Here is a 56,130-nt window from a genome sequence, read left to right as displayed (position 1 = left end):
AGCTACATCGTTGGAACGGCTGTTGTTTTGACCTACCTCCCCGTTGTCGTCGCGCCGAGTGGAGAGGGTTTTCGCGGGACGATTCAAAATAGACACGGGGCGCTGGATGTCTGATCGGAGCCGCAGGCACAGCGAGTTCAGCGCCGCCCGCGAAAAGCCTCGGAGCGAGGGAAACCCCGGCCCGCGCAGCAGGCCGGGGTCGCGGCAGTCGGGCGTGTTTCTTGGGCACTTCTTTGCACGAGCAAAGAAGTGCCTCGCGGCGCGCTGGCGAGTCAGCGCCTGGCCGGCGGCCGGACGAAGCCACCGTAAACACTGAACGCTGAACCCAGGCCAGCCACCACCGTGCAGGTGGCGGACCGAAGCCACCGTAAACGCCAGACGATGAACCGGGGCCAGTCAGCAACCGGCAGGCGGCGGACCGAAGTCGCCGTAAACACCGAACGACGAACCAGGGCCAGCCTCCACCAGGCAGGCGATGGCGGAATCCGGTGGGGCTAGAAGTTTTCGGTGGAGGTGAACAGGCCGACGCGGAGGTCGTGGGCTTCGTAGATCGGGCGGCCGTCGACCTTGACGATGCCGTCGCCGATGCCGAGGACCAGCTTGCGCGAGATCACCCGTTTCATGTCGATGTGGTAGGTGACCTTCTTCGCGGTGGGCAGGACCTGGCCGGTGAACTTGACCTCGCCCACGCCCAGGGCGCGGCCGCGTCCCGGGTTGCCGAGCCAGGCCAGGTAGAAGCCGACCAGCTGCCACATCGCGTCGAGGCCGAGGCAGCCGGGCATGACCGGGTCACCCGGGAAGTGGCAGGCAAAGAACCAGAGGTCGGGGTTGATATCCAGTTCGGCGATCATCTCGCCCTTGCCGTACTGGCCGCCGTCGCTGTTGATCTCCAGGACGCGGTCCATCATCAGCATGTTGGGGACCGGCAACTGGGCGTTGCCGGGGCCGAACATGTCGCCGTAGCCGCAGGCCAGGAGTTCGTCGCGATCGTACTGATTCTTCTGCATGGGAGCGCCGCTCGGGGAAAAGGCCGGTATTGGACCGAAACCCGCGCGCAAAAGCAATTGCGGCGGGCGTGGTGGCGCTGACGGGCCGGTCGTCAGGCGTCGGATGGATACCGTAGCAGTTCCGCGAGGGTGAAGAAGCGATCGCCGCGCAGGTAGCCGGCCTGGATGTCGGCGGTCAGGGCCGTCGGGCGCCCCTTGCCGTCGCGTTCGGAGACCCAGGGCGCGGGCACGGTATCCAGGATGTGCGTGCAGGCCAGGCGCCCGTCATCCAGATGGCTCGCATGGACCTCGCCGGTGCGGCGGTCGCGGAAGGCCGGGAGCCAGCCGGCGGTGAACCCGGCATCCAGCCAGGCGGGGTTCTCGGTGCGGGCCGGGGCGGGTGCCGGCAGGAGGTCGAGGCTGAGCATCGCGAAGTCTCCGGGGATTTAATCCGGATATCGGCGCGGGCGCCGCAAACTTGAGTACGGATCCTTCCGGGCGCCGGCAGGCGTGGAGGCGTTGCGACATAATCGGAGCGCGAAGGCGGAGGTCCGAGTTGCGCTGGAGGGTGCGGGCACCGACCATGCCGTAAAACAATAAGCAAGGGGTCGTCGTGGCGGTCACTGTAATGCTGTGGGTAGTGGGGGTTGTTGTCGCGATTATCGTGCTCGATCTGGCGCGACGGCCGCTGCGGCGATTGCTGGTGGGCCTGACGGGTGGGATTACGCGGCTGGTCTGTGCCCTGCGGCGCCAGGTGCTGCATCTGCGCGATGCGGCTCAGCGCTGGCACCAGGCGCATCTGGCGAGGCTGGAGGCGGAGCGCGTGCATGTCGCGGTGCATGCCCTGGAGCGACGCTACGCTCGGCTGGTGGGCCATGATCTGGCCGAGATCCCCGATCTGCGCCAGCAGGTCCACGAGACGCTGCGCCAGCTGGAGGACGCCTACGCCCGCGACGAGGGGCGCTTGTCCGCCGACCCGGGCTGGGTCAGCCGGCTGGAGGCGCTGGTGAGCACGCCCGTCGGCGAGAGCCCGCAGGGGCAGCGTCTGGCGCAGGACATGCAGGAGACGGTGCTGCGCATCGCTCGCCTGGGTATGGAGGAGCACCGCCAGATGGCCCGTGGCCTGTTGTCGGCGCGCCGCCGCATGGAGGCCCCGTTGCACGAGCTGACCGGGCGCCTGGAGCAAGTTCACCGGCGACTGGCGGACCTGCAGCGCCAGGGGGAACGTCTCGACAACGGTTTGACTCGTTGCGAGAGCCGTGACCATCCGGCGCACCGACAGTGGCCGGCGTATGCCCAGGCGGGTAGCCAGTGGCTGCTGGGCGCAGCCGGACTGGCGCTGACGGCGGTCGCAGTGATCGTGTACCAGCGCCTGTTCGACCCGGCCCTGGGCTCGCAATTTCCGGCGTCCATGGAGGCCGGCGGCGTCGCCTTCCCGGATCTGGTGGTCGTGATCCTGTTGGGGGCGGCCGCGGTCTGTGGCTGGCTGCTGGCCGAGGCGCGCGGTGTCTCGCGGCTCTTGCCACAATCCCTGATGGACGGCAGCGAGGGCGTGCGCCGCGCCCTGGTGGTGGTGGCTGCGGTGGCATTGGCCGCACTGGCGCTGGTCTCCGGGTTTGGCGGTTTTCACCTGGAGTGGGTGGCTTATCGCCAGGAAATGGTGGATACCCTGCTGGCAGGGGGCGAGGCACCCCCGGTGACGCTGGATCTGTTCGAACAGTCGGTGGGGGCGATCCTGGGGCTGGTGATCCCGCTGATCGTGGCGTTGGCACCGATCTGGCTGGTGGGCGTCCTGCAGGCGACCCGAGTGATGCTGGGTGGACTTCTGAGCTTGCTGCTCGCCGTGCTGGCCGGGGTCCTGTACCTGCTGGCGGTGACGGCGGCGCAGATCCGTCGACTGGCGCCAATGGCGTTTGACCTGCTCACGTTTCCGTCGCGGGTGGTGCGCGAGCAGTTCTTGTAAGGCTCGCGGCAAGCGTTATGTGAACTCGATCAACCCCTGGCGCGGCCTGGCACGCGCTGCGCGGATACCGCTGTAGAATGCAGCGCCGTTGATCCCTGACGAATCAAGAGATGGCAGAAGACATGACGACGAATGGGTGGCCGATGCGGGTGATGGTGCTGGTTCTGGGCGGATTGCTGATGGTGGCCTGGAGCGGCGCCGCCGCTCAGCAGACCCGGTATATCAGCGAGGAACTGGAGGTCGGCGTGCGTGGTGGTCCGTCGAACCAGAACCGGATCGTTAGCGCAGTACGTGCCGGACAGCCCGTGGCCGTGATGGAGCAGTCCGGTGACGGCTGGAGCCGGGTGCGGCTGCCCAGCGGCAACGAGGCCTGGATCCTGACCCGCTACCTGCAGGACGAGCCGCATTCGCGCGAGCGCCTGGCCGAAGTCGAGGCCGAGCTGGCCGAGATCCGCTCTGGGGCAGATGACCAGGAGGGCCGGATCGCGGAACTGCTGGATCGGCGCAATGCGTTGACCGCGGAACGTGACGAACTGCAGGCACAGCTCGCGGAGATGGAAACCGAGCTGGAAGAGCTGCGTGATATCGCCTCGCGGCCGCAGGAAATCCAGCGCGAGAATCGCCGCCTGGAAGAGAACCTGATCGATGCCCGCGACTCCGCCGACGAGTATCGCCGTCAGGTCGAGGTGATGCAGGCGGACAGTCAGCGCAAGTGGTTTATGACCGGGGCACTGGTCACGGTCGGTTCGGTGATCCTCGGGATCGTGCTTACGCGGATTCCCGCCCGACGCCGTCGCAGTGAATGGAGCTGATACCGGGGTCTTGATCGGCGCTTTCCTGAGACCGGTTCTTCTCGTCTGAATCGGCCGCTGTCAGCGTGTCTTTCGGGGCTTGCGCGAGGAACGTCACGTTTCTTGCGCGGCCTCGGCCGAGTCGGTAGGCTTCCGCGACCGATTTGACCCTGGGGTGCCTTGAGCGGCTTGCCCCGTCAGGATCGGAAGGACCCTCACATGCGCGGTCGCGGTCGCGGCCGCGTGCCTTGGCCCGGAACTGAAAGGACTGAGCTGACCGGATGCTGTACGCAATTCTGTCAACGTTCCTGGTGGCGGCGTTTGCGCCCACGATCCACCGCCTGACCGGCCGCACCAGTGGCTGGGTGCTGGGCCTGTTGCCGGCCGGGCTGTTCGTCTATTTCCTGAGCTTCCTGCCGGCGGTTTCCAGCGGCGAATCCATCGTGCTGGCCTGGCCCTGGCTGCCGGGGCTGGATATCCAGCTCTCGTTCTTGGTGGACGGCCTGTCACTGCTGTTTGCGTTGCTGATCTCGGGTATCGGTTTCTTCATCGTCACCTACGCCGGGCGCTACCTCGAGAAGGATCGCGATCTCGGGCGCTTCTACGTGATTCTGCTGGCTTTCATGGGGTCCATGCTCGGGCTGGTGCTGGCGGATAACCTGATCGCGATGTTCGTGTTCTGGGAGCTGACCAGCATCACGTCCTACTTGCTGATCGGCTACAACCACGAGAACGCGGACGCCCGCAAGTACGCGCTCCAGGGTCTGTTCGTAACCGTCGGCGGCGGCCTGGCGATGCTCGCCGGCGTCATCATGCTGGCGATGGCCGGCGGCTCCTACGAGATCTCCGAGATCCTCTCCAACGGCGATGTGGTGCGCGAGCATGCGCTGTATCTGCCGCTGTTGTTCCTGATCCTGCTCGGGGCCTTCACGAAGTCGGCACAGGTCCCGTTCCATTTCTGGCTGCCGCGCGCGATGGCGGCGCCCACGCCGGTCTCCGCCTACCTGCACTCGGCCACTATGGTAAAGGCCGGCATCTACCTGCTGGCGCGCCTGAATCCCTCGCTGGGTGGCACGGATGTCTGGTTCACCACGCTGGTGTTGGTCGGCTCGGTGACCATGTTCACCGGCGTGTTCCTGGCCTACCGCTCCACGGGCGTGAAAAAGGTGCTGGCGTATTCCACGGTGATGGCGCTGGGCACCCTGACCATGTTGATCGGTATTGGCACCGAAACCGCTCTCATGGCGGCGATGGCCTTCCTGCTGGCGCATTCCCTGTACAAGGGCGCGCTGTTCATGGTCGCGGGCATCCTGGATCACGAGGCCGGCGCCAAGGACTTCCTGCAGACCGGCGGACTGCGCAGCACGCTGCCGGTGACGGCGGCATTTACGATCCTCGCGGCACTGTCGCTGGGGGGCGTGATCCCGCTGTTCGGCTTTGTCGCCAAGGAGCTGATGCTGGAGTCGGTGCTTGGGGCCCCGGGGTTGGTCGGCATCCTGACCCTGCTGGCGGTGCTGACCGCGATCCTCGGGGTGGCGGTCGCCGCGATTGTCGGCATCCGGCCGTGGTTCGGGCCGAAGACGGACACGCCCAAGACCCCGCAGCATGACGCCCCGGTGGCCATGCTGGCCGGCCCCGCGGTGCTCGCCAGCCTGGGCCTGATCTTCGGCCTGGGGCCGGGGCTGGCCGACGAGGGCCTGATCAACGAGGCGGCGGCCAGCGTGCAGGGCGCGCCGGTGGACGGCTATCTGTCGCTGTGGCACGGCCTGAACTGGCCGCTGGCGATCTCCGCCTTCAGCCTGTTGGCCGGTGGGGTTCTCTACTGGCGCTGGGAACAGGCGCGCCGCGCGCTGGCCTGGGTCGATCGTGCCGCCGAATACGGCCCGGAGAAGGGCTATTTCAAGATGATGGACGGCCTGGTGTGGCTGTCCGAATGGCAGACCCGAGTGCTGCAGAACGGCTATCTGCGCTATTACGTGATCGTGATCGTCGTGGTGACCGCGGGTCTGGTCGGGGTCACCGCCCAGCTGTTCGAGGTCGGCGTCGGGTCGCTGAATCTCGAGCGCCTGAAGGTCCACGAGATCGCCATCCTGGCGGTCCTGGTGGCCTCCATGCTGTTCGCGGTGCTGACCCGCTCGCGACTGGGCGCGGTGGCGGCCCTGGGCTCGCTGGGCTTCACCGTGGCGCTGGTCTACGTGCTCTACAGTGCGGCGGATGTCGGCATCACCCAGGTGCTGGTCGAGACCCTGACCGTGATCCTGCTGGTGCTGGTGCTGTTCCGACTGCCGGGCTTCCTGAACCTGTCGTCCACCGCGCTGCGCCTGCGTGACGCCGGCATTGCGTTGGTGATGGGCGGCATGATCACGCTGCTGATCCTGAGCACCGTGGATGCGCGGCTGTTCGACTCCATCTCGCAGTACTTCATCGACGAGTCGGTGCCGTCCGGTTACGGCCGCAACATCGTTAACGTGGTGCTGGTGGACTTCCGTGCACTGGATACCCTGGGCGAAATCTTCGTGCTGGCGCTGGCGGCGATCGGGGTGTACGCGATGCTTCGTTTCCGCGCGGAGGACCGCCGATGAACATGCATTCCCTGATCCTGCGCACCGCGGGACATTTCCTGCTGCCGCTGCTGCTGCTGTTTTCCGTGTTCCTGCTGTTGCGCGGGCACGACGAGCCGGGCGGCGGTTTCATTGGTGGGCTGGTCGCGGCGGCGGCGATCCTGCTGTACCTGTTTTCGATGGATACCGAGTCGGCACGCAAGGTGCTGCGGGTGGACCCTCGGGATCTTCTGGGTGCCGGCATGGTGCTGGCGGTGATCAGTGCCATTCCCGGCGTGTTTCGCGGGCAGGCCTTCTTTACTGCCCAGTGGTGGGAGTTCACTGCGCCGATCTTCGGCGAGATGAAGCTCTCGACCGTGCTGATCTTCGATATCGGGGTGTACCTGGTGGTCATCGGCTCGGTGTTGACCATCATGCTCAACCTCGCGGAGGCGGAGGACTAATGGAAGTCGTCATGGCCTTCGTGGTCGGCGGTCTCTATGCCGCGGCCATCTACATGATGCTGCGCCGCTCGATCGTGAAGCTGGTGATCGGCCTGGTGCTGCTGTCGAATGCCGCCAACCTGCTGATCTTTACCGTCGCCGGCATGACATCGGGCGCGCCGCCACTGATCTCCCCCGGGGACACGGTGCCCGAGGGGGTCGCGGCCGATCCCCTGGCGCAGGCCGTGGTGCTGACGGCGATCGTGATCGGTTTCGGGGTGCTGGCGTTCGCCGTGGTACTGATCCACCGCGCCTACGAAGTGGTGCAGGCCGATGACATGGACCAGATGAAGGACACCGATCGATGATGATGTCCGTGGCCCTCCCGATCATCGTGCCGCTGCTGGTCGGTGCGTTGTCGGTGATGTTGTGGCGTTCGCACTTCGCGCAGCGGGCCCTCGGTGTGCTCGGCACCGGGCTGATGCTGGCCGTCAGCGTGTGGCTGCTGGCGGATACCTGGGAGCACGGGCACGTGGTGATGGAGATGGGCTCCTGGCCCGCGCCATTCGGTATCGTGCTGGTGTCCGACATGCTGGCGGCGATCATGGTGGTGCTGACCGGCATCATCGGGTTCGCCACGGCGATCTATTCGCTCTCCGGCATTGGCAAGATGTCGGAGAAGTTCGGCTACTACCCGCTGCTGCATCTGCTGCTGGCGGGGGTGAATGGCGCGTTCCTGACCGGCGACATCTTCAACCTTTACGTGTGGTTCGAGGTGATGCTGGTCGCCTCCTTCGCGCTGCTGATCCTGGGTGGGGAGCGCGCGCAGATGGAGGGGGCGATCAAGTACGTCACCCTGAACCTGCTGTCGTCGATGATCTTCCTGACCGCGATCGGCCTGACCTACGGGCTGACCGGCACCCTGAACATGGCGGATATCGCCGACAAGCTGTCCACCGTCGAGGACACCGGTCTGGTGACCGTAATCGCGATGCTGTACCTGGTCGCGTTCGGGGTGAAGGCCGCGGCGTTCCCGTTCTTCTTCTGGCTGCCGGCGTCCTACCACACGCCGAAGGTGGCGGTCTCGGCGCTGTTCGCGGCGTTGCTGACCAAGGTCGGGGTCTACGCGCTGTACCGCGTGTTCACGCTGATCTTCAATCAGGAAGTCGACTACACCCACGAGATCCTGCTGTGGGTCGCGGCGGCGACCATGCTGACCGGCGTGCTCGGGGCGGCCGCGCATTACGAATTCCGGCGCATCCTGTCGTTTCACATCATCAGCCAGATCGGCTACATGATCATGGGTCTGGCGCTGTTCACGCCGCTGGCCCTGGTGGGCGGGGTGTTCTACATCATGCATCACATCATCGTGAAGGCGAATCTATTCCTGATCAGCGGGATCACGTTCGTGATGAAGGGCACCCACGAGCTGAAGCTGATGGGCGGGATCTACCGTACGCATCCAATGCTGGGGGTGTTGTTTCTGATTCCGGCCTTGTCGCTGGCAGGGCTGCCGCCGCTGTCGGGTTTCTTTGCCAAGTTCATCATCATCCGCGCGGGCATCGAGGCCGAGGCCTACTGGGTGGTGGCGGTCGCGCTGGTGGTCGGGCTGCTGACGCTGTACTCGATGATCAAGATCTGGGCCGAGGTGTTCTGGAAGGCGCAGCCGGAAGGGGTCGAGGGCGAGACGCTTGACGTCACGTCCGGCCCGATGATCTGGATGTGGGTCCCGGTGATCATGCTGGCGCTGATGACCGTGGCCATCGGCCTGTACGGCGAGCCGATCTACCAGATGGCTTTGATGTCGGCCGAGCAGTTGCTGGATCCGTCGCAGTACATCGAGGCGGTACTCGGGGAGGCCCGCCAATGATCGCGCTGACCTGGAACATCGCGCTGGCCCTGATCTGGGTCTTTCTGACCGGGACGTTTACCACCGGCAATCTGGTGGTCGGATTTTTCCTGGGCTACGTACTGCTGGCCTTTGCCCTGCGTGACAAGCCGGGGTTTGCCAGCTATGCGCGGCGGGTGCCGAAATTCATCGGGTTTATCGGGTTTTTCCTGTGGGAATTGTTCCTGTCGAACCTCAAGGTTGCCTACGACGTGATGACGCCGACTCACCACATGGTGCCGGGCGTGATTGCCTTCCCGCTGGATGCCAAGACCGATGGCGAGATCACCATCGTCGCCAACCTGATCTCGCTGACGCCGGGGACGCTGAGCCTGGACGTCTCCACCGACAAGAAGGTGCTGTACATCCACGTGATGTACCTCGAGGACCGGGATGCGGTGATCCGCTCGATCAAGTACCTGGAACACCGCGCGCTGGAGATCCTGCGCTAGTGGGCCATGCGGTTAATAAGGTAACGCTCAGAGCCACTGTGCTGGCGCGAATCAAGGCGCGTTTCGCAGGGAATGGCAGCGTCCTTGCCAAGAAACGCAACGCCGAGTCGCGCCAGCACAGTGGCTCCCGAAGGGCCGTCGCACAAGCGCCGTGGTCCGCGTTCCGCTCGCTTGAATGGGCGAAGGCCAGTCCTGCGCTTGCGCGCCTTGCCCACAACGCTTGTGCGACGGCTGAGCGTTACCTTATTAACCGCATGGCCCACTAGGCGCGGGGAGGTCCGATGTTCGATATCGCTATTATTGCTTCCAATGCGTTGCTGAGCCTGGCCCTGGTGCTGGGGTTCTGGCGGCTGTACCTGGGGCCGACGCTGCCGGATCGCGTGGTGGCACTGGAGTTGATTGCGTCGCTGACCATCGGTTTCATCGCGGTCTACGTGATCTCCAGTGGCCGCACCCCGTTCATCGACGTGGCCATGGTGCTGGCGTTGACCGCGTTCCTGGCCGCAGTGGGCTTTGCCCGTTACCTGGAGAAAGGGGGGCACCGGGACGATGACTGAGTTCTTGACGGGGTTGTTTCTGGTCGTCGGGGCCGCGTTCATGGTGGTCGCGGCGCTGGGTCTGGTGCGCATGCCCGACCTGCCGATGCGCCTGCATGCCACCACCAAGGCCGGTGTGCTGGGGGCGGGTCTGATGATGGTCGGCGTGGCGGTTTACTTTGGCGACGGCGGGGTCACCACCCGCGCGGTGGCGGTGATTGGCTTCCTGCTGCTCACCGCACCGGTGGCCGCGCACGCGATCGGGCGCGCCGGCTACTTTGTCGGGGTGCCGCTGTGGGAGCACAGCAAGACCGACGAGCTGAAGGGCCGCTACGACGAGAAGAATCACACCCTGGCCTCGCCCCCGGAGATGCAGGACGCGAAGCAGGACGACGACGTCCCGCGCGCGTGAGCCCGCCGGCGCTCGTGCGCGGATAGCCGATCATCCGGGTAGGGGACATGACGGCGCGCCAGACACGAAAAAGCCGGGGCGCAAGGCCCCGGCCATGGGTACGGTCGTCGGAGAGACGATCGTGCCTGAATAGCGGCCCTCAGGCCGCGTGGGTTTCCTTCGCCTCGCGGGCGGCCCTCGCCTGTTCCGGATCGTAGGCTGCGCCGGACCAGAGCATCTCGTAGGCGATCTCCTCGTTTCCGTTCTCGCACAGTTCCAGTACCTGCTGGAACAGGGGCTGGAAGGTCTCGCTCTGGTGCGACGCTTCGTGTTCGTCGAAGCTATTCCAGAAGGTGATGATGAGGGCTTCCTTGTCCTTCATGGGGCTCTCGACCGCCTGGCCGATGGTGGAGCCTTCATTGGAGACGGAGCCGGAGTTCAGCGCGACAAAGCCGCCGACGAAGCCGGTATCCGAGTGATAGGTCTTTACGTTCTCGCACAGGACGGCCACACGTTCCTGCAGATCGTCGATGGTGTATTCCGGCTTGAGGATCACGCGGTTGATGGTGACGACACCGTCGGCCGGGAAGTTGTTGATCAGTTGGCTCATGACGTTCTCCTGTTGCAGGGGAAGTGTGCCCGAAGGCACGGGTTGCTCGTTAAGTTAGTAAGCAACTTCTAATTGAAGTTCCCGAGTAAACTACTCAGGAATAGGCGAGACCCCAAAATCACCCAGAAACCGGAGGGCCCGATCCAGCGCGCCCCTGGTGGTGGGAGGATTCCTCCGCGGCCAGATCCGGGTCATCACCGGACTTGCGTGCGATCCCTGGGTCATCTATCGTTCATTCCAATGAATATTGGAATGCACACTGTGTCCGGACGTGAACTCAAGGATCTGCTGTACGAACAGGTGGCCCGCATCGCGCGCGCCGCGGCCAGCCCGAAACGCCTGGAACTGATCGAGGTGCTGGTGCAGGGCGAAAAGAGCGTCGAGCAGCTGGCTGCGGATGCAGAGCTCAGCGTGAAGCTGACCAGTGCCCACCTGAAGGAGCTGCGCCAGGCGCGGCTGGTCGCGGCCCGGCGCGAAGGGCGCCATATGTTCTATCGCCTGGTGGATCAGCATGTCGCGGATTTCTGGGTAATGCTGCGCACCCTGGCGGAGGAGCGCCTGCTCGAATTGCAGGCCGCGACCCGCGAGATGGCCGAGGGCCCTGGCGAGCTGGCCCCGATGGCGGGCCCCGAACTGCTGGAACAGGCGCGTCGGGGCGATCTCATCGTTCTCGATGTCCGTCCCGGCATGGAATACGCGAACGCCCATCTGCCGTATGCCCGATCCATCCCGATCAGCGAGCTACGCAATCGGCTCGGCGAGCTGCCGACCGACCGACCGGTGGTGGCTTATTGCCGCGGTCCCTACTGCCTGATGGCCAGCGAGGCTGTAGAGATCCTGGCCGCGCACGGGTTCCAGGCGACCCGCTTCGAGGATGGCGTCGCCGAATGGCGCTATCAGGGTCTGCCCATTACCCAGGAATCGGAATCCAACTAACCCAGGGAGAGACCGGAAATCGGTCCAGGAGGCACGTCATGTTTTTCCATCAGCTGCCCACGCGGGAATCGTCGTTGTCCTATCTGTTCGGCTGTGGATCGCTAGGGAAGGCGATTGCCGTGGATGTGGTGGACGGCGATCAGGACTGGTTTCTGGAGCGGGCCCGCGAGGCGGGTGTCGCGATCACCCACGTGATCGATACGCATATCCATGCCGACCACTATTCCGGCGGCCGTGATCTGGCAAGGCGTGCCGGAGCCGAGTACTGCCTGCACGCGTCGGATCGCTCGGTGGTCGAGTTCGACTTCCACGCGCTGGAGGATGGCGAGCGGATCGCCGCCGGGAATGTCGAGGTCAAGGTGATCCATACTCCGGGCCATACCGAGGACAGCGTGTGCCTGCTGGTTACCGACAAGCGTCGCGGCGATCAGCCCTGGTTCGTGATGACCGGCGATACACTTTTCATCGGAAGCATTGGGCGCCCTGATCTGGCGGGGCGCGAGCGGGAGATGGCCGGGCGCATGTTCGACAGCCTCCAGCAACGCCTGCTGGGTCTGCCGGACGAGCTGGAGATCTACCCGGGCCATTATGCCGGGAGCGTCTGTGGCGCAGGCCTGTCCGGCAAGCCCTCGTCCACCCTGGGCTTCGAAAAGCGCTTCAACCCGGGCCTAGGGATCCGCGATCGCGAGGCGTTCGTCGATTTCCTGACCCAGGACATCCCGCCGCGTCCTTCGGGGATGGATGCCTACGTTGCCGCGAACATCGCGGCCTGATCGGAAACAAGAGGGACTCGCCATGACGGACCATCACAAGGCCGCGGAGGCCTATGCCCACCTGACGCACGGGATCCGGGAGAACCTCGGGCAGTTCGGTCAGCAGCTGATCCAGGTTTTCTTCGTCGGCCTGACGATCGGGATGATGCGCACGGTCGTGCCGGCCCTGGCGGAGAGCGAGTTCGGGGTGGCCGAGGGCTCGTTCATGCTGCTGACCGCGTTTGTGGTCGCCTTTGGCGTGGTGAAGGGGGCGCTCAATTTTGTTGCCGGTCGCCTGTCCGAACGGCTGGGCCGCAAGACCGTCCTGATGCTGGGCTGGGTGGCGGCGATCCCGATCCCGTTCATGATTCTCTACGCGCCGTCCTGGAGCTGGATCGTGGCCGCGACCGTGCTGCTGGGCGTGAACCAGGGCCTGGCCTGGTCGATGACCCAGACGGCCAAGATGGACATCACCCGTGCCGATGAACGCGGTTTCACCATGGGGATGAACGAGTTCTCCGGCTATGTCGGGGTCGCGGTGGCGGGGATCGTGACGGGCTACATGGCTGCAGCGTTCGGTCCGCGCATGGGGCTGTTGATTTTTGGCCTGGTGGTCATCGCGCTGGCGATCGTGTTGACCGCGCTGTTTGTGCGCGAGACGCTTGACTGGGCGAAGGCCGAGGGTGCGCGGCATGCCGCGGGGCAGTCCACAGGGCCCATCCCGCGGTACTCGAAGAATATCTCCGATACGCCCAGCACCTGGGAGGTGTTCACGCTGATGTCCTGGCGCGACCGGCGCATGGCCGCGTTCAGTCAGGCGGGGCTGGTCGAGAAGTTCGTGGATGCGCTGGTGTGGGTGTTCTATCCGGTGTTCCTCTACCAGCAGGGGCTCAGTCTCGCGGCGATCGGCTGGGTGGTCGGGATCTACGGGTTTGTCTGGGGCGGATCGCAGTTCCTCACCGGCCGTCTGTCGGACCATATTGGGCGCCGGCAGCCGATTATCTGGGGCATGTGGATCTGCGGCGGCGGGGTGGCCCTGACGCTGCTGGGCGAGGGCGTGCTGTGGTGGTCGTTCGCGGCGGCGGTGACCGGTCTCGGCATGGCGCTGCTGTATCCCAACCTGAGCGCGGCAGTGGCGGATATCGCGCACCCGAACTGGCGCGGTTCGGCGATCGGGACCTACCGCTTCTGGCGGGATCTTGGCTACGGAGTGGGGGCCTTCGGGTTGGGCATCGTGGCCCATATTGGCGGGTCGGTGGTCTGGGGCTTCTGGTTTGTGGTGATCGCGATGTTTGCCTCCGGCGCCGTGGTCTGGTGGTGGGGCGAGGAGACGCATCCGCGCCTGAACCCCGGCGACGATTAGGCGTATGGCGGCTCGTCCGCCGGGCGCCGCTACCAGCGGCGCTTGTCCCACATCTCCGGGTTGGCCCAGAAACGGGCGTTCAGCCAGTCGGGGGTGAGCTTGTAGTCGTACAGGCTGGTGCGATAGACCGTGTGATCCGGCGCGGCCGCCTCGGCCTCCGGGTCGTGGCGGAAACCGAGGGCGAGGAAATCGTTCAGGCCCCAGCGTTCGTCGTCCCGGCGGTGCAGGATCAGCACCTCGTCGGCCCAGCGGTCGCGCAGCCCGCCCAGGAGTTGCTGGCCCGTCGTGACGTCCAGTGCGCTCAGCGTATCCGGCAGCAGGACCAGCGGCACGCGCGGCCCGGGCGGGTGCTCGAGAAATGCCGCGACGCTCTCCTGCTCCACGCCCGGAGGGCTTTCCTGGCTATCCGTGTTGGCCACGAGCAGGACGGTCCGGCCTTCGCGCAGGCGCCGCGGCAGGTGGCGGCGCAGGGCATCGATGTCGATCAAGCGGTACCTCCCCGGTGGTCTTGGTCGCCCCGTCCCGGGGTCGCGTTCGTTATACTCTAATGTACTCCCACTTCTACTGCGGACCCGTCAGAAGGAAGCCTCTCCATGTCCAAGGAACTGCTGACCGAATTCCTCTCCAAACACCCGATCTCGGCGTCGCTGACGCCGGCCGAGGTCGAGATCCTTCTCGAATACCTGGAGGTGCTGGAAACCCATCACAAGCAGGTGATCGCCGATATTGGCGAGGTCGGGGAGTCGTTGTTCTTCGTCGTCAGCGGGACCGCCGCGCTGTACCACGACGACGGTAACCAGGAGATCGAGGTCGGGCGCATGCAAACCGGCGAGCTGGCCGGGTCCATGTCGTTCTTTGACCGCGTGCCCCGCGGCGTGCGCATGCGCGCCCTGAGCGACAATACCCGCCTGCTGCGTCTTTCGCGCTCCATGTATGACCGCCTGCGCGTCGAGCAGCCGTACATCGCGGTGAACCTGCTGGAGTTCGCCATCATCAGCCTGGATCACCTGATCCGCCGGGTCTCCGAGGACGTGGCGACGTACGCCCACTACCTCTATTCCCCGGGCAAGAAGTAGGGCGGATCGCAGGCGGAGAGCGCCGTGCTCGCGTCCCTGCAGACGGTTGCCGAATACCTGTTGCTGCCCCCGGGGCTTGGGATCGCGCTGACCCTGGTCGGGGTCGCCTTCTGGCGCGCCGACTGGCGCGGGGGGCGGCCTTTATTGGCGATCGGTCTGCTGGCGCTGGTGCTGCCAAGCCTGAATGTTGTTGCCCAGCCGCTGGCGCACGCCATCGAGCGCGATCTGCGCGATGCCGTGGTGGCGGTGGGGCGAGCCGATGCCATCGTGGTGCTGGGCGGCGGACGCTGGCCCGGACGCGGCGAGGACGGCGGCCGCGATGCCCTGAATCCCCAGACCCACGAGCGTCTGCGCCATGCCGCCCGGCTGCACCGCGATACCGGGCTGCCGCTGCTGGTCTCGGGCGGGCGTCCGGGTGCGTTGCCCGGGCGGCGCTCCGAGGCCGAGCTGATGGCGGCCACCCTGCAAACCGATCTGGGTGTGCCGGTGCGCTGGCTGGAAAGCACCTCGCGCAACACCTGCGAGAACGCCACGCACACCCGCCAGCGCCTGCAGCAAAGCGACGTGCAACGGGTGCTGGTGGTAACCCAGGCCCTGCACATGCCGCGTGCCCTGGCCTGCTTCGAACGTGCCGGCCTGGCGGCTGACCCGGCACCGACCGGCTTTCGCGGCCCCACGGGCGATCCACGGCGGGTCGAGGACTTCCTGCCGACCCTCGAGGCCTTGGAGACGTCGCGCTTCGCGATGCGCGAATGGCTGGCCCGCCTGGCGCGGCCGCTACGCGACCGTCTGCCGGACCGGGGCGACCCGGCCTGATGCTCGCGCTGCGCCGTGCACCGGGCTTGTATGGCGCGGCGGCCGGGCTGATGCTCTTTCTGCTGGCGGGTGTGGCCGTGGCCGCGGATGCGGAGGTGGAGTTCGATGGCGGCATCCAGCTGGATCTGCGGATCGAATCCCTGTTGCGCGACGATCTTGACGCGCATGGCCTGAGCACCCGTGTGCAATGGACGCGCGAAGGCCTGTCCCTGGCGATCCGCGCGGATCGCGTCGAACTCCCCGAGCCCATCGGAACCCTGCAAGACCTGCGTGTGGAATGCAGTGATCTGCAGGTAAGTCGTGCCGAGGTCCGCTGCGATACGGCGCGACTCTGGGGTGATGCCGGGGATCTGCACCTGCGGGGTGCCCCGGTAGGCCTGTATTGGGGGCGCGAGACGGGCGCGCTTGCGCTGGCGGGTGCGTGGCCCGGTTGGTTCGGGGCGCAGGGCGATTTCCACGTGCGGCTGGATCCCGCCCGCGGCTGGGATGTGCGGGCCGATTTCGCGGGGATCAACCTGGCGGCCCTGGCCGGTTCGGCGCGCCTGCCAATGGAGTTGCCCGTGCATCTGGGGCAGGGCACGGCGGATCTCGCGCTGCACTGGCGTGAACGCAGGCGTTCCGAGGTCACCCTGACGGTGCATGATCTCGCATTCAGCGACGATCTGGGCCTGCAGGCTGGGGAAGAACTGGACGGTCGGCTGCGCCTCGCGGGTGATGCCGACGGCTGGGATGTTGATCTGGCACTGACAGCGGGTGTGGTGTTCGTCGATCCCTGGTTTGTCGATCTGGATGCCGAGGGTCCGCTGACCCTGGACGCCCGCGGGGTGGTGGTGGACGGCGAGAGCCGAGCGGTGCGAGCGGAGTCGCTGTCACTGGATTATGGCGAGGCGGCCTCGCTGCAGGGACAGGGCCTCGCCTTCGCGCCCGAACGTGGTCTGGATGGCCAGTTCCGGGGTGAGGTCGGGGCACTTGGCGTGATCTACGAGACCGTGCTGTCGCCGTGGCTGGTGGGGACAGCCCTGGGCGAACTGGATGCCGCAGGGCGTATGACCGGCGAGGTCGAGATGCAGGCCTCCGAGCCGCACTACGCCCGGCTCGAATGGTCCGGGGTCGAGGCCCAGGACCGGCGTGGGCGTTTTGGTGTGAGCGGTGCGCAGGGCGAGCTGGACTGGTCCGCCACCGTGCCGGGTGGCCCCGGCCGCATCGGCTTTGATGCGGCCCATCTGTACGGCCTGCCGTTCGACGGGTTTTCCGCCCGGGTGCGTGCGCGGCCACAGGGGCTGGAATTGCTGGAGGCGACCGAGATCCCGATCCTCGATGGGGGCCTGCGGGTCAGGGCCTTCAGCGTGCAGCAGACCGAGACCGGGCCGGACGTGCAGTTCCAGGGGGGGATTCGGGCGATCAATCTGGAGTTGCTGACCGACGTGTTGGGCTGGCCTCGCTTCTCCGGTCAGGTGGCCGGGATGATCCCGCGGGTGCGCCTGGAGGACGGTGATCTGAACGTGGATGGGCGGCTGCTGGTGCAGGTATTCGATGGCGAGGTGGTGTTGCGCGATGTCTATATTCACGATCTGTTCGGGTACGCACCGGAACTCGGGCTGTCCACGCAGATCCAGCGCCTGGACCTGGAACTGGTCACGCGGGCCTTCGATATCGGCCGGATCCAGGGACGGCTGTCGGGGCACGTGAACGACCTGGTGATGGTGGACTGGTCGCCGGTGCACATGGACCTGGAGCTGATGACACCAATGGACGATCCGGGACGGCGGCGCATCAGCCAGCGGGCGGTGGAGAACATCACCGAGCTGGGTGGCGGCCTGCAGGCGGCGGCCTCGTCGATCTTCCTGCGCGTTTTCGAGAACTTCAGCTATCGCCGCCTGGGCTTTCGCTGCGAACTGCGCGGGGACGTGTGCACGGCCTCCGGGGTGGCAGACCGCCCGGACGGCGGGTTCGTGCTGGTACAGGGCGGTGGCCTGCCGCAGATCGAGGTGATCGGCTACAACCGCCGGGTGGACTGGCCGGAACTGATCGACCGCCTGGCGACGATTCAGGGCGGCGAGGGGCCGGTCGTGCAATGAGTCAGCCGCGGTGTTTGGTTACGGTTCAGGATGATGGTGTAGATTGGGCACATGCGGGGTTCACCCGCCCGAACAAGGGATGACAGGCATGAAGGCTTTGTGGAGTGTTCCGGGACTGGCTCTGATGTTCGCGCTGCTCGCGGGCTGCGTGACCATCAATATCTACTTCCCCACCGCAGCGGCGGAGGAGGCGGCGCGCGCCATCGTGCGGGATGCGCTGCAGGTGCCCGAGGCCGAGCCGGCACCGGAGTCCGAGTCCGGTGTGCAGCTGCCGCCGTCGGAGCCGCGCCACACGGGCACGGCGAACGCCGCGCCGGTGCTCGTGTGGGTGCTGGAACGCCTGGTGAGCCCGGCCGCCGCGCAGAGCCCGGACCTGCAGATCGAGACCCCGGCCATTAACCGCATCCGGGCCTCGCTGCGCGAGCGGGGGCCGCAGCTGGCACCGCATTTCCGCAGCGGTGCGATCGGTTTCGGTAACAATGCGGATGTGGTGATCCGCGATCTCTCCGAGGTTCCGCTGCGCGATCGCAGCACCGTGCAGCGACTGATCAGCGAGGAGAACTCGGATCGCGATTCGCTCTACCGCGAGATCGCCCGGGCCAATGACCGTCCGGACTGGGAACGCCAGATCCGCGAGACCTTTGCCCGCGTCTGGGTGGAAGAGGCCCCCTCGGGTTACTGGTACCAGGACGGCAACGGCCAGTGGCAGCAGAAGTAACGGCGCGTGAGGGAACCCCCCATCCACGGGAGTGATGCGTGGCCGGCATAGCCTGGGCCGAACGCCTGGATGCCCGGCGCCGCCAGTTGACCGAGCTGGTCAATGACACGGATCTTTCGGCGTTGCCGCGCTGGAAGGCCGTTCCGCTCGGGATGGTACGCGGTGTCTTCGCGCTGGTGCGCGAGGTCTCCGAGGGGCAGCTGACGCTGCGCGCGATGAGCCTGGTGTTCACTACCCTGTTGTCGATGGTGCCGCTGCTGGCGCTGTCATTCTCGGTGCTCAAGGCCTTTGGTGCCCACAACGCGGTGGAGCCATTCTTGCTGGGCGTGCTCGAGCCCCTGGGCGAGCAGGGGGTGGAGATTGCCCACAATGTACTCGAGTTTGTCGACAATATGCGCGTGGGCGTGCTCGGGTTCGTGGGTCTGCTGTTCCTGGTCTACACGGTCATCGCACTGGTGCAGAAGATCGAGCTGGCCTTCAACGCCATCTGGCGGGTGGAGAACAACCGCAGCCTGGCCCAGCGCTTCTCCAACTACCTGTCGGTGATCCTGATCGGTCCAGTCCTGGTGGTATCCGCCCTGGGGGTGACCGCCACCGTGATGTCATCGGCGGCGATGCAGACGGTCGCCGGGATCGGGCCCGTCGGCATGCTGATCACCGAGATCTCGCGGCTGGTGCCCTATCTCCTGATCATCGCCGCCTTTGCCTTTATCTATGTGTTTGTGCCGAACACCCGGGTGAAGGTGATCCCGGCGCTGCTCGGGGCCGTGGTGGCCGGGTTGCTGTGGCAGAGCGTTGGCTGGGTGTTCGCCAATATGGTGGCGGGTTCGACCCGCTATGCGGCGATCTACTCCAGCTTCGCGATCATGATCATGCTGCTGATCTGGCTCTATCTCGCCTGGCTGATCCTGCTGATCGGGGCGAACGTCGCCTTCTTCGTGCAGCACCCGGAATACATGAACGTGCGCGGTATCCGCCTGCGCTTGTCCGGCGCGGGGCGCGAGCGCATGGGCCTGCACCTGATGCAGCAGGTCGGACAGCGCTTCCATGACGGGCATCCGGCGCCGACGCTGGACGAGGTCGCCGCGGCGCTGGCCGTCCCGGGCAATGCCCTGGGAGGCTCCGCGCGCCGGCTGGAGGAGGCCGGGCTGTTGCTGAAGGCGGGCGAGGACGGCCAGCAGCTGGTCCCGGCGCGGGATCTCGACGCCATCCGTGTGGACGAGATCCTGGAGGCCCTGCGCGCGGACACCGACGACCGCGCGATCCGCCGCTTGCGTGGCAGTGCGGCGGTGGAGCGGACCCTGAAGGACGTCGATGTGGCGCGACGGGAGCGTCTGGATGGACGCACCCTGCGCGATCTATTGAACGAGGCTGCCGGCGATTCCGGGGCGGTGGAAACCGCCTGACGGCTCGCCTGCAGGGCCGTCAGGCGCGTGGCGCCTCGGCATCCAGGCGCTGCTGGGCGCGGGCCATCAGCTGCCCCGATACGCGCTCCACCAGCGACTGGGCCACGCGTCGCACGGCGGCATCCAGGATCGGATTCAGCTTGTACTCCAGTTCGAAGTCCACCCGCGTATGGCCCTCGCCATCAGGGGTCAGCCGGTAACTGCCGCGATTGTGAATCCCGCGGATGGAGCGCCAGGCGAAGTGTTCGGGGGCGATGGCGCTGCAGACTTCGACGTCGAAGCCCATGCGCATGCCGGCGGCGCGAATGGTCCAGCGGTAGCAGTCATCGCCCAGCCGTTCGATATGTTCCACGTGGTCGCACAGGTCCACGAAATTGGGGACGTGGCTCAGGAGCTCGAAGACCCGATCCGGCTCGGCGCGCAGGGAGGTGGAGTGGCTGATCGTTCGCATGGCGGATTCGTCTTCGCTGGCGGCTCTTTGGACTAAGAGCCTGGCGCGGGTTCGGGGTTCCACGCAAGCGTGGGTCGGATCGGTTTCCACCGGCTTGTCGCATCCGGGGTGGGGGCCTACGATGTTCGCTTACGCTGGCGACCCCCGGATGCCTTTGATGTCCACCGCGCAACAATGTCCCGAACTCGACTTCCTGCAACGATTCGAGGCCGGTTCCACCGGCATCCTGTACTGGGAGCAGCTGGATCAGCTGTGGGAGCGTCTGCGCGAGCGCGCGGACGCCGGATGGTATGTCTATGCGGTGGGCGACGACGTCCCGGATCAGCCGGTGCCGGAGGAGACCTTCCGGCGTTTCGTGGACGAAGTCGACGCCCTCTTGCGGCGTGATCACGACGAGGATTACTGCGGGATCGTGTACGTCGATGACCGCGAGCATCCGGAGTTCGTGAAGATCTTCGATCCCAACAACCTCGGCTCCAGCTGTGGCTCCTCCGGGCTCCGGGTCCTGCCGGGCTGGGTCGTGTCGCGGGTGCCGCCGGTGGATCTCGAGGTCGCGGTGCCCCCCACCGGCAGTCGCCGGCGCTGGTGGCAGCGGCTGTTCGGTGGTGCACAGTGAGACCGGGGGCCGGGTTGCTGGTGCGGTTCGTCCGGGCGCGGCTGGAAGCGTAGCGTGAGCGGGTCTGTCTGGCAGCGCCTGCGCGCCCAGTCCCGGTTGTTCATCGCCCTGGGCATTCTGGTGCTCGTGGTGGTCTGGATTGTCTCCGGGATGCTCGGGCGCGAGACGGAGGAGGCGCCGCGGGCAAGCGATCCCCAGCCCATGGCGGTGGCGGTAACGGAGCTCACGGCCGACCCGGTAGAGCGTTTGCTGGTGCTGCAAGGGCGGGTGGAACCGGATCTGCGCGTGATGGTTCGCGCGGAGACCGAAGGCCAAGTCGCGGAATGGGCCGTGGCCCGAGGCGCGCGGGTGGCTGTGGGGGATGAACTCGCGAACCTGCGCATGGATGATCGCGAGGCGCGGCGGCGCCAGGCAATCGCCCGGTTGCGCGGGGCGGAGAGCGAATACGAGGCGGCCCAGCGCCTGCACGACCAGGGGCATGTCTCGCGTACCCAGCTGGAGGCCCGCGAGGCGGAGCGCGAGGCCGCGCGGGCCGGGCTCGAGGCAGTCGAGCTGGATATCCGCAACACGCGGATTGTTGCACCCGTCGCGGGGATCGTGAATCAGCGCCTGGCGGATCGTGGTGACTTCGTCAGTCGCGGCGACCCGGTGGCGGAGGTGGTCGACAACGACCCGCTCCTGGCGGTGGTGCATGTACCCCAGCATCAGATCGGGCGGGTCGAGCCGGGCCAGTCGGCGCGGATCCGTTTCCTTGATCGACGGCGTGCCGAGGGCGAAGTACGGTTCGTTTCGCGCGTGGCCGAACCGGGCACGCAGACCTTTCGCGTCGAGATCGCGGTACCGAACCCGGACGAGGCCCTGCCGTCGGGTATCAGTGCCGGCGTCGAGATCCCGACCGCCGTGGTGCAGGCGCACAAGCTGTCCCCGGCCTGGATGGGGCTGGATGACGCCGGGCGTGTGGGGGTGAAGACGGTCGACGCGGCGGATCGAGTGGTGTTCCACGCCGTAGAGGTGATCCGGGCCGCGGCCGATGGCGTCTGGGTGACCGGCCTGCCCGAAACGGCACGGGTGATCACCATCGGCCACGGTTTCGTGACCGATGGCGAGCGGGTGCGCCCGCAAGCGGCGCAGGCGGACCCGGGGGCGGCGGTGCCGGAATCGGTGGACGGGGCGGCGCCGTGAGGTCCCTGATCGCCTGGGCGGTGGCACATGCCCGGACGGTACTGCTTTTTCTTCTGTTGATCCTGGTGCTGGGGGCGACCGCCTACCACATCGTGCCCAAGGAGGCGGCACCGGAGATCGATGTGCCGATCTTCTTTGTCTCGGTGCCGTATCCCGGGGTCAGTCCGGAAGACGCCGAGCGCTTGATGCTGCGGCCGCTGGAGCGCGAGCTGCAGGCACTGCCCGGGGTGGACGAGATGCAGTCCTGGGCGGGCGAGGGCTTTGCCCTGGTGCGTCTGGACTTCGAGCCGGGCTGGGACAACCGCCAGGCGCTGTCGGACCTGCGCGAGGAGGTCGACCAGGTGCGCCCCGAACTGCCGGCGGGTGCGGAGGAGCCGAGCGTCTCCGAGGTCGATCTGTCGCTGTTTCCGGTGCTGACGCTGAATCTCTCCGGGCCGCTGGACGAGCGGGCGCTGGTGCGCCTGGCGCGCGAGCTGCGCGACCGGGTCGAGGCGATCCCCGGGGTGCTGGAGGCGGATGTCGGCGGGGATCGCGAGGAGCAGATGGAGGTCCTGGTCGATCCGCTGGTGCTGGAGACCTATGAGTTGTCCTTCAGCGAACTGACCCGCGCGATCGAGCGCAACAACCGGCTGGTGGCGGCCGGCGCGCTGGACACCGGGGCCGGACGTATTCCGCTGCGCGTGCCGGGCACCATTGATGATGTCGACGACGTGCTGGACACCGCGATCCGTGTGGAGGGCGATGCGGTGGTGCGGGTGCGCGATGTCGCGGAGGTGCGTCAGACCTACCGCGACCCCGAGGGCTTCACCCGCATCGATGGTCAGCCTTCGGTGTCCCTGGAAATCCGCAAGGCGTCGGAGGCCAATATCCTCGAGGTGGTCGCGGCCGCCCGCGCGACCATCGAGGCTGCCCGCGCCGACTGGCCGGAAGCCGTGGAGGTGACCTATCTGCAGGACATGGCGCGGGATGTAGGTGACCTGCTGGGGGACCTGGAGAACAGCGTGATCACCGCGATGCTGATCGTGGCGCTGGTGATCCTGGCGATGATGGGGGCGCGCGCGGCGCTGCTGGTGGGAATGGCGATTCCCGGGGCCTTCCTCGGCGGCATCCTGGTGATCTACCTGATGGGTTTCACACTGAACGTGGTGGTGCTGTTCGGCCTGATCCTGGTCGTGGGCATGCTGGTGGACGGTGCCGTGGTGGTCGTGGAGCTGGCGGATCGCTATGTGGCCGAGGGCATGGCCCGGGCGGATGCGTTCCGCGCGGCTGCCCAGCGCATGGCCTGGCCCATCACCACGGCCATTGGGACCACGCTGGCGGTGTTCGCGCCCATGCTGCTGTGGCCCGGCATGGTCGGCGAGTTCATCGTCTACCTGCCGGCCACCGTGATCGTGACCCTGATCGCCTCGCTGGCGATGGCACTGGTCTTTATCCCGGCACTGGGTGCCGTGATCGGGCAGAGCCGGCCGATCAACGCCGCGCAGACGCGCTACGTGCGCGCGGCAGAGGAGGGACGCTACGACGAACTGCAGGGGATTACGCGTGCCTATATCCACCTGCTGCAATCCCTGGTGCGGCATCCCGGCTGGACGCTGGCGGGGACGGTCGCGGTGGTCGTGGTGGCCTACGCGCTGTATGCCACGCAGGGCCGGGGTGTGGAGTTTTTCCCGCAGGTCGAGCCCGATTTCGTGCAGGTCCAGGTGCAGGCACGCGGCGATCTCTCGGTATGGGAGGCGGATGCCCTGGTCCGCCAGGTGGAGGGCACTCTGCACGGCGTACCCGAGATCCGCCACGTCTACGCGCGCACCATCGGGACCCAGCTGGGCCGTCTGCAGGGCGACTATGCCGAGGACGTGATCGGGGTGATCCAGCTGGAACTGATTGGCTGGCGGCAGCGGCCACCGGCGGAGTCGATCATCGAAGATCTCCGCCGGCGGACCGCGGACCTGCCGGGGATTCGCCTGCAGTTCCGCGCCCAGGAACGTGGACCGAGCGAGGGTCGTCCGATCGTGCTCGAGGCCGCCAGCGCCGACCCCGAGCGGATTGCACCCGTGATCCGTCAGCTGCGCGCCGAAATGGACGCCCTCGGCGGGTTCGTGGACGTGACCGACGACCTGCCCTTGCCCGGGGTGGAGCTGGAGGTGCGCTTTGACCGTGAACAGGCGGCTCGCTTCGGGGTTGATGTCCCGTTGCTGGGCGAGGGCGTGCAACTGGTCACCAGCGGGATCTTGCTGGGAACCTACCGCCCGGACTACAGCGACGAGGAGGTTGATATCCGCTTGCGCTTGCCGGCCGCGCAGCGCCATCTTCAGCAGCTGGCGGGCCTGAACCTGCCGGGGGCCACCGGGCTGGTGCCGCTGGCCCATTTCGCCGAGTTGGTGCCGGTGCCGGCGACCGGCCTGATCAAGCGCCGCGATGGCCAGCGTGCGTACACCCTGGAGGCGGATGCGGGCCCCGGCTATCTGGTAGACGAGCGCCAGCGTGCGCTCGAAGGCCGGATGGCCGACATGGAGCTGGACGCCGAGGTGCAGCTGCGCTTTCGCGGTCAGGCGGAGGAGCAGGCCGAGGCCACGAACTTCCTGCTGGGGGCGTTCGGGCTGTCGCTGTTCCTGATGCTCGCGATGATGGTGACCCAGTTCAATCGCTTCTCCCAGGCCTTTCTGGTGCTCTCGGCCATCGTGTTTTCCACCGCCGGGGTGCTGCTGGCGCTGCTCTTGCGCGGGGAGCCCTTCGGTATCGTGATGAGCGGGATCGGCGTGCTGGCGTTGGCGGGGATCGTGGTGAACAACAACATCGTGCTGATCGATACCTACAACGAGCAGCGCAGGCTTGGGCTGGATGCGATGGAGGCGGTCCTGCGCGCGGCCGCGCAGCGGATGCGGCCGGTGCTGTTGACGGCGATCACGACCATCCTCGGCCTGTTGCCGATGGTGCTGGCGTGGACGGTGGACTTTGCCGGCCGGGACTTCTACGTGGGTGCGCCGGTCACCGGGTTCTGGGTCCAGCTGGCGACGGCCATCGCCGGAGGGCTGTTGTTTGCGACTCCGCTGACCCTGCTGTTTACGCCCGCCATGCTGGTATTGCTGGACCGTTGGGGTGTGGACCGACGGCCGGTATCGGTGGGCGGGTCGGGTTCCGCGGTCAGCGGCTCGCCAGGCGCTTGATGCACTCGAGGTAGGCATTCTCGTCCGGCGCGGCGTTGCTGCGCTGGGCTTCCCACAGGATCTGGCCCAGGCATTCCATCATCCGGTGCTCGGCATCCATGACGCCAAAGCGGGCGCACAGCCCCTGGTGCAGCTGGCGGGTGCCGGCTGGGCGGTCGGTGCGCGCCTGGTCGCGCAGGCTCAGGTGCATCGCCATGTGCAGGAACGGGTTGGAGGTGCCGAGCTCGGGCGGGAATTCGCCGGTCAGCGCGGTCTCGCGGTCTTTCAGGTAGTCGTGGTACTCGGGGTGTTCCGAGATCACGTCCACCAGTTGCTGCTCCAGATCGGTCAGGGCCTCGCCGGCCTGCGCCTTCTGCCAGGCGTCGACGAACTGGGTGCGGATCTGGTCGCGGTTGCCGTACATGGGAGGTTCCTTGAAGGGGGTAGGTTCGTTCAGGCGCCGACAGGGGGAGGTGTCTTTGCCTTGTATTCGCACAGGTCCGCGATCGGGCAGTGCCAGCACTCCGGCTTGCGCGCCTTGCAGACGTAGCGCCCGTGCAGGATCAGCCAGTGGTGGGCGTCCTGCAAGTAGGTCTTCGGGGTCAGGCGCATCAGGCGCTTCTCCACCTCCAGCACGGTCTTTCCGGGGGCCAGGCCGGTGCGGTTGGCGACCCGGAAGATGTGGGTGTCCACCGCGATGGTGGGGACGCCGAAGGCCGTGTTGAGGATGACGTTCGCGGTCTTGCGCCCGACGCCGGGCAGGGCCTCCAGCGATTCGCGGTCACGGGGGACCTCGCCGCCGTGGCGCTCGACCAGCATGCGGCAGGTCTTCATTACGTTCTCGGCCTTGGCGTTATACAGGCCGATGGTCTTGATGTGTTCCTTGAGGCCGTCGAGGCCCAGCTCGAGGATCGCCTCGGGGGTGTTCGCCACCGGGTAGAGGCGGCGCGTGGCCTTGTTGACGCCGACATCCGTGGCCTGGGCGGACAGGATGACCGCGATCAGCAGTTCAAACGGGGTGGCGTAGTCGAGCTCGGTCGTCGGCGCGGGGTTCGCCGCCTTCAGGCGCTCGAAGATGGCTTCACGCTTCGCGGCATTCATGGATGCGGGGGCTCCAAACAAACCGGCCCCGCTTCGCGGGGCCGGCAACTCGCGTAGTGACGTTGCTCAGACGTGGCGGAAGAGGCCGACATCCGGCGCGGCGTCGCGCGGGTTGGACTCGGCTTCCTTCTCCAGGTCCTTGATCAACTTGGCGTGCTTCTCTTCGATGTCGTGCATCGCCTTTTCGTCCATCTTCGGGAAGATCACGTCACGGATGAACGAACCCAGCTCGTCCAGGCAGCTCGGCCAGTATTTGTCGTTCAAGTGGAACGCATGGTGGGCATGGGTGCCCATCGGGTAGCTGTCGAACTTGCGGATCATGGTGTAGGACAGGTCGCTGTCCTTCTCGACAAAGTCCTTGGCGAAGTCATACCACCACTTGTAGTACTTCTCCTGGAGTTCGTCGTTGAACCCGTGGTTCTCGAAAAAGGCGGCGATCGTGCCGCGCGGGGCGAGGCCGTAGCGCGTGCCGCGCTTGCCAGCAAACGGGAAGTGTCCAGCCATGCCAATCTCCTGGGACGTTTGAATGTCCGGGGCGGTGGCCCCGGTAGAACGGATTCGTGGCGCCGGAAGTTTACCGGCTGACAGCCAGGAATCAAGGCCGGAGCCGATCAGGCGTTGTCGGGGCTCGCCTCGGTTGCGGTCGCGGTCTCGTCGCCGGTGGGGCTCGGTTCCGCTTCGAACTGGCTGTCGATCCAGTTCTTGGCGGCGATCAGGAGGCCCATGGCCATGAAGGCGCCGGGGGGCAGCAGGGCCAGCAGGAAGCCGTGCTCGGACGGGTAGAGCTGCAGGGTCATGCCGTGGCCCCAGTCGCCGAACAGCAGGTGGGCGTTGGCCATCAGCGTGCCCTGGCCGAGGACCTCGCGCAGGGCACCCAGGGCAATCAGCACGCCGGTGAAGCCCAGCCCCATCATCAGCCCGTCCAGCGCCGCGCGCGGGACCGAGTTGCGTGAGGCGAAGGCCTCGGCGCGGCCGATGATCGCGCAGTTGGTCACGATCAGCGGGATGAAGATGCCGAGGATCAGATACAGCCCGTGAAACCAGGCGTTCATCGCCAGTTCGATGGCGGTGACGATGGAGGCAATGATCAGCACGTACACCGGGATGCGGATCTCCGGGCGGGCATGGTCACGGATCAGCGAGACCAGCACGTTCGACAGCAGCAGGGTCAGGGTGGTCGCAATGCCGAGGCCAATCGCGTTGACCATGGTGCCGGAGATCGCCAGCAGCGGGCACAGTCCCAGCAGCTGCACCAGCCCGGGGTTGTTGTGCCACAGGCCGTCGCGAATGATGTCGGTCAGGGTCGGATTCATCGGCTTGCCTCGTCGTCCCCGTTGGTCTCGCTGGTCGGGAGCGGTTCCGTGACGGAGCCGGTTTCCTCGGGCCGGGTCGCCAGCAATTCGTCGCGGTGATGGTCGAAGTATTCCAGCGTGCGATAGACGGCGCGAACCACCGCACGCGGGGTAATGGTGGCCCCGGTGAACTGGTCGAAGACCCCGCCGTCCTTGCGCACGTGCCAGCCCTCGGTCGGTGGGTTGCCCAGCGAGCGCCCGTCGAAGCCGCGGATCCAGTCGGAGCGCTCGGCCTCAATGGCATCGCCCAGGCCCGGGGTCTCGCGGTGCGCGGAGACCCGCACGCCCTGGAGTTCGCCGTCGCGGTCGACGCCGATCAGCAGGTGGATATTGCCACTGTAGCCGTCCGGGGCGATCGCGGAGAAGACGATACCGACCACCTCGTCCTCGGCATCGCGGGCGAACCAGACCGGCAGGGGGCCTCCACCCAGCAGCTCGTGGTGCAGATCGATGGTGTCGTGGACCGGGTCGTTGCGGTAGTCGAGTTCCCCGGTCAGCTCCGCGATGCGGTTGCGATTGACCGCCATGCGGTTCTCCGCGATGCGCGCCTCGGTGGAGTCCTGTACCAGGGCGACGATGCCGGCCCCGGCGGCGGCAAAACCAGCGAGCAGGGCGGTCGCCAGCAGGATGTCCCGTGGCTTCAGGTTACCCATGGCCGTCCCCCGGTGGCGGTCCGCGGCGCTCGCGCCCGAAGATGCGCGGGCGCGTCAGGTGGTCCAGGGTCGGCGCGACCATGTTCATCAACAGTACGGCGAAGGCGACCGCATCCGGGTAGCCGCCCCAGGTGCGGATGACGAAGATCAGCAGGCCGATACCGGCCCCGTAGAGGATGCGCCCCAGCGGGGTGGTGGAGGCGGACACCGGGTCGGTGGCGATGAAGAAGGCGCCGATGATCACCGCGCCGCTGAATACATGGAAGGCCGGCGAGGCGAAGGAGTCCGGGTCCAGCATCCAGAAGAAGCCGGCCGGGATCGCCACGCCCAGGATTACCGCCACCGGGATGTGCCAGTGGATGATCCGCCGGAACAACAGGTACAACCCGCCGAGCAGGAAGAAATTGCCGATCCACTCCCAGCTGGTTTCGCTGAAGGTGCCGAACAGCGGGCTGGTGGTGATCTCGTTGACCGTGCGCCCGGCGCCCAGGCCCTCGCGCATCGCATCCAGCGGTGTGGCGCGGGTGATGGCATCCCAGTCCATGGCGGCCGGGAGGCTGCCGGTGAGGACCGTCTGCAGCGTCTGCCCGAGGCCCAGCGACATCTCGGACAGGGTGTCCGGGGCCGGCCACAGGGCCATTTCGCGCGGGAACGAGACCAGTACCACCACGTAGCCGACCATCGCCGGGTTGAACGGGTTGTAGCCCAGCCCGCCATACAGGTGCTTGGCGACGATGATGCCGAAGGCGATGCCGATCAGGGTGACCCAGACGGGTGTGAGCGGCGGTACCGCCAGCGCGAATAGCCAGCCGGTGACGATCGCCGAGTTGTCGCCCAGCGTGGCCATCACCGGGCGCTTGCGGGCGGCGACGATCGCGGCCTCGAAGGCCACCGCGAACAGCACTGCCAGGACCACATTGACCAGTACGCCCCAGCCGAAGAACCAGGCCATGGCGAGGGTGCCGGGCACCAGCGCCATCAGGACCTGCTGCATGACCCCACCCACCGAGTGGGCCGGGATCATGTGCGGCGAGGATTCGGTGCGAAAGCGCATCAGCGGTTGCCCGTGTCCGTGGAATCACGTTCGCCGGATTGGGCGGGTTCGGTGTGCGTCTCGGGGGTGGCGGCCGCCTTGTCCGCTTGCTCGGTCGCCGCGCCCTCGACGGCGTCCCCGGCCTTGGCGGCCTTGCGCGCTCGGGCGCGCTCGAGCGCGGCCTGAATGGCGGCCTGTTTGTCACTGTTTTCGTTACTGTCGCCGTCGGCGCTGCTGTCTTTTTTCTTGAGCGCGGCCTTCTTCTTGGCCATGCGTTCGGCCTTTTCGCGTTCCTCGCGCTCGATGCGTTCCTGGCGAAACTCGTAGCGTTCGCGCGCGATATCCGACTTCTGGCGCTCCTTCTCGCGCGCCCAGATCTCGTTCTTGGCATAGCGGTAGTACTGCACCAGCGGGATGTTGCTGGGGCAGACATGCGCGCAGCAGCCACATTCGATGCAGTCGAACAGGCCGTACTCCTGGGTCGCGTCGAAGTCCTTGGCCCTGGCCTGCCAGTACAGCTGCTGCGGCAGCAGTTGCGCCGGGCAGACGGCCGCGCACTCGCCGCAGCGGATGCAGGGCATCAGCGGGCCGGGTGCGGGCGTGTCCTGCGGGCGGGTCGCCAGCAGGCAGTTGGTCCCCTTGATCACCGGGATGGCGTCGTCATGGACCGCGAAGCCCATCATCGGGCCGCCCATCACCAGGCGGTCCACGCCCTCGGCATAGCCACCGGCGGCGGCGATCACATCGGCGAACGGGGTCCCCAGCAGGGCCTCGACATTGCGCGGATGCTGCACGCCCGGCCCGGTGACGGTGACGATGCGCGACAATAGCGGGCGACCCTGGATCACCGCATCGCAGACCGCCTTGAAGGTACCCGGGTTGTTGCAGATCATCCCGATATCCGCCGGCAGGCCGCCGCTGGGGACCTCCTGGCCGGTGAGGACCTTGATCAGCTGGCGCTCGCCGCCGGTGGGATAGATGGATGGCACCGAGACCAACTGGACCCGTTCGCGCAGCTCGCCGGGGAGGGTCTCGGTCAGTGCCCGCATGGCCTCCGGCATGTTGTCTTCCACCGCGAACAGTACGCGCTCCACACCCAGCAGGTGGGCGACGATGCGGATGCCCTCGAATACCGCCTCGGGGGCACTGCGCAGCAGCGAGTCGTCGGCGCTGATGTAGGGTTCGCACTCGGCCCCGTTCACGATCAGCGTGTGGATGCGCTGGCCGGCGCGCGGATTGAGCTTGACCGCGGTAGGAAAGGCGGCCCCGCCCAGTCCGACGATCCCGGCATCGCGAATGCGTTGGCGCAGCTTGCGCGGGTCGCGGGTGTCCCAGTCCAGCCAGGGCTCCATGCGGGTTTCGCCCCAGTCGTCGCGGCCATCGCTTTGGATGGTCATGCAGGGGGCGCTGAGGCCCGAAGGGTGGGGTACCGCGTGGTCGGCGATCTCTACCACCTCGCCGGAGGTGGGGGCATGCACGTGGGCTGCGATATAGCCCTTGGACTGGCCAATCCGCTGGCCCTTGGTCACACGGTCCCCGACTGCCACGCAGGGCTCCGCCGCCTCGCCGATATGCTGGCCCAGGGGGACGATCAGCCGGGACGGCACGCCCATCACCAGCACCGGGTCGCGGGTGCTGGCGTCGGTCTCTTCGGCCAGTTTCAGGCCCCCATGGAAGCGATGCAGCTGCATAAGCGTATTCTAACGGTTCGCGGGCATCCGGCTCAGCCGGACTGCCGCGAACCGTCCGCGATGACGTGGATGGGCCGTTCGATCGGCGAAGGGTTCGGCTCCGACCAGCGCCATTCGGTGATGTCGGTGCCGACCGGGACCATGGTGATGCAGTCCACCGGGCAGGGCTCGATGCACAGCTCGCAGCCGGTGCATTCTTCCTCGATCACGGTGTGCATCTGCTTGGCAGCCCCGAGGATCGCGTCCACCGGGCAGGCCTGGATGCACAGGGTGCAGCCGATGCAGATGTTCTCGTCGATGATGGCGACGGCCTTCTCCTGTTCTTCTTCCTCCAGGGGCGTGGGTTCGCGGTCGAGCAGGTCCGCGAGGGCACGCACGGTCGCCTGGCCGCCGGGCGGACAGCGGTTGATGTCCGCTTCGCCCGCGGCGATGGCCTCGGCGTACGGGCGGCAGCCGGGATACGAGCACTGGCCGCACTGGGTCTGCGGCAGCAGGGCATCGATCTGATCGACGACTGGATCCGCCTCCACGCGAAAGCGCTGCGCGGCGAAGCCCAGAATCACCCCGAACACGGCGGCCAGGCCGCCGATCGCGAGGATGGCGTACAGCACGCTCACAGCCGAACCAGCCCGGAGAAGCCCATGAACCCCAGCGACATCAGCCCGGCGGTGATCATGGCGATCGCGCTGCCGCGGAACATCACCGGCACGTCGGCCACCGCGATCCGCTCGCGGATGGCGGAGAACAGGATCAGGACCAGCGAGAAACCGACCGCGGCGCCGAAGCCGTACAGGGCCGACTCGACGAAGTTGTGCGCCTCCTGGACGTTCAGCAGGGCGACGCCCAGCACCGCGCAATTGGTAGTGATCAGAGGCAGGAAGATGCCCAGCACGTTGTACAGCAGGGGCGAGGTCTTGCGCACCACCAGTTCGGTGAACTGCACCACGGCGGCGATCACCAGGATGAAGGCGATGGTGCGCAGGTACTCCAGCCCGAGCGGGAGCAGCAGGTACTCGTTGATCACGTAGGAGCTGACCGCGGACAACGTCAGCACGAAGGTCGTGGCCAGGCCCATGCCGGTGGCCGTCTCGACCTTGCGTGAGACCCCCATGAACGGGCACAGGCCCAGAAACTTCACCAGTACGAAGTTGTTCACGAGGATCGTACTGATGAGTATCAGGACGTATTCCACGTTAAATCCGAGTCGTCAGGTCAACAATACAGTATCCGGGAGTGGTACAGCGTACTCAACCCCGAGGGCTTCGTGGGTACCCGCTTTCTGCGGGTTGACCCCGTCTTTGGGCGGGTTCCAGGTGTGCGGCGGACAACCTTCTTGTCAGCGGTCCCGAGTAAGAGACTAGCCGCCCTGCGCGCCCGCGGGCATGAGCGAGCTCAAGGACCGTACCGGATGCGCGTCCTGCGGATTCGGGTCGGCCTCGGGCCGGGCGGTCATGAGCCAGGCCTGGTGAGCGCAATCGAGCTCGTCGCCACGCGCGGACAGGACCAGCACCGTCTCGGGCGTGCGGCCGATCTCTTCCGCCAGACGGCGGTAACTGCCGGCATCCCGCCGGCCCCCGATCCGGGTATCGAACAGCCCGTCCAGGCACTCTTCCACTTCCGGGTGCGGACTGTGGCGCAGCCAGTCGCGCTGCACCGGGGCCGGGGTTGCGCCGAAACTGTAGAGGGCGACGCCGGCCGCGTGCAGGTGCACCAGGGCTTCGGCTGTGGCCGCGTCCAGTTGCGGCTGCAGCGCGCCGGCCTCCAGCGCGTCCGCCCAGACCATGCCCTGCAGTTGGCGCACCGGGGTAATGTCCTGGCCGCCGCGAATCCAGGCGCGGATCTGGGCGAGAAGGCCATCCGCGTCCAGCTCGCGCCCGGAGTAGGCGAGGATATCCGCCAGGGTGCGTTGTACCGCGGTGGACTCCGCGTGACGCTCGAGGAAGCCGGGCAGCGCCTCTTGGGCATGTGGCTCCAGCGTCTCGCGCAGCACGCCGGATGGGGCAAGGATCCCTTCGAAGGCCAGGATGATGGCCTGAGGCGCCGAATGCGCGGCAGAGGCGGCCATTACACGACGAGCTGGCGGGCCAGCGTCTCGCATTCGAACATGAACTCGAAGGCCTCGGTTCGCTGCATCGCCAGTTCTACGGTCTGACCCCAGGTGTAGAGGCCGTGCCCGTTGATCAGATACCCGGCGAGCTCCGGATGGCGCGTCATGGCGGCGTCGACCTGGGCGGCCAGCTGCTGCATGTCCGGGTGATTGGCGAACACCGGGATCTGGAGGCCGCGCGAGGGGTGTTCGCAACCCGGGAGTTCGCGCAGGGCCTCGTAGTCGCGCAGCAACAGCGTCCCGGCGACCTGGCGCGAAAGCACCGTGCCGTGGACGCTGTGCGTGTGCAGCACGGCCCCCAGCTTGGGGTCGTGGCGGTACATGATGATGTGCAGGAAGGTCTCGGGCCCGGGGTCTCCGCTGCCGGAGATCAGGTGGCCTTCCAGATCGACGACCATGAAGTCGTGCGCATCCAGCAGATCCTTGCCGCGCCCGGGAGCGGTAATGACAATGTGCTGGTCATCCAGGCGCGCGGAGAAGTGCCCGGTGCGCGCGGGGAGCCAGCCGCGTTCCGCGAGCTCGCGTCCGGCGTCGGCCAGCAGGCGGACCTGTGCTTTGAATTCGGGGCTTTGTTCCATGCGTCCGGGGACCGAGAAAAGAGCGGCAGCTTACGCGAGCAACGGGCGCAAATCCATGGGCCGCGGGTGTTCTGCGTAAATCGCGCCGCCGGGGGCGGGCACTACTTGACGCGCATGCCGGGCCGGGCGCCGTCATCCGGATTCAGGATGTACAGCTCCGAGCCGCCCGGGCCGGCGGCCAGCACCATGCCCTCGGAGACGCCGAAGCGCATCTTGCGCGGGGCCAGGTTGGCGACCATCACGGTATGCCGACCGATCAAGTCCTCCGGCGCGTAGGCGGACTTGATGCCGGCGAATACCTGGCGCGTCTCGTCGCCGATGTCCAGGGTCAGCTTCAGCAGCTTGTCCGCGCCCTCGACGTGTTCGGCGTTGGCGATGCGCGCGATGCGCAGATCCACCTGGGCGAAGGTGTCGAAGTCGATGGTCGCGGCGATCGGATCCACGTTCGCCTCTGGGGCGGCGTTGTCGGTGGCGCTGGATGCCTCGGTCGCGGCCAGGGTGGCCTTCGACGCCTCCAGCAGCTTGTCGATGGTCTCCGCTTCGATGCGGGTCATCAGCGGCTTGAACTTCTGGATGCTGCGTCCGACCAGCGGCTCGCGGCTGGCCCAGCGGGTGTCTTCCAGGTCCAGGAACTCGGCGGCGTCGGCGGCCAGTTTCGGCAGCACCGGGGCGAGATAGACGATCAGGATCCGGAACAGGTCCAGCCCCTGGGTGTTGATCGCCTGGACCTCGGCCTCGCGGCCCTCCTGCTTCGCCAGGACCCAGGGTTGGGCCTCGTCGATGTACTGGTTGGCCTGGTCGGCCAGGGCCATGATGCGGCGCATCGCCTGGGCGAATTCGCGCTTCTCGAACGCCTCGGCAATCGCCTCGCCCTCGGCGACGAAGGCCTCGTGCAGGTCCGGGCGCGGGAGTTCCGCGGCCAGTTCGCCGTTGGAGCGCTTGTTGATGAAGCCGGCGCAACGACTGGCGATGTTGACCACCTTGCCGACCAGGTCCGAGTTCACGCGCTGCACGAAGTCTTCGAAATTCAGGTCCAGGTCGTCGACGCTGTCGCCTAGCTTGGCGGCCAGGTAGTAGCGCAGGGATTCCGGGTTCAGGTGCTCCAGGTAGTCGCGGGCGCGAATGAAGGTGCCGCGCGACTTGGACATCTTCTGCCCGTTGACGGTCAGAAAGCCGTGGCAGAACACCGCCGAGGGGGTGCGATAGCCCGCACCGTGCAGCATGGCCGGCCAGAACAGGGTGTGGAAGTAGGCGATGTCCTTGCCGATGAAGTGATACAGCTCGGCGTCGGAGTCCGCCCCCCACCAGGCGTCGAAGTCCAGCCCCTGCTGCGCGGCGTAGGCGCGAAAGCTCGCCATGTAGCCGATCGGTGCGTCGAGCCAGACGTAGAAGTACTTGCCCGGCGCATCGGGGATCTCGAAGCCGAAGTAGGGTTTGTCGCGGGAGATGTCCCAGTCACTGAGACCGGTGTCGAACCACTCGTCCAGCTTGTTGCGGATCGCGTCCTGCAGGCGTCCGGAGCGGGTCCATTCGCGCAGGAAGGCCTCGAAGTCGCCGAGCTTGAAGAAGTAGTGCTCGGAGGCGCGCGACTCCGGGCGCGCACCGCTGATCGCGGAGACCGGGTCCTTCAGGTCCAGCGGGCTGTAGGTCGCGCCGCAGGCCTCGCAGGAATCGCCGTACTGTTCCGCGGCGCCGCATTTGGGGCAGGTGCCCTTGATGAACCGATCGGGCAGGAACATCCCGGCCTCGGGGTCATAGGCCTGGTCGATGGTGCGGGTCTCGATATGTCCGGCATCGCGCAGCGCGGTGTAGATCTGCCCGGCCAGCTCGCGGTTCTCGTCCGAATGGGTCGAGTGGTAGTGGTCGAACCCGATGCGGAAGTCGGCGAAGTCGGCCTCGTGCTCCTGGCGCACGCGGGCGATCAGTTCCTCCGGCTCGATGCCCTCGGCGCGCGCCTTGAGCATGATCGGCGTGCCGTGGGCGTCGTCCGCGCAGACATAGATGACCTCGTGGCCGCGCGAACGCTGGAAGCGCACCCAGATATCGGTCTGGATGTATTCCACCAGGTGGCCCAGGTGGATCGGGCCGTTGGCGTAGGGCAGGGCGCTGGTGACGAGGATCTTGCGCGGGGTATCGGTCATTGCTTGGCTCGTTTGGGTGGCACCGGGCGCGGGTGCAGGGGCGCTATTGTCGGGTTTGGCTCGCGGGTTGTCGAGGCGTGCCAAGGGCTCCGGCATGTTGTCCACAGAAGTTGTGGATAACTCTGTGGGCAACCCGGTGGAATCGGTCGCCAGGCCTTGCCACACAAGGCCGCATGACAAATTGGTTAAAAAACGACCAACACATAAGAAGGCAGGACAAACAGTACTTTGCGGAACAATTGTGCAGCGACTTAGATGCTTGTTCGCCTATCTTGGCCGATGTTCCCTATCTTCAGGTCCTTTGTGCATAAAACCGTCGCAAGGGCCTTGACACCTGCCTTGATTCGCGCCTGGGGGCTTCGGAAAGGACGGGTGGCTCGTGGTGCCATTGGCGTGGTGCACCGAGGCCAGTAGAATCGCGCGATCACTCCCAACATCGGATGCCACGTACCCATGGCCGAACTCGCGCGAGAGCAGATCGAAAACGCCCTGAAGACCGTTCAGGACAAGTACCTCGAGCAGGACCTGGTCGCCGCCGGCGAGGTCCGGGACATTCGTGTGGACGGTGCCCGTGCCGCGATCGATATCCAGATGGGGTATTCCGCTGCTGGGTACCACGACGAGCTGCGCGCCGCCATCCAGGGTGCACTGGCGGGTGTGGCCGGGCTCGAGTCCTCCGAGGTCACCATCAGCACGAAGGTCACGACCCACGCGGTGCAGAAGAGCCTGAAGCCGATGGCGGGGATCAAGAACATCATCGCCGTGGCCTCCGGCAAGGGCGGGGTGGGCAAGTCCACGACCGCGGTCAACCTGGCGCTGGCCCTGGTCGCCGAGGGCGCGCAGGTCGGTATCCTGGATGCCGACATCTATGGCCCCAGCCAGCCGCGCATGCTGGGGATCAAGGACAAGCCGGAATCCAAGGACGGCAAGAGCATGGAGCCGCTGGAGCGCCACGGCGTGCAGGCGATGTCCATTGGTTTCCTGATCGACGAGGACACGCCAATGATCTGGCGTGGCCCGATGGTTACCCAGGCGCTGGAGCAGCTCCTGAACGAGACCAACTGGAAGGAGCTGGACTACCTGATCATCGACCTGCCGCCGGGCACCGGTGACATCCAGCTCACCCTGTCGCAGAAGATCCCGGTCTCCGGTTCGGTGATCGTGACCACGCCGCAGGACATCGCGTTGCTGGATGCGCGCAAGGGCCTGCGCATGTTCGAGAAGGTCGAGGTGCCGGTGCTCGGCATCATCGAGAACATGAGCATCCACATCTGCTCGAAGTGCGGCCACGAGGAATACATCTTCGGCCAGGGCGGCGCCGAGGGCATGGCGGAGGAATACGGCGTGGATCTGCTGGGCGCACTGCCGCTGGACATCCGCATCCGCGAGCAGGCGGACGGTGGCGAACCCACCGTGGTCGCCGACCCGGAGGGCCGCATCACGGAGATCTACCGCGAGATCGCACGGCGCACGGGTGCCAAGCTGGCTGAGCAGTCCAAGGACTACAGCAGCAAATTCCCCAACATCGTGATCCAGGACAACTGATCCGGTGCGCCACCAGGGACAGGGCCAATGAGCATCAAGGCGGACCGCTGGATTCGGGAGATGGCCGAGACGAAGGGCATGATCGAGCCCTTCGAGCCCGGCCAGATCCGCTACCGCGACGAGCAGCGGATCGTGTCCTACGGGACCTCGAGCTACGGCTATGACGTGCGGTGCTCCGATCACTTCAAGATCTTCACCAACATTAACTCCAGCATTGTCGACCCCAAGGGCTTCGACGAGGGCAGTTTCGTGGACGTGCAGTCGGACTGCTGCATTATCCCGCCAAACTCCTTTGCCCTGGCGCATACGGTCGAGTACTTCCGCATCCCGCGCGATGTGCTGACCATCTGTCTGGGCAAGTCGACCTACGCGCGCTGCGGCATCATCGTGAACGTGACCCCGCTGGAGCCCGAGTGGGAGGGCCACGTGACGCTGGAGTTCTCCAACACCACGCCGCTGCCCGCCAAGATCTACGCCAACGAGGGCGTGGCGCAGATGCTGTTCCTGCAGTCCGACGAGGTCTGCGAGACCTCCTACAAGGACCGCGGTGGCAAATACCAGGGCCAGCGCGGCGTCACGCTCCCGCGCACCTGACCCAACCCTTCAAGTACGGAGTAGGCCCGCCATGCGTATCGTGATCGCGCTGGGCGGCAACGCCCTGCTGCAACGCGGCGAGACCCCCTCGGCCGAGGCCCAGCAGCACAACGCCCAGCGTGCGGCGGCAGCCATCGCGGCTGTGGCGTGCGAGCACGAGGTGGTCGTCACCCACGGCAACGGGCCGCAGGTGGGGTTGCTCGCCAATCAGGCGGAATGCGATCGCATCGCCTGGCCGCTGGATGTGGTCGGGGCCGAGAGCCACGGCATGATCGGCTACATCCTGGCGCGGGAGCTGCATAACGCGCTGGGCCATGACCGGGTGGCAAGCTTGCTCACCCAGACCGAGGTCGACCCGAACGACCCCGCCTTCGACCACCCGGAAAAGTTCATTGGCCCGACCTGGGACGCGGCCCGCGCCCGCGCGCTGGCCGACGAGCGTGGCTGGGACGTGGCGCCAGACGGCGAGGGTTGGCGGCGGGTGGTGGCATCGCCGGAGCCACAACGCCTACTGGGTATGGAGGCCGTTCGCAGTCTCGTGGATGGCGGGTCGGTGGCGATTTGTGCCGGGGGCGGCGGCGTACCGGTCGCGCGTGACGGCGTCGGGCGTCTATACGGCATCGAGGCCGTGGTGGACAAGGACCTGACGGCCGCGCGCCTGGCCGCGCATGTCGGGGCGGACTGGCTGTTGATGCTGACCGATGTCGACGGCGTCTACATGGACTGGGGCACGCCGGACGCCCGGCGCCTGAAGGCGCTTCTGGTTACGGCCGTGGAGCCGGCGGCGTACCCGGGCGGTTCCATGGGGCCGAAGATGGAGGCTGCACGGCGCGCTGCCCAGGGCGGCATTCGGGTCGGGATCGGTTCGCTGGAGGACGCCGCGGCTATCCTGGCCGGGCAAGCGGGGACCCGGATCCTGCCGGTGGGCGCCGCCTGAAGCCCTTGCCGGAACCCCCCGCCTGTTACACTCGATGTTGCGCGCCCGCCGCAGAGTTTGCAGGCTTCGAGTACACATGGATCAAGAGTGAAGATGATGCGAGAGATTCAGCGAGCCGCCCCCCTGGTGATCGGTCTGACGGCCGTGGGTCTGCTGGCGCTAGGCTGCGGCAGCGGCGGCGAGCCGGAGGAGTCGGCCGGCCCCGCCCAGGGCCTGGAGCAGGGCGGCATCACGCCGCAGGACATGTCCAGTGACGAGGCGCGGCGCCCGCAGCAAAGCGGCATGCCCGCCGCGGACGTGAAGCGCGCAACCGACTGATTGGATCGCTGGCCTGCGGGGATTCCCCTGCGGGTCACCACATGAGGTCGTCGGGTACCACGTAGTCCTTGTATGGGTCGTCCGGGGCAGGTTCCGATCCGGTTTCGTCCTCGGCGGGGATGACCAGTGGCCATTCCGGATCGCGCTCGCGGATGCGGTCGGCGGTCTCGCGCGGGATGACCCGGAATCCCTTTTCCGGGCGCACATCCAGGCCGGCAAGCGCGGCGCGGCCGTCGGCCAGGCGCTTTTGCAGGTCGGCGGTCACCGGGAGGTGGCGGATCTGCCCGCCCTGCTGGAAGTGATAATCCAGCGCGGCATCGCCGGTGGGAATCGGCGCCAGGTGGGTGCTGACCAGTTCGCGGATTTGCGCGTGGCGGGCCCGGCGTTCGGCACGTTCCTGCTGTTCGCGGTTCTTCTGTCGCGAACGCTCGGCCTGCTCGGCCTTGCGCGCTTCGGCCACGCCCGGGTCCGGACCCGTGTTGCGGTCCTTCTTCTTCTTCGCGTTCCCCTTCTGGGCCTTGTGCTTTTGCGACTTGGCCTGGCGAACCTGTTTTTCGTCGACCAGCCCCGTTTTCAGGAGCTGGCTGCGCAGATCATCCGACATGAATCCTGCCGTGTTCGGTCAATGTGCGGGGAGGATAGCCGGAATGCGCCCTTGCGTGCACCACGCGCGGTTCAGGCGGCCATGAACTCGCGCAATCCGTCGCGGATGTCGGCGTCCGGCAGATCGGGGAACAGGGTGCGCAATCGGCGCTGGGGGTCGATGGCGAATGCGGGGGTGGTCTGCGGCGCCAGGCGCCGGGCCTCCGCGAGCAGTTGCAGGCCGGCGAGCCGCTCGCTTTGAAGCTCCAGTGCCAGCACCGCGCGGTAGAGCGCGTTGCGCTCGGGGGTGTGGAGCCGCCGGCGCAGTGCGCGGAGGCGTTCGGTGGAGGATGACTGCCAGCGCCGGGCCGTTTGCCGCAGTACGCGCCATTGCGAGGGGCCGAGGGGCTGCGGGTACCACAGGGCAAACAACGCCAGCATCACGTCCACGCCACATTCGTCCTGCCAGCGCATCAGACGTTCGCGAGCGGTGGGATCGACCCACAGTGCGTCGGCGAATGCCCAGAAGGCGTCGAAGTCCGTGGCCGGCTCCGGGATGTCCCCGGCTTCAGGCACTGCTCGCGGCGGAGGTGAAGGTGACCCCGGCCGTGTTGCGCAGGCCGTCGGGCTGGAGGATCTCCAGGTCCCGGGTGTGCAGGTTGATTACGCCCTGGTTGCGCAGCTGAGTAAACAGCCGGCTGATGGTTTCCTGGGTCAGGCCCAGGTGGTTGGCGATGTCTGCCCGGGACATGGGCAGGTAGAACCGCTCGGGGGACAGGCCGCGGGCGCGATGACGCTCCGACAGGGCGATCAGGAAGGTCGCCAGACGCTGCTCCGCGGTACGTTGGCCGAGCAAGGCGTGCAGGCTTTCGTCCTGGGCCAGTTCCTGGCTCATCACGCTCATCATGTGCTGGCGGAAGGTCGGCAGGCGGCCGGCGAGGTCGTCGACATGCCCGTAGGGCACGGCGCAGACGCTGGTGGACTCCAGTGCAATGGCACTGACCGGGTGCTTGCCAGAGTGGATCGCGTCCAGCCCCAGGAGGTCGCCGGCCAGCGCGAAGCCGGTGATCTGTTCGGTCCCGTCATCGGAGATCAGCACCGTTTTCAGTGCCCCGGTGCGGACCGCGTACAGCGCTTCGAACTTGGTCCCCATGGTGAACAGGGGCGCACCCTTGGCGATCGGCCGGCGTTGCTGGACGACTTGGTCGAGTTGCCAGAGTTCATCCTGGGGCAGGCCCATGGGCAGGCAAAGCTGGCGCAGGGTGCAGTGCTGGCAGGCTTGGGTGGGTCGTAGCGTCATGGGTGCAGGGTAGCCGTTTTTTCGACGTTGGGGAAAGCGATCTTCGGGGTATGCCATCGGGCGCGGGAATGCGGTACTGTCCCCATGAGTTGTAGGCGATTACAGAAGGGATTGCCGTCGGTCAGCCGGGCCGCACATCAAGATGTGCTCGGTGTCTTCTCCCTCCGGCGGCTGCGTGGACAATGCGAGACATCGGTTATTAGACTGAGTCTAGAGTCTGCGGCACGGTCACGTTCGGCGTTACGCGTGGGGGCTGAGAGACCCGACCGCTAGAACAAGGACAGGGGTAGAGATGATCGAGCGGTTACTGGAGCAGTACATACGCTACGGGACCTTCGTGCTGCGGCATCCGGATGGCCGTGAGCAGCGTTTCGGGAACGGCGCGCCGGAAATCACCATGCAGGTGCATGACAAGGCGGCGTTACGCAAGATTGGGCGCGACCCGGGTTTCCAGCTGGGCGAGACCTACATGGACGGCCTGTGGTCGCCCGGCCCCGAGGGCCTGCAGGTGTTCCTCGACGTGGCCATGCGCAACTTCGCGCCGATGTTCAAGCAGCGGGTCAACCCTGCAGTGCGCATGCTGCGGGCCCTGATCGAGCAGGGCAACAAGGTGGCGCGCTGTTACCAGAACATCGCCCATCACTACGACGTCGATGAGTGGCTTTATCGTCAGTTTCTGGACGAGGGCATGTTCTACAGCTGCGCCTATTTCGAGCGCCCGGATATGACGCTGGAAGAGGCGCAGCAGGCCAAGTGCGCGATGCTGCGGAAGAAGTTGATGCTGGAGCCGGGCATGCGGGTGCTCGACATCGGTTGCGGCTGGGGCGGTCTGGCCTTCCATCTCGCCGAGCATGCCGGTGTCCATGTGGATGGCGTGACGCTGTCGAAGGAGCAGTTGCGGGTTGCCCGTGACGAGGCCAAGCGTCGGGGACTCGAGGATCGGGTGCGGTTCCTCTATCAGGACTACCGCGAACACGACGACCAGTACGACCGCATCGTCAGCGTCGGCATGTTCGAGCATGTGGGCACGCCCAACTACGAGACGTTCTTCCGGCGCGTGCATGATCTGCTGAAGCCGGAAGGCATCGCGGTGCTGCACACCATCGGGCGCCAGGAGCCACCGGGCACCTCCAACCCGTGGTTGAGCAAGTACATCTTTCCGGGCGGGTATACGCCGGCCCTGTCCGAGGTGATGGGCGCGCTGGAGCCCACGCCGCTGGACACCACCGATATCGAGTTCTGGCGCCTGCATTACGCCGAGACGCTGGCCGAGTGGTATCGCCGCTTCCAGGAGGTGCGGGGCGAGGCCGTCGAACGCTTCGATGAGCGGTTCTGCCGCATGTGGGAGTTTTACCTGGCGAGTTGCGAGGGCACTTTCCGCTGGTGGGGCCAGGTGGTCTTCCATGTGCAGATGGCCAAGCAGCAGGATGCGGTGCCGCTGACCCGCGATTACCTCTATCGTGACGATGCCCCCGAAGTGATCTCCACCCCGCCCGGGGAGGCCCGGGCACAGCCCAGCGACGCCGCCTGAGGCTGCATCGGACGCGCCGGGCCGCTCGCGCGAGTATCGCCCGGCGCGCGCGAACCGAACACGGTTTCCCTACACTAAGGGGAGCGTTGCGGCCATGCCGGCGGTAACCACCCATTCCGGAGCAGGGGCGCGTGTTCGGTCGCTTTCGTAAACGCAGGGAGGCACAGGGCCAGGAAAGCCCGCAGGCCGGCGGACCGTCACAGGAACATGTCCTGATCGAGGCGGCCGGGCGCAGCCGCATTACCGAGGTGGCCGCCACCGCGCGGCGTGTTCCCTGGTCCCTGAACTTCCTGCAGTTGCTGTGGGCCGCCGGGCCAGTCACGTTCCTGGCAATGCAGGGCGGCTACTTCCTCGGTTTCGGCCACGCCGCCCCGGCACAGAACTTCATCTTCTTTGCCGTTTACACCCTGCTGTTCGGGGTCATCGGCCTGGTCGCGCGTTTCGTTGCGGACGCCACACGGGGCAAGCGCCAGGAGCGCTCGCGCGATCAGCTGCGCAACACCATCGACTTGCTGCCGGATCTGCTGTTCGTCACCCGCGACCTGGCGATGGGCGAGATGACCCCGGACATGCGTCGGCGCAAGGCAGCCCAAGTCCTGCTGCACGAAGTGGATATCGCCCCCGAGGCCGTGGCGGTCGCGGTGCGCGAGATGACCGGCGATGCCAGCCTGGCGGCCGCCGCGGAGCAGATCGAGATTTATCGTCGCCTGGGTCTGCGCGCGCGGGTGGGCGATCTGGTGGATGCGACCGAGGACTCCCGGCTCGCGGCCCTGGAGAAGCTGCACCACGAGGCGCCGGAGGTTGCGGACCTCCTGCGCGACCGCCTGCGGGGCGTGGCGCCAACCCAGGAGGACGGTGTGCGCCGGGTGGATCAGTTCCTGGATCGACTGTTCTCCGCCGCGGACGCCGATGACCTGGCGCGCTGCACCCTCGACGACGTACAAGCGATCTTTGTCCTCGCCTTCGAGTTGGTGAACGGACGCCAGATCAAGCGGCTGAGCTTCGAATGGTCGGGGGGCTGGCAGCTCGGGGCTGCCCTGGACCGCCTCGAATCCCAGGGCAACCGCTTCCGTGTGGCTCAGGCCGGGGTGGTCAGCCGCCTGCGCTCCCTCGGCATCCTGCTATCCCAGCACGAGGCGTCGGGCCTGGATCCACAGGCCCTGCGCGAGCCGATCGTCAGTCTGGGGCGTCAGGTGCTGGAGGCGCTGCAGCGACTGGAGGATCTCGAACCTCCGGAAAATTCCGCGGATGGGCAGCTCCTCGGTCTTGCGCTGCGCCGAGTCGAGGACCTGCGTGAGGCGCGCGATCACCTGATGCAGTCGCAAAGCCGGTACACCAACGCGGTAGAACGCTGGGAGGCCCTGCGTCGGGCGCAGGTGGAGAAGCGCGGCGAGAAGCGCTGGTTCAAACGCAGCGTGCGCGGCATCCGGGTGAGCGAGGAGCTGATCGAACTGACCGACGACCAGAAGCTGAAACTGGCCAGCCACTTCTGCTCTTTCCTCAAGGAACTCAAGATCGAGCGCGAGGGTGACCTGTTTTACTTTGGCGGCTCGGCACTGGATGCGGAGACCGCCAAGCGGATCGGGATCCAGCTCGCCTTGATCATGGAGCCGCTGGTGGATCTTACGAATCCCAGTATCCAGCGCGCGATATATGCCAATCCCGCGGCCTATCTGGGCGGGCTCTACGTGGGCATGAGCGCGGATGCCAAGGCAGGCCTGGGCTCGGCGATGGTGCGCAAGGTCCGGCAGGATCTCGGGCGCATGGCCGAGTGGCTGGCGCTGCGCCTCACGCGCATCTACAACCTGCCACTGAGTGACTCCATGCGCGATTTCCTGGTCAGCCACTATGGGGCCAATCGCGAGCGCCTGGAGATGCTGGCGACCCATACCGGGGACGAGTCGCACCCGGTGGCGCTGCGTGCCGAGCGCTCGCCTGAGTTCGACGCCATGCTGCAGGACAAGGCTTGGGGGCTGCTGCTCAAGCGCGGGACCCGCTACCAGTACGCGGAGGAACGGCGCCGCCGCTGATCGGCGGCGACACGCGAGCCTGCCAGCGTCATGCGAGAGCGCCTGGTGGGTGGGTTGGAGGCTGGTAATTTTGCACCCAACTGTGTAGGGTTCGCTGCGTTCCTCGGTGCCCGACCAGGCCTGGCTTGGCGGGTTAAACGGGAAGATCGGTGAGTCTCCGGCGGGCTGCAAGGCCTCGGGACGAGTCCGACGCTGCCCCCGCAACGGTGATCGAGCGAGAGACCGCCAGTCGGTTTCTGATGGTCGCGGCCAGTGCCACTGAACATGATGTTCGGGAAGGCGCCGCACCGGACGCTCGTCAGCCCGGAGACCGGCCAGGGAATGATCGCGCGGCATGCGGCGGGCATGCGAGGCGGATGATCGTGCCGGGCCGTTCGCCGGTCCTGGCCGATCCCCCTCGTGTCTGTCTCCCCCTGTCTGCGCGATCCCGACGAATCAACGGCGTGCGGGCGGCTCGCCGGGAGACACGGACGACATGAAACGCACAGCACTTTCCACGGCCATCCTGCTGGCCATGACCCCCGCCCTGGCACACGCCCAGGACGCCCCCGAAACCGAAGCCCGAACCCTCGACACTGTTCAGGTGACGGCGACGCGCGTCGCCCAGACCGTCGACGAGACGCTCGCATCGGTCACAATAATCGATCGCGAAGAAATCGAGCGGCTGCAGCCCCAGCAGTTCACCGACGTTCTGCAAGGCCGCGCCGGCCTCTCCGTGGTCGGAAACGGTCCCTTTGGCAAGACTACCAGCGTGTTCATGCGCGGGACGAGTTCTGACCATCACCTGCTCCTTGTGGACGGTGTCCGCATGGGTTCGGCGACCAGCGGCGGAGCCAGCTGGCAATTCTTGCCGCCCGAGGAGATTGAGCGAGTTGAGATTGTTCGCGGACCGCGGACATCAATTTACGGCTCAGATGCGATTGGGGGCGTTACCCAAGTCTTCACCCGAGAGGGACGCCGGGGGCCGCCGGAAGCTAGCGCCTTTCTAGGCGGTGGGAGCTTCGGTACGCGGGAGCTTGGGGTCGGAGTGGCTGGTGGCACCGATGACACTTCCTACAGGCTATCGATGAGCCATTTCTCCACCGATGGTATTGACGTCCAGGACGGATTCGGCGACGACGATCGCGATGGCTACGACAACACGTCGCTCTCCGGAAAGGTTTCCCATCGGCTCGACAACGGAATCGAGCTCTTCGGCAATTTGCTGTATTCCGAGGGTGCTACGGAGTTCGATGGGACTCCCGATCAGACCGATTTTTTACACGCTGTCCTACAGGGTGGGCTTCGGATACCCATTCTTGACCGATGGGACACAGAGTTGGCCTATGCACAAAGCCGCGACGAGGGAGAAAATTTTGCTGCCGGGACTTTCTTTTCTACCTTCGATACCCGCCGGGATCAGCTGACATGGCGCAACGACATCCAGCTTGGCGATAGGACGGACCTGATCGCAGGGGTGGATGCCTATGAGGATCGGGTATCCAGTACGACCGATTACGATGAGGACTCGCGGTATAACGTAGGCGTTTACTCTGTCCTTCGGTCGGGCTTTGGGGCGCACGACCTGGAAGGCAGCTTGCGTTTAGATGACAACGAGCAGTTCGGCGATAAGGTGACCGGGCAGGTCGCTTGGGGTATGCAGGCCACGGAGGCGCTGCGCCTGCGAGCCTCCTACGGCACCGCGTTTAAGGCGCCGACCTTTAACGAGCTGTTCTTTCCGGGATTCGGGAATCCTGATTTGGAGCCGGAAGAATCGGAAACCTTAGAAGTCGGCGCCCGGTACGCGGCCAGCCAAGCCTACGTGGATGTCGCGGTGTTTGAGACCCGCGTCGACGAGCTGATCGACAATCAAATGGTTGGTGGGGTGTTCATGCCAATCAATGTGGACGAGGCACGGATTCGGGGCCTGGAAATCGAGGGCGGGCATGAATTTGGTCCATGGAACGCTCGGGCATCGCTGACTCTGTTGGATGCGAAAGATCGCAACACTGGTAACGAACTTCGCCGGCGGCCTCCAGTCTCTGGCCGCTTTGACCTCGACCGTCAGGTCGGCGACTTCTCCCTTGGTGGAACGGTCCTTGCGCGCGGTCGCAGCTACAACGATGGAGATAACGAGGAGCGGCTCTCCGGCCATGGCCTGCTGGATTTGCGCGCGGCCTATGCCATCGATGCGGAATGGTCGGTACTGGTAACGGTCAAGAACGTGTTCGACCGCGATTACGTTGTGGCGAGGGATTCGTTCAATGAGGCGGATTACAACCAGCCGGGCCGAGCCGCGTTCGTGAAACTGCGCTACCAGCAGAGGTGATTCATGGGTAATCGATTGTCGAAGATTGCAACGCGTACCGGTGACGAAGGCCGGACCGGGCTGGGCGATGGCTCGCGGGTGGACAAGGACAGCCACCGCGTCGAGGCCTTTGGCGACGTGGACGAGCTGAACAGTGTCGTGGGCCGGGTCCTGGTCCACGATCTCCCGGAAGATGTGCGCCGCTCGCTGGCGCTGGTGCAGCACGAGCTGTTCGATCTCGGGGCGGAGCTGGCGGTGCCTGGACATCAGGCGCTTCCAGAGGCCTCGGTCGAACGCCTGGATGTCGAGCTCGAGAGCTTCAACGCCGATCTGCCAGCGTTGAAGGAGTTCATCCTGCCGGGTGGTGGTCCTGCCACGGCCGACTGTCATATCGCGCGAACGGTGTGCCGCCGTGCCGAGCGGCGGTTGGTGGCGCTTAACCACCATGAGGCGTTGCGGCCAAATTCGCTGGCCTACATTAACCGTCTGTCGGATCTGCTGTTCGTGCTCTGCCGTGTGCTCGCGCGTCACGAAAACGGCGCGGAAGTCCTCTGGCAGCCGGCTAATCAGCGCGGCTGAATCCGGCCCGTACCCCAAATCCAGTCTGTTCTTAACCGGCATGTCGGGAAGCGCTGAAGGCTCAGCGTTTCCCGGCCGCTTGCCTGTTGTGCAGCTGTCTGTAGTTTCTCCGGAGTCATCCGTATGTTCATCTGGAAACGCACCCTTTTGTTGTTCGCCACCTGCCTATGGGCAGGTTCGGCCTGGGCCGGTCCGCAGGTCACGGGCATCGTGTCGGATCGCTCGGCGGCCGAGGTTGCCGCCGGCGCCCATCGCTTTCTCGAGGCCCATCCCGACGCGGAAGTCGTCCTGCGCACGCCGGAGCAGCTGGCCGACAAGGACGACGCCGCCGTTGCGGCCCTGTGGGCCGAGTCCGATGCGGTGCTGGTGGCCGCCGTGTTCGGCGACCAGGCCCGGCGTCTGGAGCGCCTGTTGCGCGAGCAGCCTCCCGCCGGCGGCGCGGCGCTGCTGGCGATCAACAGCGAACGCCGCCTGACCGCCCTGTCGCGTCTCGATGGCGAGTTGGTGCTGGCCGGCCTGGACGACGATGCGCGCACCGAGCTGGCGGAAAACCCCGAACCCGGGGCGGATCCGCGCGAGCACCTGGCGGACCAAAAGGAACGTTTTGCAGAGCAGGCGGAGTGGCTGACTGGCCGCGCCTTCTATCAGGGGCGCACCCCGGAGAGCATGGAAGGACTGATGCGCTGGCTGGCGGCAGCCGGCGGGCATGCAGTCGAAGTACCCGAGCCGGATCCGCGCGAGACCATCCGCTATTACCGGGATGGGGTTTCCAGCGCCGATCCCGGGGATCTCGGACTCGACGAAGGCCCGGCTATCGCACTGCTGGACCTGGATACCGGCGACCGCCCGGGCGATCGGGCCTTGCTGGATACGAGCTGCGAGGCGCTGGAACAGCGCGGCCTGCAGTGCTTTGCCGTGCTGGCGCGCTGGGGTGGCGCCAGCCGCGAGGCGGTGGAGCAGCTGGCCGAGCGCGCGGCCCCGGCCGAGCTGGCCGGGATCGTGAGCCTGCAGGACTTTGTCGTCGGCGGCGGTGGCAACCGCGAGGCGGTGGCCGAGGCCTTCGGCGAGCTGGATGTCCCGGTGATCAAGGGGATCCGCCTGGCGGACGTGAGCGCGACCCAGTGGCGGCTGTCGCACGAGGGCATTCCCTGGGACAAGGTCCACTACCACGTGGCCATGCCGGAGTTGCAGGGCATGAGCCAGCCGATGGTGCTTGCCACCGCGGGCGATCCGGAACAGGACGAACGCACGGGCGTGCGCCTGACGCTGACCGAGCCGGTCGGCGAGCGGGTCGAGGCCCTGGCCGAGCGGGTGGCGAGCTGGCAGCGGCTGCGCCGCCTGGACAACGCGGACAAGCGGGTGGCGGTGGTGTACTACAACCATCCTCCGGGTCGCCAGAACATCGGCGCGGACAAGCTGGATGTCCCCGAGTCCCTGCTGGAGATCCTGCAGAACCTGGCGGCGGCCGGCTATGACCTGGGCGACGAGGTCCCGGAGGATGCCGAAGCCCTTCTGGACCTTATCCAGGACCGTGCGGTGAACCTGCCGGAACAGGCGGATGCGCTGGATGCTATCGCCGGCCGGGTGGCTTCGCTGGATCGCGAGCAGTATCAGGCGTATTTCGATGCCCTCCCGGAACCCGTTCAGGCAGAACTGGTGGATGGTCCGATCGGCTATTTGCAGGCACGCCTGGAGGCCGCCATGGCCGCCGACAAGGTCGAGATCGCCCAAGGCGCGCTGGAGAGCGGCGTTGGCGATCTGCGCCACATGCTCGAGAGTTATCCGCACGCGGCGCAAGAGCGGTCACTGGACCTGCTGGCCCAGTACGAGGAGGCCTGGGAGGCCACGCTGGCGGGGGAAGACGCGCACGCGACCACCGAGCAGTTGCGCAAGGCGCTGGTGCGCACGGGTATCCCCGGTCTGACTGGTTGGGGCGAGCCGCCGGGAGAAGCCATGACCCGTGATGGCGAGATGCTGTTCCCGGGCATCGAGTTCGGCAACGTGTTCATCGGTCCGCAGCCGCCACGCGGCTGGGAGGTCAGCGAGCGCCTGCTGCACGCCAACACTACCTTCCCGCCGACCCATCACTACGTTGGCTTCTACCACTGGATCCGCGATCACTTCGAGGCGGATGCACTGATCTACGTTGGTCGCCACTCGACCCGCGAATTCCTGCCGCGCCGGCGGGCGGGGCTGGCACCGGACGACTATCCCGAGATCCTCGGCGGGGCCCTGCCGATCATCTATCCCTACATCGTCGATGGGGTGGGCGAGGGCATCCAGGCCAAGCGCCGGGCCATGGGTGTGATGATCAGCCACCTGACCCCGCCACTGGCGGCCACGGAGCTGTATGACAGCCTGCTGGAGCTGCGCCAGCTGGTGGAGACCTACGAGGCGGCCGCGCAGCCGGATGCCGCGACACGTTCGCGGGCGGTACAGACCCTGCGCGAACGTATCGAGGATCTCGGCCTGACCGAGACCATCGAGCGCGAACTGGCCCGGGGTCATCATCACGATCACGGACATCACCATGATGACCACGGCGATCACCACGAGGGTCATCACGACAAGCCAGACTCCGGGCATGGCGAAGGTCACGAGGACGAACACCGCGACGAGCATCGGGATGCGGACCATCACCGTGAACACGGGGAAGAAGAACACGAACACGCTCATGAGCATGACCACGACGACGAGCATGCGGACGCGGGTCATGACGAGCACGCAACGACCGCGCTGGCGGAGATGGACGAGGAGTTGCTGGTCCACGAGATCGGCCACTACCTGACCGACATGCAGGAAGACCAGATGCCCCTGGGGCTGCACGTGTTCGGGCGCGACTGGAGCGACGAGGCCGTGGACACGATGCTCAAGTCGATGGCGGGTGACGACGCGGTGGGCGACGACTGGGACGCCAAGCTGCGCGGCTCGCCGTCCAGCGAGCGCGCGCATCTGCTGGCGGCGCTGGAAGGCCGTTTCGTGCCGCCGGGGCAAGGCAACGATCCGATCCGTACGCCGGAGGTATTGCCGACCGGGCGCAACTTCCATGCGCTGGCGGCGGATCTGGTGCCCACACGCATCGCCTGGGGCATCGGCCAGGAACTGGCTGCGGACGCCCGTGAGCACGGCGATCCCGAGGCGGATGGCAGCGAGGCGATCATCCTCTGGGCGTCGGATACCGTACGCGACGAGGGCGTGATGATCGCCTTTGGCCTGGACATGCTGGGCATTCGCCCGGCCTGGAACAGCCGCGGAATCGTTCAGGGGCTGGAACGCATGGACCTCGACGAAGCCGGGCGCGAGCGCCGTCGCGATGCCCTGTTCACGACCTCGGGTCTGTTCCGCGACCTTTACGAGGACCAGCTGGTGTGGCTGGATCGTGCTGCCCGCCTCGCGCTGGACGGCTCGTCCGAGATCATTCTTGAGGAACACCCCGAGCTGGAAGAGGCACTGGACGCGGCCCTGGCCCCGCTGGGGTCGGACCTGCGCGACCCGGGCGACGAGCCGCTGGCGCGCAACGACGTGGCCGCGCAGTGGCTGGAAGACACCCAGGCCCTGCGCGCGGCAGGCCTGAGTGGCGTCGAGGCGGGTCAGCAGGCTGCCCTGCGTGTCTTCGGCACCGCGCCCGGGGCCTACGGCGCGGGGGTCAACCGCCTGGCGGATCGCTCCGGGGCCTGGGAGGACCGTGCCGAACTGGGGGCGGCCTATATGCGCCGGATGGGGCATGCCTATGGCGCGGATGAGTCCGGTGGCTCCGCGCACGAGGCCTTCGAGGCCCGCCTGGGCCAGGTCGGGCGCACCTATCTCGGGCGCGCCTCGCACCTCTACGGCCTGCTGGACAACGACGACGGGTTCGATTTCCAGGGCGGGCTGTCGACCGCGGTCGAGAGCATCCGCGGCGAGGTGCCGGACAACCGCGTGCTGCAGCACGCCGATCCGGACGACCCGCGGGTGGAGACACTGGGCCGCGCGTTGATGCGCGAGCTTCAGGGGCAGAACCTGAACCCGCAGTGGATCGAGCCGCTGATGGATCACGGCTATGCCGGGGCCCGCACCATGGCCCGGGATTTCGCCGACAACCTTTGGGGCTGGCAGGTCACCAACCCGGAGATCATCCGCTCCTGGGTCTGGGACGAGGTGCACGACGTGTATCTGCAGGACCGCCACGGGCTGGGCCTGGACGCGTTCCTGGCCGACGGCCACAACGTGCACGTGAAGACCCATCTGCAGGCCGTTCACCTGGTCGCGGCCAGCCACGGGTTCTGGGACGCCGATCCCGAGGTGCTGGATGCCTTGTCCGAGCGCTTCGCGGAACTGGTCGCCGAGCACGGCCTGCCCGGCAGCGGTCACACGCGCCCGGATCATCCCGTGCTGGACGAGGTGGCCGAGCGCCTGGACGACGCTGACCTGCGCGAGGCCTTCGACGCCGTGCGGGCGGCCGCGCAGATCGATCGGGCGGAGCCGGAAGCCGACCCCAGCCGTGTCACCGAGATCCAGCCGCTGGAAGATCCGGCGGCGCGCGAGATGCAGGAGATCCCCGAGCCGGCCAAGACCGAGGGCGGCCAGGAGCCCGGCGACGAGACGGCGGGTATGCCCTGGCTCCCCTGGCTGGTTGCCGCTGCGCTGTTTCTGCTGCTGCTCGGCGGCATCGCTGCGGGTCGACGGCGATAACCGGGGCGTGGGCATTTTCGGGCCTGTAGGAGCCGAGCCCTCTCGGCGATTGCAGCGTCGGATACGCCCCATCGGCCAGAGGCTGGCCTCCTACACAGGGCCGTGCGAACAAAGGGTAACGAGGTAAACCGAATGACTTTCTCGATCACGATGGAGCTGATGGATACCGTGGTGCGCTGGCTGCTGGAGCCGGTGATCATCGGCCTGCTGGTGCTGGTCGCGGTGGCCGTCTGGGAGCTCGGGCTGGCACTGGGCGAACGTTCCGGTGGGGTACGCCGCCTGGAACTGAGCGGCGATGCCGAACGCCTCGCCTACCGTGCCCGGCGGCGTATCGACCGCGCCGATCTGCTGGCACGTATCGGCCCGATGCTCGGGCTGATGGGGACGCTGATCCCGCTGGGTCCGGGCTTGGCCGCGATGGGCCGGGGCGAACTGGAAATCCTCGCCCAGGCCGTTACGGTGGCGTTCAACACCACGGTGCTGGGGCTGCTGGTCGGCATCCTCGGCTTCCTGCTCGGCCGCCTGCGCCGGCGCTGGTATGACGCGGCGATGGAGCGTATGGAGGCGGTGGCATGAGGGTCCCGCACTACCGCGCCTCGCGCTTCGACGCGCCCGACGAGGAGCCGATGGGCCCGCTGGCCAATCTGGCCGACATCATGCTGGTGTTTGCCGTCGGCCTGATGGTGGTGATGGCCGCCTCGGGTAGCGGGCTGGAACCGGCCAGCGGCGGCGCCGAGATCGAACCCGGGCGCGAGATCCCGGACCCACCCGAGGGGGCCGGCGAGGCCGGCTCGGGCTACGAATCCATGGGGCAGGTCTACCGTGACCCAGAGACCGGACGGATGATCCTGATTGGCGAATAGTCACTCCCGGGGCCATCCGAACGCCCTTATGACGCAACGAATCAAGGAGTAATGAAGATGAGCGAAGACACCGAAGCGGCTCGCGCCGAACGCCACGCCCAGCGCATGGCGCGCAAGAAGGAGGTCGTGGACCGCAAGATCGCCGAGGCCCAGGAGGAGAAGGGCGTGTTCCTGATCCTGACCGGCAACGGCAAGGGCAAGAGCTCCTCCGGCTTCGGGATGGTCGCGCGCGCCCTGGGGCACGGCATGCAGGTGGGCATCGTCCAGTTCATCAAGGGTCAGTTCGCGACCGGCGAGGAGGCCTTCTTCCGTGGCCAGGACCACGTGCAGTACCACGTGATGGGCGAGGGCTACACCTGGGAGACCCAGGACCGCGAGAAGGACGTGGAGGCGGCCCGCGATGCCTGGGCGCATGCCCGCGACATGCTGCGCGATCCGAACGTCGATCTGGTGCTGCTCGACGAGCTGCACATCGCGCTGAAATACCAGTACCTCGATGTGGTCGAGGTCCTCGAAGAACTGGCCAACCGCCCGCCGATGCAGCACGTGATCACCACCGGCCGCGCCGCGCCCAAGGCGATGATCGAGGCGGCCGATACCGTCAGCGAGATCGGTGTGGTCAAGCACGCCTTCCAGGCCGGAATCAAGGCGCAAAAGGGGATCGAGCTGTGAGCGTGAGCTGTCCCGCCGCGTTCGTGGCGGCCCCGGCCTCGGGCCAGGGCAAGACCACGATCACTGCCGCCATCGCCCGCTACCACCGCAACCAGGGCCGGCGCGTGCGCGTGTTCAAGACCGGCCCCGACTTCCTCGACCCGATGATCCTGGAGCAGGCCTCTGGCCACCCGGTCGACGCCCTGCATCTGTGGATGGTCGGGGAAGAAGCCTGTCGGGCGATGCTGTACGAGGCGGCCCAGGAATCCGACCTGATCCTAGTGGAGGGCTCGATGGGGCTGTTCGATGGGGATCCCTCCGGTGCGGATCTGGCCCAGGCCTTCGGCTTGCCAATCCTGGCCATGATCGATGCCAGCGGCATGGGCCAGACCTTCGGGGCGCTGGTGCATGGCTTGTCGACCTACCGTCCGGGCCTGTCGTTTGCCGGCGTGATTGCCAACCGGGTGGGTAGCCCCGGCCATGCGCGGATGCTGGAGGAGTGCACCCCGGAGGCGATCCGCTTCTTTGGTGCCGTGCAGCGTAACGAGACGCTAAGTGTCCCGGATCGTCACCTGGGTCTGGTCCAGGCGGGGGAGATCGCCGATCTGGATGCGCGGCTGGAGGCTGCGGCGGCCGCGATCGAAGAGGCTGGAGTGACCGGGCTCCCGGAGCCGGTGACCTTTCATCCGGAGGCGATCGCGCCGACCGAGGCGGCGCTGTCCGGCGTGCGCATTGCCATTGCGCGGGATGCGGCCTTCGCCTTCATGTATCCGGCCAATCTGCGCCTGCTGGAGAAGATGGGCGCCGAGCTGCGGTTCTTTTCCCCGCTTGCGGGGGACGGGCTGCCAGAGGCCGATGCCGTCTGGCTCCCGGGCGGTTACCCCGAGTTGTATCTGGATCAGCTAGCCGCCAATACCGGCCTGAAGTCGGACCTGGAGGCCCATCATGCGGCGGGCCGACCGATCCTGGCGGAGTGCGGGGGCTTTCTCTACCTGCTGGACGAACTGGCCGATCGCGAGGGCCATGCCGCGGCCATGGCCGGGCTGGTGCCGGGCAAGGCCCAGCTGGCGGACCGCTTGCAGGGCCTGGGTCTCCAGGCGGCCCCGCTGCCGGAAGGCGAGCTGCGCGGGCATACCTTTCACCACACCCGCTCCGAGGTTGGTCTGGAACCCTATGGTCACTGCTGGCGGGCCCGCGGGACGGGCTCGCAGGGGGAGGCGATCTATCGTGATGGTCGCCTGACCGCCACTTACCTACATGCCTGGTTCCCTTCCAACCCCGCGGCCACGGCGCAGCTGTTTCGAGCATGAGTGATCGGCAACGGGACAAGGTGGCGCGGATCGGGCCTGGGGCGCACGCCGGGGCCCGCATCCCGTTGCGCGGCGAGCGAAAGCCCGGCTGCGTGGATCTGGTCGGAGCAGGGCCCGGCGATCCGGGTCTGATGACGCTGGACGCGGTGGCCGCGATGCAGCACGCCGATGTCCTGCTGCACGACCGCCTGATCCCGGAGGCGATCCTCGAGCTGGCCAACCCGAAGGCGCAGCGCCTGTATGTGGGCAAGGCGCGCTCACGGCACAGCTGTGATCAAGGGGACCTGAACGAGCGCATGATCGCGCTGGCACGGGAGGGGCACTACGTGGTGCGCCTGAAGGGTGGGGACCCGTTCGTCTACGGTCGCGGCGGCGAGGAGGCCGCGGCGATCGCCGCGGCCGGGATCCCGGTCCGCATCGTGCCGGGGATTACCGCCGCGGGTGGCTGCGCGGCGTATTCTGGGATCCCGCTTACCCATCGTGATCATGCCTATCGCTGCCAGTTCGTGACCGCCCATCGGCGTGCCGGCGAGACGGATCTTGACTGGGCCTCCCTGGTCCAGCCGCAGCAGACTCTGGTGGTGTACATGGGGCTGCACACCCTGGCCGAGGTCTGCGGCGAGATGATGGCGGCGGGTGCGGATGGTGCGATGCCGGCCGCGCTGGTGGAGCAGGGCACACGCCCGACGCAGCGCGTCATCGAGGGCACGCTGGCCGAGCTCCCGAAGCAGGTGGCGGATCTCGCCATCCAGTCGCCCGCGCTACTGATCGTGGGCGAGGTGGTGCGCCTGCGCGAGACGATTGCCGCGCAAGGTGCCCAGCCCGTCCCGGGAACGCATGAAATCGGCTGACACGAACCATCCGCAGGGCGCCATGCGCCCGGAGACGCCCGAGACCACCGGGCGCCTGCGCACCGGTCTGACCACCGGTGTCTGCGCGACCGCGGCCGCCGTCGCCGATGCTCGCTGGCTGCTGGAGGGGCAGCGGCTCCAGACGGTCGAGGTCACCCTGCCCAGGGGACAGGTGGTAAACCTGGCACTGAACGACCTGGAACCGACCCCGGGTGGTGCGGTCGCCGGGGTCATCAAGGATGCCGGCGACGATCCCGATGCGACCCACGGGGCGCGGGTCTGGGTCGA

At 66.7% G+C, this 56,130-nt stretch carries 55 protein-coding genes and 1 riboswitch (1 of these 56 only partly in view); of the genes, 35 read left to right on the top strand and 20 right to left on the bottom strand.

The features are described 5' to 3' along the window. Positions 1-494 precede the first annotated feature (494 nt). The gene (gene fabA / locus D575_RS0111525) at positions 495-1,007 is read right to left on the bottom strand and encodes a 3-hydroxyacyl-[acyl-carrier-protein] dehydratase FabA (RefSeq protein ID WP_018146069.1); all 513 of its coding nucleotides are present in this window, start codon (positions 1,005-1,007) and stop codon (positions 495-497) included. Positions 1,008-1,099: 92 nt separating this feature from the next. After that, entirely contained in the window at positions 1,100-1,414 is a 315-nt protein-coding gene (locus D575_RS0111520; RefSeq protein WP_018146068.1) for a hypothetical protein, read from the bottom strand. 200 nt (positions 1,415-1,614) lie between these two features. Between D575_RS0111520 and D575_RS0111515 the strand changes: the two genes are divergently transcribed. The 9 genes from D575_RS0111515 (at position 1,615) to mnhG (ending at position 10,011) form a co-directional block, all read left to right on the top strand. Further along, complete coding sequence (locus D575_RS0111515) at positions 1,615-2,949, top strand: hypothetical protein (RefSeq protein ID WP_018146067.1); 1,335 nt, start codon at positions 1,615-1,617, stop codon at positions 2,947-2,949. 110 nt (positions 2,950-3,059) lie between these two features. Then, a complete protein-coding gene (locus D575_RS0111510; RefSeq protein WP_018146066.1) occupies positions 3,060-3,761 on the top strand; it encodes a TIGR04211 family SH3 domain-containing protein in 702 nt (233 codons plus the stop codon). Between the two features lie 260 nt (positions 3,762-4,021). Beyond that, a complete protein-coding gene (locus D575_RS0111505) occupies positions 4,022-6,322 on the top strand; it encodes a putative monovalent cation/H+ antiporter subunit A (protein ID WP_018146065.1) in 2,301 nt (766 codons plus the stop codon). Then, positions 6,319-6,744: a Na+/H+ antiporter subunit B gene (locus tag D575_RS0111500; protein WP_018146064.1), complete on the top strand. Its 426-nt coding sequence runs from the start codon at positions 6,319-6,321 to the stop codon at positions 6,742-6,744. The genes D575_RS0111505 and D575_RS0111500 overlap by 4 nt, the downstream gene beginning before the upstream one ends. After that, positions 6,744-7,091 (top strand): Na+/H+ antiporter subunit C, encoded by a 348-nt coding sequence (locus D575_RS0111495; RefSeq protein WP_018146063.1) that lies wholly within the window; start codon positions 6,744-6,746, stop codon positions 7,089-7,091. Before D575_RS0111500 ends, D575_RS0111495 begins: the two co-directional genes overlap by 1 nt. Further along, positions 7,088-8,593 carry a Na+/H+ antiporter subunit D gene (locus D575_RS0111490; RefSeq protein ID WP_018146062.1) on the top strand — a complete coding sequence of 502 codons (1,506 nt, stop codon included), beginning with the start codon at positions 7,088-7,090 and terminating at the stop codon, positions 8,591-8,593. Before D575_RS0111495 ends, D575_RS0111490 begins: the two co-directional genes overlap by 4 nt. Then, entirely contained in the window at positions 8,590-9,063 is a 474-nt protein-coding gene (locus D575_RS0111485) for a Na+/H+ antiporter subunit E (protein ID WP_018146061.1), read from the top strand. Before D575_RS0111490 ends, D575_RS0111485 begins: the two co-directional genes overlap by 4 nt. Positions 9,064-9,344: 281 nt before the next feature. Beyond that, the gene (locus D575_RS0111480) at positions 9,345-9,620 is read left to right on the top strand and encodes a cation:proton antiporter (RefSeq protein WP_018146060.1); all 276 of its coding nucleotides are present in this window, start codon (positions 9,345-9,347) and stop codon (positions 9,618-9,620) included. Continuing rightward, positions 9,613-10,011 (top strand): monovalent cation/H(+) antiporter subunit G, encoded by a 399-nt coding sequence (mnhG, locus tag D575_RS0111475; RefSeq protein ID WP_018146059.1) that lies wholly within the window; start codon positions 9,613-9,615, stop codon positions 10,009-10,011. The genes D575_RS0111480 and mnhG overlap by 8 nt, the downstream gene beginning before the upstream one ends. A 139-nt stretch (positions 10,012-10,150) precedes the next feature. Here mnhG and D575_RS0111470 read toward each other — a convergent pair whose 3' ends face one another. Then, positions 10,151-10,600 carry a hypothetical protein gene (locus D575_RS0111470; RefSeq protein ID WP_018146058.1) on the bottom strand — a complete coding sequence of 150 codons (450 nt, stop codon included), beginning with the start codon at positions 10,598-10,600 and terminating at the stop codon, positions 10,151-10,153. A gap of 252 nt (positions 10,601-10,852) precedes the next feature. Here D575_RS0111470 and D575_RS0111465 point away from each other — a divergent pair, with 252 nt between their 5' ends. From D575_RS0111465 to D575_RS0111455, 3 genes are read left to right on the top strand one after another with little or no spacing between them, the layout of a single operon-like run. Continuing rightward, positions 10,853-11,536, top strand: coding sequence for a metalloregulator ArsR/SmtB family transcription factor (locus tag D575_RS0111465; protein ID WP_018146057.1), 684 nt, complete (start codon positions 10,853-10,855; stop codon positions 11,534-11,536). 38 nt (positions 11,537-11,574) lie between these two features. After that, positions 11,575-12,309, top strand: a complete 735-nt coding sequence (locus D575_RS0111460; RefSeq protein ID WP_018146056.1) for an MBL fold metallo-hydrolase — start codon at positions 11,575-11,577, stop codon at positions 12,307-12,309. 22 nt (positions 12,310-12,331) lie between these two features. Further along, positions 12,332-13,651, top strand: a complete 1,320-nt coding sequence (locus D575_RS0111455; protein ID WP_018146055.1) for an MFS transporter — start codon at positions 12,332-12,334, stop codon at positions 13,649-13,651. Positions 13,652-13,680: 29 nt separating this feature from the next. Here D575_RS0111455 and D575_RS0111450 read toward each other — a convergent pair whose 3' ends face one another. After that, complete coding sequence (locus D575_RS0111450) at positions 13,681-14,139, bottom strand: DUF6231 family protein (RefSeq protein WP_018146054.1); 459 nt, start codon at positions 14,137-14,139, stop codon at positions 13,681-13,683. 105 nt (positions 14,140-14,244) lie between these two features. Between D575_RS0111450 and D575_RS0111445 the strand changes: the two genes are divergently transcribed. The 5 genes from D575_RS0111445 to D575_RS0111425 all read left to right on the top strand — a co-directional run bounded on the left by D575_RS0111445 (position 14,245) and on the right by D575_RS0111425 (position 19,745). Beyond that, positions 14,245-14,727, top strand: coding sequence for a Crp/Fnr family transcriptional regulator (locus tag D575_RS0111445; RefSeq protein ID WP_018146053.1), 483 nt, complete (start codon positions 14,245-14,247; stop codon positions 14,725-14,727). Positions 14,728-14,751: 24 nt separating this feature from the next. After that, the gene (locus D575_RS0111440; protein WP_018146052.1) at positions 14,752-15,543 is read left to right on the top strand and encodes a YdcF family protein; all 792 of its coding nucleotides are present in this window, start codon (positions 14,752-14,754) and stop codon (positions 15,541-15,543) included. After that, a complete protein-coding gene (locus D575_RS0111435) occupies positions 15,543-17,621 on the top strand; it encodes a hypothetical protein (RefSeq protein WP_018146051.1) in 2,079 nt (692 codons plus the stop codon). The genes D575_RS0111440 and D575_RS0111435 overlap by 1 nt, the downstream gene beginning before the upstream one ends. A gap of 88 nt (positions 17,622-17,709) precedes the next feature. After that, entirely contained in the window at positions 17,710-18,339 is a 630-nt protein-coding gene (locus tag D575_RS0111430; protein ID WP_038032281.1) for a YdbL family protein, read from the top strand. 38 nt (positions 18,340-18,377) lie between these two features. Then, complete coding sequence (locus D575_RS0111425) at positions 18,378-19,745, top strand: YihY/virulence factor BrkB family protein (RefSeq protein WP_018146049.1); 1,368 nt, start codon at positions 18,378-18,380, stop codon at positions 19,743-19,745. 19 nt (positions 19,746-19,764) lie between these two features. Here D575_RS0111425 and D575_RS0111420 read toward each other — a convergent pair whose 3' ends face one another. Beyond that, positions 19,765-20,196, bottom strand: coding sequence for an SRPBCC family protein (locus D575_RS0111420; protein WP_018146048.1), 432 nt, complete (start codon positions 20,194-20,196; stop codon positions 19,765-19,767). Between the two features lie 157 nt (positions 20,197-20,353). Between D575_RS0111420 and D575_RS0111415 the strand changes: the two genes are divergently transcribed. The 3 genes from D575_RS0111415 to D575_RS0111405 are packed head-to-tail and all read left to right on the top strand — an operon-like array spanning position 20,354 to position 25,158. Further along, the gene (locus D575_RS0111415; RefSeq protein ID WP_018146047.1) at positions 20,354-20,812 is read left to right on the top strand and encodes a hypothetical protein; all 459 of its coding nucleotides are present in this window, start codon (positions 20,354-20,356) and stop codon (positions 20,810-20,812) included. Positions 20,813-20,866: 54 nt separating this feature from the next. Further along, entirely contained in the window at positions 20,867-21,994 is a 1,128-nt protein-coding gene (locus D575_RS0111410; RefSeq protein WP_018146046.1) for an efflux RND transporter periplasmic adaptor subunit, read from the top strand. Next, complete coding sequence (locus D575_RS0111405) at positions 21,991-25,158, top strand: efflux RND transporter permease subunit (RefSeq protein WP_018146045.1); 3,168 nt, start codon at positions 21,991-21,993, stop codon at positions 25,156-25,158. Before D575_RS0111410 ends, D575_RS0111405 begins: the two co-directional genes overlap by 4 nt. On the opposite strand, the gene D575_RS0111400 is transcribed toward D575_RS0111405, so the two are convergent. The 12 genes from D575_RS0111400 to metG form a co-directional block, all read right to left on the bottom strand. After that, positions 25,136-25,561, bottom strand: a complete 426-nt coding sequence (locus D575_RS0111400; RefSeq protein ID WP_018146044.1) for a DUF1841 family protein — start codon at positions 25,559-25,561, stop codon at positions 25,136-25,138. The genes D575_RS0111405 and D575_RS0111400 overlap by 23 nt on opposite strands. A gap of 29 nt (positions 25,562-25,590) precedes the next feature. Then, on the bottom strand, positions 25,591-26,238 hold the full coding sequence (gene nth, locus D575_RS0111395; protein ID WP_018146043.1) for an endonuclease III: 648 nt from the start codon (positions 26,236-26,238) through the stop codon (positions 25,591-25,593). A gap of 66 nt (positions 26,239-26,304) precedes the next feature. Then, positions 26,305-26,742: a hypothetical protein gene (locus D575_RS0111390; protein ID WP_018146042.1), complete on the bottom strand. Its 438-nt coding sequence runs from the start codon at positions 26,740-26,742 to the stop codon at positions 26,305-26,307. Positions 26,743-26,849: 107 nt separating this feature from the next. Next, positions 26,850-27,551, bottom strand: a complete 702-nt coding sequence (locus D575_RS0111385; RefSeq protein WP_018146041.1) for an electron transport complex subunit E — start codon at positions 27,549-27,551, stop codon at positions 26,850-26,852. Then, positions 27,548-28,243, bottom strand: coding sequence for an electron transport complex subunit RsxG (gene rsxG, locus D575_RS0111380; RefSeq protein ID WP_018146040.1), 696 nt, complete (start codon positions 28,241-28,243; stop codon positions 27,548-27,550). Before rsxG ends, D575_RS0111385 begins: the two co-directional genes overlap by 4 nt. Next, entirely contained in the window at positions 28,236-29,297 is a 1,062-nt protein-coding gene (gene rsxD / locus D575_RS0111375) for an electron transport complex subunit RsxD (protein ID WP_018146039.1), read from the bottom strand. The genes rsxG and rsxD overlap by 8 nt, the downstream gene beginning before the upstream one ends. Next, positions 29,297-30,967: an electron transport complex subunit RsxC gene (gene rsxC / locus D575_RS0111370; RefSeq protein ID WP_018146038.1), complete on the bottom strand. Its 1,671-nt coding sequence runs from the start codon at positions 30,965-30,967 to the stop codon at positions 29,297-29,299. The genes rsxD and rsxC overlap by 1 nt, the downstream gene beginning before the upstream one ends. A 32-nt stretch (positions 30,968-30,999) precedes the next feature. Beyond that, positions 31,000-31,584 (bottom strand): electron transport complex subunit RsxB, encoded by a 585-nt coding sequence (rsxB, locus tag D575_RS0111365; protein WP_018146037.1) that lies wholly within the window; start codon positions 31,582-31,584, stop codon positions 31,000-31,002. Continuing rightward, the gene (gene rsxA / locus D575_RS0111360) at positions 31,581-32,159 is read right to left on the bottom strand and encodes an electron transport complex subunit RsxA (RefSeq protein WP_018146036.1); all 579 of its coding nucleotides are present in this window, start codon (positions 32,157-32,159) and stop codon (positions 31,581-31,583) included. Before rsxA ends, rsxB begins: the two co-directional genes overlap by 4 nt. Positions 32,160-32,324: 165 nt before the next feature. Further along, positions 32,325-33,032 carry a hypothetical protein gene (locus tag D575_RS0111355; RefSeq protein ID WP_018146035.1) on the bottom strand — a complete coding sequence of 236 codons (708 nt, stop codon included), beginning with the start codon at positions 33,030-33,032 and terminating at the stop codon, positions 32,325-32,327. Continuing rightward, positions 33,032-33,652, bottom strand: coding sequence for a methylthioribulose 1-phosphate dehydratase (mtnB, locus tag D575_RS0111350; RefSeq protein ID WP_018146034.1), 621 nt, complete (start codon positions 33,650-33,652; stop codon positions 33,032-33,034). Before mtnB ends, D575_RS0111355 begins: the two co-directional genes overlap by 1 nt. Before the next feature lie 101 nt (positions 33,653-33,753). Beyond that, positions 33,754-35,793, bottom strand: a complete 2,040-nt coding sequence (metG, locus tag D575_RS0111345; RefSeq protein WP_018146033.1) for a methionine--tRNA ligase — start codon at positions 35,791-35,793, stop codon at positions 33,754-33,756. 453 nt (positions 35,794-36,246) lie between these two features. On the opposite strand from metG, the gene apbC reads away from it, so the two are divergent. From apbC to D575_RS0111325, 4 genes are all read left to right on the top strand, one after another. Then, positions 36,247-37,338: an iron-sulfur cluster carrier protein ApbC gene (apbC, locus tag D575_RS0111340; protein ID WP_018146032.1), complete on the top strand. Its 1,092-nt coding sequence runs from the start codon at positions 36,247-36,249 to the stop codon at positions 37,336-37,338. 27 nt (positions 37,339-37,365) lie between these two features. Further along, complete coding sequence (dcd, locus tag D575_RS0111335) at positions 37,366-37,932, top strand: dCTP deaminase (protein WP_018146031.1); 567 nt, start codon at positions 37,366-37,368, stop codon at positions 37,930-37,932. Between the two features lie 31 nt (positions 37,933-37,963). Beyond that, positions 37,964-38,869: a carbamate kinase gene (locus D575_RS0111330; protein WP_018146030.1), complete on the top strand. Its 906-nt coding sequence runs from the start codon at positions 37,964-37,966 to the stop codon at positions 38,867-38,869. Positions 38,870-38,965: 96 nt separating this feature from the next. Then, positions 38,966-39,187 (top strand): hypothetical protein, encoded by a 222-nt coding sequence (locus D575_RS0111325; RefSeq protein ID WP_026182140.1) that lies wholly within the window; start codon positions 38,966-38,968, stop codon positions 39,185-39,187. A 34-nt stretch (positions 39,188-39,221) separates the two neighbouring features. On the opposite strand, the gene D575_RS0111320 is transcribed toward D575_RS0111325, so the two are convergent. The 3 genes from D575_RS0111320 to fnr form a co-directional block, all read right to left on the bottom strand. Beyond that, on the bottom strand, positions 39,222-39,791 hold the full coding sequence (locus tag D575_RS0111320; RefSeq protein ID WP_018146028.1) for a DUF2058 domain-containing protein: 570 nt from the start codon (positions 39,789-39,791) through the stop codon (positions 39,222-39,224). A gap of 71 nt (positions 39,792-39,862) precedes the next feature. After that, positions 39,863-40,345 carry a DUF2390 domain-containing protein gene (locus D575_RS0111315; protein ID WP_018146027.1) on the bottom strand — a complete coding sequence of 161 codons (483 nt, stop codon included), beginning with the start codon at positions 40,343-40,345 and terminating at the stop codon, positions 39,863-39,865. Next, entirely contained in the window at positions 40,338-41,069 is a 732-nt protein-coding gene (fnr, locus tag D575_RS0111310) for a fumarate/nitrate reduction transcriptional regulator Fnr (RefSeq protein WP_038032278.1), read from the bottom strand. Before fnr ends, D575_RS0111315 begins: the two co-directional genes overlap by 8 nt. 292 nt (positions 41,070-41,361) lie before the next feature. Between fnr and D575_RS0111305 the strand changes: the two genes are divergently transcribed. From D575_RS0111305 to D575_RS0111255, 11 genes are all read left to right on the top strand, one after another. Further along, positions 41,362-42,600 carry a cyclopropane-fatty-acyl-phospholipid synthase family protein gene (locus tag D575_RS0111305; protein ID WP_018146025.1) on the top strand — a complete coding sequence of 413 codons (1,239 nt, stop codon included), beginning with the start codon at positions 41,362-41,364 and terminating at the stop codon, positions 42,598-42,600. 131 nt (positions 42,601-42,731) lie between these two features. Continuing rightward, positions 42,732-44,630 (top strand): hypothetical protein, encoded by a 1,899-nt coding sequence (locus D575_RS0111300; RefSeq protein WP_018146024.1) that lies wholly within the window; start codon positions 42,732-42,734, stop codon positions 44,628-44,630. A gap of 87 nt (positions 44,631-44,717) precedes the next feature. Next, positions 44,718-44,964, top strand: a riboswitch (cobalamin riboswitch). Between the two features lie 141 nt (positions 44,965-45,105). Next, positions 45,106-46,938, top strand: coding sequence for a TonB-dependent receptor domain-containing protein (locus D575_RS0111295; RefSeq protein ID WP_018146023.1), 1,833 nt, complete (start codon positions 45,106-45,108; stop codon positions 46,936-46,938). A 3-nt stretch (positions 46,939-46,941) separates the two neighbouring features. After that, a complete protein-coding gene (locus D575_RS0111290; protein ID WP_026181418.1) occupies positions 46,942-47,496 on the top strand; it encodes a cob(I)yrinic acid a,c-diamide adenosyltransferase in 555 nt (184 codons plus the stop codon). 123 nt (positions 47,497-47,619) lie between these two features. Continuing rightward, positions 47,620-52,167, top strand: a complete 4,548-nt coding sequence (locus tag D575_RS0111285; RefSeq protein ID WP_018146022.1) for a cobaltochelatase subunit CobN — start codon at positions 47,620-47,622, stop codon at positions 52,165-52,167. 132 nt (positions 52,168-52,299) lie between these two features. Next, entirely contained in the window at positions 52,300-52,743 is a 444-nt protein-coding gene (locus D575_RS0111280) for a MotA/TolQ/ExbB proton channel family protein (protein ID WP_018146021.1), read from the top strand. Further along, positions 52,740-53,030 carry a DUF2149 domain-containing protein gene (locus D575_RS0111275; RefSeq protein WP_018146020.1) on the top strand — a complete coding sequence of 97 codons (291 nt, stop codon included), beginning with the start codon at positions 52,740-52,742 and terminating at the stop codon, positions 53,028-53,030. Before D575_RS0111280 ends, D575_RS0111275 begins: the two co-directional genes overlap by 4 nt. 57 nt (positions 53,031-53,087) lie before the next feature. Continuing rightward, positions 53,088-53,702 carry a cob(I)yrinic acid a,c-diamide adenosyltransferase gene (gene cobO, locus D575_RS0111270; protein WP_018146019.1) on the top strand — a complete coding sequence of 205 codons (615 nt, stop codon included), beginning with the start codon at positions 53,088-53,090 and terminating at the stop codon, positions 53,700-53,702. Further along, a complete protein-coding gene (locus tag D575_RS0111265) occupies positions 53,699-54,991 on the top strand; it encodes a cobyrinate a,c-diamide synthase (RefSeq protein WP_018146018.1) in 1,293 nt (430 codons plus the stop codon). Before cobO ends, D575_RS0111265 begins: the two co-directional genes overlap by 4 nt. Beyond that, positions 54,988-55,842, top strand: coding sequence for a uroporphyrinogen-III C-methyltransferase (gene cobA / locus D575_RS0111260; RefSeq protein ID WP_018146017.1), 855 nt, complete (start codon positions 54,988-54,990; stop codon positions 55,840-55,842). Before D575_RS0111265 ends, cobA begins: the two co-directional genes overlap by 4 nt. Positions 55,843-55,864: 22 nt before the next feature. Continuing rightward, a protein-coding gene (locus D575_RS0111255; RefSeq protein ID WP_018146016.1) for a cobalt-precorrin-5B (C(1))-methyltransferase crosses the window boundary here: on the top strand, positions 55,865-56,130 show its beginning. It continues 844 nt past the right edge of the window; the window shows 266 of its 1,110 coding nt (coding positions 1-266); it begins with the start codon at positions 55,865-55,867; its stop codon lies off the right edge, out of view.

Origin of the sequence: Thioalkalivibrio sp. AKL6 (genome assembly GCF_000376905.1) — a bacterium.
GTDB classification, from domain to species: domain Bacteria; phylum Pseudomonadota; class Gammaproteobacteria; order Ectothiorhodospirales; family Ectothiorhodospiraceae; genus Thioalkalivibrio; species Thioalkalivibrio versutus.
This window is presented reverse-complemented; position numbering and strand designations above follow the sequence as displayed.

Excerpts from the sequence above, each read along its gene's own strand:
- D575_RS0111460 (WP_018146056.1), top strand. The coding sequence starts at position 11,575 with ATGTTTTTCCATCAGCTGCCCACGCGGGAATCGTCGTTGTCCTATCTG.
- dcd (WP_018146031.1), top strand. The coding sequence starts at position 37,366 with ATGAGCATCAAGGCGGACCGCTGGATTCGGGAGATGGCCGAGACGAAG.
- D575_RS0111520 (WP_018146068.1), bottom strand. The coding sequence starts at position 1,414 with ATGCTCAGCCTCGACCTCCTGCCGGCACCCGCCCCGGCCCGCACCGAG.
- D575_RS0111275 (WP_018146020.1), top strand. The coding sequence starts at position 52,740 with ATGAGGGTCCCGCACTACCGCGCCTCGCGCTTCGACGCGCCCGACGAG.
- D575_RS0111430 (WP_038032281.1), top strand. The coding sequence starts at position 17,710 with ATGAAGGCTTTGTGGAGTGTTCCGGGACTGGCTCTGATGTTCGCGCTG.
- D575_RS0111295 (WP_018146023.1), top strand. The coding sequence starts at position 45,106 with ATGAAACGCACAGCACTTTCCACGGCCATCCTGCTGGCCATGACCCCC.
- D575_RS0111445 (WP_018146053.1), top strand. The coding sequence starts at position 14,245 with ATGTCCAAGGAACTGCTGACCGAATTCCTCTCCAAACACCCGATCTCG.
- D575_RS0111320 (WP_018146028.1), bottom strand. The coding sequence starts at position 39,791 with ATGTCGGATGATCTGCGCAGCCAGCTCCTGAAAACGGGGCTGGTCGAC.
- D575_RS0111500 (WP_018146064.1), top strand. The coding sequence starts at position 6,319 with ATGAACATGCATTCCCTGATCCTGCGCACCGCGGGACATTTCCTGCTG.
- D575_RS0111290 (WP_026181418.1), top strand. The coding sequence starts at position 46,942 with ATGGGTAATCGATTGTCGAAGATTGCAACGCGTACCGGTGACGAAGGC.
- D575_RS0111400 (WP_018146044.1), bottom strand. The coding sequence starts at position 25,561 with ATGTACGGCAACCGCGACCAGATCCGCACCCAGTTCGTCGACGCCTGG.
- D575_RS0111330 (WP_018146030.1), top strand. The coding sequence starts at position 37,964 with ATGCGTATCGTGATCGCGCTGGGCGGCAACGCCCTGCTGCAACGCGGC.
- nth (WP_018146043.1), bottom strand. The coding sequence starts at position 26,238 with ATGAATGCCGCGAAGCGTGAAGCCATCTTCGAGCGCCTGAAGGCGGCG.
- apbC (WP_018146032.1), top strand. The coding sequence starts at position 36,247 with ATGGCCGAACTCGCGCGAGAGCAGATCGAAAACGCCCTGAAGACCGTT.
- D575_RS0111455 (WP_018146055.1), top strand. The coding sequence starts at position 12,332 with ATGACGGACCATCACAAGGCCGCGGAGGCCTATGCCCACCTGACGCAC.
- D575_RS0111495 (WP_018146063.1), top strand. The coding sequence starts at position 6,744 with ATGGAAGTCGTCATGGCCTTCGTGGTCGGCGGTCTCTATGCCGCGGCC.
- fnr (WP_038032278.1), bottom strand. The coding sequence starts at position 41,069 with ATGACGCTACGACCCACCCAAGCCTGCCAGCACTGCACCCTGCGCCAG.
- D575_RS0111510 (WP_018146066.1), top strand. The coding sequence starts at position 3,060 with ATGGCAGAAGACATGACGACGAATGGGTGGCCGATGCGGGTGATGGTG.
- D575_RS0111325 (WP_026182140.1), top strand. The coding sequence starts at position 38,966 with ATGCGAGAGATTCAGCGAGCCGCCCCCCTGGTGATCGGTCTGACGGCC.
- cobA (WP_018146017.1), top strand. The coding sequence starts at position 54,988 with ATGAGTGATCGGCAACGGGACAAGGTGGCGCGGATCGGGCCTGGGGCG.
- D575_RS0111485 (WP_018146061.1), top strand. The coding sequence starts at position 8,590 with ATGATCGCGCTGACCTGGAACATCGCGCTGGCCCTGATCTGGGTCTTT.
- D575_RS0111505 (WP_018146065.1), top strand. The coding sequence starts at position 4,022 with ATGCTGTACGCAATTCTGTCAACGTTCCTGGTGGCGGCGTTTGCGCCC.
- D575_RS0111385 (WP_018146041.1), bottom strand. The coding sequence starts at position 27,551 with ATGAATCCGACCCTGACCGACATCATTCGCGACGGCCTGTGGCACAAC.
- D575_RS0111305 (WP_018146025.1), top strand. The coding sequence starts at position 41,362 with ATGATCGAGCGGTTACTGGAGCAGTACATACGCTACGGGACCTTCGTG.
- D575_RS0111470 (WP_018146058.1), bottom strand. The coding sequence starts at position 10,600 with ATGAGCCAACTGATCAACAACTTCCCGGCCGACGGTGTCGTCACCATC.
- D575_RS0111490 (WP_018146062.1), top strand. The coding sequence starts at position 7,088 with ATGATGATGTCCGTGGCCCTCCCGATCATCGTGCCGCTGCTGGTCGGT.
- D575_RS0111415 (WP_018146047.1), top strand. The coding sequence starts at position 20,354 with ATGTCCACCGCGCAACAATGTCCCGAACTCGACTTCCTGCAACGATTC.
- D575_RS0111390 (WP_018146042.1), bottom strand. The coding sequence starts at position 26,742 with ATGGCTGGACACTTCCCGTTTGCTGGCAAGCGCGGCACGCGCTACGGC.
- D575_RS0111515 (WP_018146067.1), top strand. The coding sequence starts at position 1,615 with ATGCTGTGGGTAGTGGGGGTTGTTGTCGCGATTATCGTGCTCGATCTG.
- D575_RS0111285 (WP_018146022.1), top strand. The coding sequence starts at position 47,620 with ATGTTCATCTGGAAACGCACCCTTTTGTTGTTCGCCACCTGCCTATGG.
- mnhG (WP_018146059.1), top strand. The coding sequence starts at position 9,613 with ATGACTGAGTTCTTGACGGGGTTGTTTCTGGTCGTCGGGGCCGCGTTC.
- D575_RS0111435 (WP_018146051.1), top strand. The coding sequence starts at position 15,543 with ATGCTCGCGCTGCGCCGTGCACCGGGCTTGTATGGCGCGGCGGCCGGG.
- D575_RS0111465 (WP_018146057.1), top strand. The coding sequence starts at position 10,853 with ATGCACACTGTGTCCGGACGTGAACTCAAGGATCTGCTGTACGAACAG.
- metG (WP_018146033.1), bottom strand. The coding sequence starts at position 35,793 with ATGACCGATACCCCGCGCAAGATCCTCGTCACCAGCGCCCTGCCCTAC.
- cobO (WP_018146019.1), top strand. The coding sequence starts at position 53,088 with ATGAGCGAAGACACCGAAGCGGCTCGCGCCGAACGCCACGCCCAGCGC.
- D575_RS0111480 (WP_018146060.1), top strand. The coding sequence starts at position 9,345 with ATGTTCGATATCGCTATTATTGCTTCCAATGCGTTGCTGAGCCTGGCC.
- rsxC (WP_018146038.1), bottom strand. The coding sequence starts at position 30,967 with ATGCAGCTGCATCGCTTCCATGGGGGCCTGAAACTGGCCGAAGAGACC.
- D575_RS0111355 (WP_018146035.1), bottom strand. The coding sequence starts at position 33,032 with ATGGCCGCCTCTGCCGCGCATTCGGCGCCTCAGGCCATCATCCTGGCC.
- D575_RS0111280 (WP_018146021.1), top strand. The coding sequence starts at position 52,300 with ATGACTTTCTCGATCACGATGGAGCTGATGGATACCGTGGTGCGCTGG.
- fabA (WP_018146069.1), bottom strand. The coding sequence starts at position 1,007 with ATGCAGAAGAATCAGTACGATCGCGACGAACTCCTGGCCTGCGGCTAC.
- rsxD (WP_018146039.1), bottom strand. The coding sequence starts at position 29,297 with ATGCGCTTTCGCACCGAATCCTCGCCGCACATGATCCCGGCCCACTCG.
- D575_RS0111420 (WP_018146048.1), bottom strand. The coding sequence starts at position 20,196 with ATGCGAACGATCAGCCACTCCACCTCCCTGCGCGCCGAGCCGGATCGG.
- rsxG (WP_018146040.1), bottom strand. The coding sequence starts at position 28,243 with ATGGGTAACCTGAAGCCACGGGACATCCTGCTGGCGACCGCCCTGCTC.
- mtnB (WP_018146034.1), bottom strand. The coding sequence starts at position 33,652 with ATGGAACAAAGCCCCGAATTCAAAGCACAGGTCCGCCTGCTGGCCGAC.